Annotated in this window: 46 protein-coding genes, 1 tRNA gene and 2 pseudogenes (1 of these 49 only partly in view); 26 read left to right on the top strand and 23 right to left on the bottom strand. The window is 65.7% G+C overall.

Features of this window, described 5'->3' with window-relative positions:
* Nucleotides 1-55: 55 nt before the first annotated feature.
* Nucleotides 56-730: a DUF5995 family protein gene (locus tag A5686_RS01720; RefSeq protein WP_067930160.1), complete on the top strand. Its 675-nt coding sequence runs from the start codon at nt 56-58 to the stop codon at nt 728-730.
* A 129-nt stretch (nt 731-859) separates the two neighbouring features.
* On the opposite strand, the gene A5686_RS28165 is transcribed toward A5686_RS01720, so the two are convergent.
* The 7 genes from A5686_RS28165 to A5686_RS01690 form a co-directional block, all read right to left on the bottom strand.
* Nucleotides 860-988 (bottom strand): hypothetical protein, encoded by a 129-nt coding sequence (locus A5686_RS28165; protein WP_255404991.1) that lies wholly within the window; start codon nt 986-988, stop codon nt 860-862.
* A gap of 1,334 nt (nt 989-2,322) precedes the next feature.
* Nucleotides 2,323-2,395, bottom strand: a tRNA-Arg gene (locus A5686_RS01715).
* A 48-nt stretch (nt 2,396-2,443) separates the two neighbouring features.
* Nucleotides 2,444-3,268: an LLM class F420-dependent oxidoreductase gene (locus A5686_RS01710; protein ID WP_082947415.1), complete on the bottom strand. Its 825-nt coding sequence runs from the start codon at nt 3,266-3,268 to the stop codon at nt 2,444-2,446.
* A gap of 7 nt (nt 3,269-3,275) precedes the next feature.
* Entirely contained in the window at nt 3,276-4,352 is a 1,077-nt protein-coding gene (locus A5686_RS01705; protein ID WP_067930159.1) for a poly-gamma-glutamate hydrolase family protein, read from the bottom strand.
* Nucleotides 4,353-5,648 carry an Nramp family divalent metal transporter gene (locus A5686_RS01700; RefSeq protein ID WP_197520443.1) on the bottom strand — a complete coding sequence of 432 codons (1,296 nt, stop codon included), beginning with the start codon at nt 5,646-5,648 and terminating at the stop codon, nt 4,353-4,355.
* A 28-nt stretch (nt 5,649-5,676) separates the two neighbouring features.
* The gene (locus A5686_RS01695; RefSeq protein ID WP_067930158.1) at nt 5,677-6,753 is read right to left on the bottom strand and encodes a diacylglycerol kinase; all 1,077 of its coding nucleotides are present in this window, start codon (nt 6,751-6,753) and stop codon (nt 5,677-5,679) included.
* A gap of 24 nt (nt 6,754-6,777) precedes the next feature.
* On the bottom strand, nt 6,778-7,569 hold the full coding sequence (locus A5686_RS01690; RefSeq protein ID WP_067930156.1) for an SDR family oxidoreductase: 792 nt from the start codon (nt 7,567-7,569) through the stop codon (nt 6,778-6,780).
* A gap of 125 nt (nt 7,570-7,694) precedes the next feature.
* On the opposite strand from A5686_RS01690, the pseudogene A5686_RS27740 reads away from it, so the two are divergent.
* The 4 genes and pseudogenes from A5686_RS27740 to pstA all read left to right on the top strand — a co-directional run.
* A pseudogene (locus tag A5686_RS27740) lies at nt 7,695-7,838 on the top strand (phosphate ABC transporter substrate-binding protein PstS); the annotation flags it as partial.
* 243 nt (nt 7,839-8,081) lie between these two features.
* Nucleotides 8,082-9,197, top strand: a complete 1,116-nt coding sequence (gene pstS, locus A5686_RS01685) for a phosphate ABC transporter substrate-binding protein PstS (protein WP_067930154.1) — start codon at nt 8,082-8,084, stop codon at nt 9,195-9,197.
* A 30-nt stretch (nt 9,198-9,227) separates the two neighbouring features.
* Nucleotides 9,228-10,202, top strand: coding sequence for a phosphate ABC transporter permease subunit PstC (pstC, locus tag A5686_RS01680; protein WP_156749898.1), 975 nt, complete (start codon nt 9,228-9,230; stop codon nt 10,200-10,202).
* Nucleotides 10,203-10,328: 126 nt separating this feature from the next.
* On the top strand, nt 10,329-11,231 hold the full coding sequence (gene pstA / locus A5686_RS01675; protein WP_067930150.1) for a phosphate ABC transporter permease PstA: 903 nt from the start codon (nt 10,329-10,331) through the stop codon (nt 11,229-11,231).
* A 6-nt stretch (nt 11,232-11,237) separates the two neighbouring features.
* Here the strand turns inward: pstA and A5686_RS01670 are convergent, their stop codons facing one another.
* From A5686_RS01670 to A5686_RS01650, 5 genes are all read right to left on the bottom strand, one after another.
* Entirely contained in the window at nt 11,238-12,155 is a 918-nt protein-coding gene (locus A5686_RS01670) for a Ku protein (protein ID WP_067930148.1), read from the bottom strand.
* Between the two features lie 98 nt (nt 12,156-12,253).
* Nucleotides 12,254-13,162, bottom strand: coding sequence for a carbohydrate kinase (locus tag A5686_RS01665; RefSeq protein WP_067930147.1), 909 nt, complete (start codon nt 13,160-13,162; stop codon nt 12,254-12,256).
* On the bottom strand, nt 13,159-14,571 hold the full coding sequence (locus A5686_RS01660; RefSeq protein ID WP_067930145.1) for a mannitol dehydrogenase family protein: 1,413 nt from the start codon (nt 14,569-14,571) through the stop codon (nt 13,159-13,161). The genes A5686_RS01665 and A5686_RS01660 overlap by 4 nt, the downstream gene beginning before the upstream one ends.
* Before the next feature lie 34 nt (nt 14,572-14,605).
* Complete coding sequence (locus A5686_RS01655) at nt 14,606-15,460, bottom strand: HAD family phosphatase (protein ID WP_067930142.1); 855 nt, start codon at nt 15,458-15,460, stop codon at nt 14,606-14,608.
* The gene (locus tag A5686_RS01650) at nt 15,457-16,983 is read right to left on the bottom strand and encodes a mannitol dehydrogenase family protein (protein WP_067930140.1); all 1,527 of its coding nucleotides are present in this window, start codon (nt 16,981-16,983) and stop codon (nt 15,457-15,459) included. Before A5686_RS01650 ends, A5686_RS01655 begins: the two co-directional genes overlap by 4 nt.
* A 134-nt stretch (nt 16,984-17,117) precedes the next feature.
* Between A5686_RS01650 and A5686_RS01645 the strand changes: the two genes are divergently transcribed.
* Entirely contained in the window at nt 17,118-19,373 is a 2,256-nt protein-coding gene (locus A5686_RS01645; RefSeq protein WP_067930138.1) for an ATP-dependent DNA ligase, read from the top strand.
* A 21-nt stretch (nt 19,374-19,394) separates the two neighbouring features.
* Here A5686_RS01645 and A5686_RS01640 read toward each other — a convergent pair whose 3' ends face one another.
* A complete protein-coding gene (locus A5686_RS01640) occupies nt 19,395-22,187 on the bottom strand; it encodes an AAA family ATPase (protein WP_067930133.1) in 2,793 nt (930 codons plus the stop codon).
* Nucleotides 22,188-22,363: 176 nt separating this feature from the next.
* On the opposite strand from A5686_RS01640, the gene mdlC reads away from it, so the two are divergent.
* The 4 genes from mdlC (at nt 22,364) to A5686_RS01620 (ending at nt 28,557) form a co-directional block, all read left to right on the top strand.
* Complete coding sequence (gene mdlC / locus A5686_RS01635; protein ID WP_067930132.1) at nt 22,364-23,980, top strand: benzoylformate decarboxylase; 1,617 nt, start codon at nt 22,364-22,366, stop codon at nt 23,978-23,980.
* 3 nt (nt 23,981-23,983) lie between these two features.
* Nucleotides 23,984-24,391 carry a tautomerase family protein gene (locus A5686_RS01630; protein WP_067930130.1) on the top strand — a complete coding sequence of 136 codons (408 nt, stop codon included), beginning with the start codon at nt 23,984-23,986 and terminating at the stop codon, nt 24,389-24,391.
* Nucleotides 24,391-26,262 carry an FAD-linked oxidase C-terminal domain-containing protein gene (locus A5686_RS01625; RefSeq protein ID WP_067930128.1) on the top strand — a complete coding sequence of 624 codons (1,872 nt, stop codon included), beginning with the start codon at nt 24,391-24,393 and terminating at the stop codon, nt 26,260-26,262. The genes A5686_RS01630 and A5686_RS01625 overlap by 1 nt, the downstream gene beginning before the upstream one ends.
* 345 nt (nt 26,263-26,607) lie before the next feature.
* On the top strand, nt 26,608-28,557 hold the full coding sequence (locus tag A5686_RS01620) for a fumarylacetoacetate hydrolase family protein (protein ID WP_067930126.1): 1,950 nt from the start codon (nt 26,608-26,610) through the stop codon (nt 28,555-28,557).
* On the opposite strand, the gene A5686_RS01615 is transcribed toward A5686_RS01620, so the two are convergent.
* The gene (locus tag A5686_RS01615) at nt 28,505-28,921 is read right to left on the bottom strand and encodes a hypothetical protein (protein WP_067930119.1); all 417 of its coding nucleotides are present in this window, start codon (nt 28,919-28,921) and stop codon (nt 28,505-28,507) included. The two genes, A5686_RS01620 and A5686_RS01615, sit on opposite strands and share 53 nt — an antisense overlap.
* Nucleotides 28,922-28,997: 76 nt before the next feature.
* Here A5686_RS01615 and A5686_RS01610 point away from each other — a divergent pair, with 76 nt between their 5' ends.
* Nucleotides 28,998-29,804, top strand: coding sequence for an enoyl-CoA hydratase/isomerase family protein (locus A5686_RS01610; protein ID WP_067930118.1), 807 nt, complete (start codon nt 28,998-29,000; stop codon nt 29,802-29,804).
* A gap of 114 nt (nt 29,805-29,918) precedes the next feature.
* On the opposite strand, the gene A5686_RS01605 is transcribed toward A5686_RS01610, so the two are convergent.
* The 4 genes from A5686_RS01605 to A5686_RS01590 all read right to left on the bottom strand — a co-directional run bounded on the left by A5686_RS01605 (nt 29,919) and on the right by A5686_RS01590 (nt 34,144).
* Complete coding sequence (locus A5686_RS01605) at nt 29,919-30,785, bottom strand: LLM class flavin-dependent oxidoreductase (protein ID WP_067930117.1); 867 nt, start codon at nt 30,783-30,785, stop codon at nt 29,919-29,921.
* 115 nt (nt 30,786-30,900) lie between these two features.
* Nucleotides 30,901-31,647, bottom strand: a complete 747-nt coding sequence (locus A5686_RS01600) for an STAS domain-containing protein (protein WP_067930116.1) — start codon at nt 31,645-31,647, stop codon at nt 30,901-30,903.
* A gap of 365 nt (nt 31,648-32,012) precedes the next feature.
* A complete protein-coding gene (locus tag A5686_RS01595) occupies nt 32,013-33,002 on the bottom strand; it encodes a DUF4873 domain-containing protein (protein WP_231986251.1) in 990 nt (329 codons plus the stop codon).
* Between the two features lie 236 nt (nt 33,003-33,238).
* Nucleotides 33,239-34,144: a diiron oxygenase gene (locus A5686_RS01590; RefSeq protein WP_067930115.1), complete on the bottom strand. Its 906-nt coding sequence runs from the start codon at nt 34,142-34,144 to the stop codon at nt 33,239-33,241.
* A gap of 124 nt (nt 34,145-34,268) precedes the next feature.
* Between A5686_RS01590 and cobF the strand changes: the two genes are divergently transcribed.
* The 4 genes and pseudogenes from cobF to A5686_RS01575 all read left to right on the top strand — a co-directional run bounded on the left by cobF (nt 34,269) and on the right by A5686_RS01575 (nt 36,675).
* Complete coding sequence (cobF, locus tag A5686_RS01585) at nt 34,269-35,015, top strand: precorrin-6A synthase (deacetylating) (RefSeq protein WP_067930114.1); 747 nt, start codon at nt 34,269-34,271, stop codon at nt 35,013-35,015.
* A gap of 4 nt (nt 35,016-35,019) precedes the next feature.
* A pseudogene (locus tag A5686_RS27735) lies at nt 35,020-35,262 on the top strand (DNA-formamidopyrimidine glycosylase family protein); the annotation flags it as partial.
* A gap of 162 nt (nt 35,263-35,424) precedes the next feature.
* Nucleotides 35,425-35,883, top strand: coding sequence for a zinc finger domain-containing protein (locus tag A5686_RS27730; protein ID WP_231986250.1), 459 nt, complete (start codon nt 35,425-35,427; stop codon nt 35,881-35,883).
* A 42-nt stretch (nt 35,884-35,925) separates the two neighbouring features.
* Nucleotides 35,926-36,675, top strand: a complete 750-nt coding sequence (locus A5686_RS01575; RefSeq protein ID WP_067930110.1) for an SDR family oxidoreductase — start codon at nt 35,926-35,928, stop codon at nt 36,673-36,675.
* Nucleotides 36,676-36,678: 3 nt separating this feature from the next.
* Here the strand turns inward: A5686_RS01575 and pgi are convergent, their stop codons facing one another.
* Both pgi and A5686_RS01565 read right to left on the bottom strand, forming a co-directional pair.
* Entirely contained in the window at nt 36,679-38,343 is a 1,665-nt protein-coding gene (pgi, locus tag A5686_RS01570; protein WP_067930106.1) for a glucose-6-phosphate isomerase, read from the bottom strand.
* Nucleotides 38,344-38,421: 78 nt separating this feature from the next.
* A complete protein-coding gene (locus A5686_RS01565) occupies nt 38,422-38,742 on the bottom strand; it encodes a chorismate mutase (protein ID WP_067930104.1) in 321 nt (106 codons plus the stop codon).
* Nucleotides 38,743-39,116: 374 nt separating this feature from the next.
* Between A5686_RS01565 and pcrA the strand changes: the two genes are divergently transcribed.
* Nucleotides 39,117-41,474, top strand: coding sequence for a DNA helicase PcrA (gene pcrA, locus A5686_RS01560; RefSeq protein ID WP_067930102.1), 2,358 nt, complete (start codon nt 39,117-39,119; stop codon nt 41,472-41,474).
* An 86-nt stretch (nt 41,475-41,560) separates the two neighbouring features.
* Here the strand turns inward: pcrA and A5686_RS27495 are convergent, their stop codons facing one another.
* Together A5686_RS27495 and A5686_RS01550 are read right to left on the bottom strand one after the other, a co-directional pair.
* Nucleotides 41,561-42,151, bottom strand: coding sequence for a hypothetical protein (locus tag A5686_RS27495; RefSeq protein ID WP_067930101.1), 591 nt, complete (start codon nt 42,149-42,151; stop codon nt 41,561-41,563).
* A 1-nt stretch (nt 42,152) separates the two neighbouring features.
* Nucleotides 42,153-43,190, bottom strand: coding sequence for a M23 family metallopeptidase (locus A5686_RS01550; RefSeq protein ID WP_082947413.1), 1,038 nt, complete (start codon nt 43,188-43,190; stop codon nt 42,153-42,155).
* Between the two features lie 329 nt (nt 43,191-43,519).
* On the opposite strand from A5686_RS01550, the gene sucC reads away from it, so the two are divergent.
* The 3 genes from sucC to A5686_RS01535 all read left to right on the top strand — a co-directional run bounded on the left by sucC (nt 43,520) and on the right by A5686_RS01535 (nt 47,241).
* On the top strand, nt 43,520-44,683 hold the full coding sequence (gene sucC, locus A5686_RS01545) for an ADP-forming succinate--CoA ligase subunit beta (RefSeq protein WP_067930100.1): 1,164 nt from the start codon (nt 43,520-43,522) through the stop codon (nt 44,681-44,683).
* 12 nt (nt 44,684-44,695) lie between these two features.
* Nucleotides 44,696-45,598 (top strand): succinate--CoA ligase subunit alpha, encoded by a 903-nt coding sequence (sucD, locus tag A5686_RS01540; RefSeq protein WP_067930099.1) that lies wholly within the window; start codon nt 44,696-44,698, stop codon nt 45,596-45,598.
* 119 nt (nt 45,599-45,717) lie between these two features.
* Entirely contained in the window at nt 45,718-47,241 is a 1,524-nt protein-coding gene (locus A5686_RS01535) for an acetyl-CoA acetyltransferase (RefSeq protein ID WP_067930098.1), read from the top strand.
* A gap of 21 nt (nt 47,242-47,262) precedes the next feature.
* Here A5686_RS01535 and A5686_RS01530 read toward each other — a convergent pair whose 3' ends face one another.
* Nucleotides 47,263-48,111 (bottom strand): LLM class F420-dependent oxidoreductase, encoded by an 849-nt coding sequence (locus tag A5686_RS01530; protein ID WP_067930097.1) that lies wholly within the window; start codon nt 48,109-48,111, stop codon nt 47,263-47,265.
* 242 nt (nt 48,112-48,353) lie between these two features.
* Between A5686_RS01530 and A5686_RS01525 the strand changes: the two genes are divergently transcribed.
* The 7 genes from A5686_RS01525 to A5686_RS01495 all read left to right on the top strand — a co-directional run.
* A complete protein-coding gene (locus A5686_RS01525) occupies nt 48,354-49,262 on the top strand; it encodes a DUF5336 domain-containing protein (RefSeq protein WP_067930095.1) in 909 nt (302 codons plus the stop codon).
* A 46-nt stretch (nt 49,263-49,308) separates the two neighbouring features.
* The gene (locus A5686_RS01520; protein ID WP_082947412.1) at nt 49,309-50,769 is read left to right on the top strand and encodes a DUF6350 family protein; all 1,461 of its coding nucleotides are present in this window, start codon (nt 49,309-49,311) and stop codon (nt 50,767-50,769) included.
* Between the two features lie 220 nt (nt 50,770-50,989).
* The gene (gene purN / locus A5686_RS01515) at nt 50,990-51,637 is read left to right on the top strand and encodes a phosphoribosylglycinamide formyltransferase (RefSeq protein ID WP_067930093.1); all 648 of its coding nucleotides are present in this window, start codon (nt 50,990-50,992) and stop codon (nt 51,635-51,637) included.
* Nucleotides 51,634-53,217 (top strand): bifunctional phosphoribosylaminoimidazolecarboxamide formyltransferase/IMP cyclohydrolase, encoded by a 1,584-nt coding sequence (gene purH / locus A5686_RS01510; RefSeq protein ID WP_067930091.1) that lies wholly within the window; start codon nt 51,634-51,636, stop codon nt 53,215-53,217. The genes purN and purH overlap by 4 nt, the downstream gene beginning before the upstream one ends.
* 93 nt (nt 53,218-53,310) lie before the next feature.
* Complete coding sequence (locus A5686_RS01505) at nt 53,311-54,702, top strand: ATP-binding protein (RefSeq protein WP_156749896.1); 1,392 nt, start codon at nt 53,311-53,313, stop codon at nt 54,700-54,702.
* The gene (locus tag A5686_RS01500; protein WP_067930087.1) at nt 54,695-56,728 is read left to right on the top strand and encodes a VWA domain-containing protein; all 2,034 of its coding nucleotides are present in this window, start codon (nt 54,695-54,697) and stop codon (nt 56,726-56,728) included. The genes A5686_RS01505 and A5686_RS01500 overlap by 8 nt, the downstream gene beginning before the upstream one ends.
* Nucleotides 56,729-56,833: 105 nt before the next feature.
* Nucleotides 56,834-57,671: the 5' portion of an aldo/keto reductase gene (locus A5686_RS01495; protein ID WP_067930077.1), read on the top strand. The gene runs 11 nt beyond the window's last position; the window shows 838 of its 849 coding nt (coding positions 1-838); its start codon is at nt 56,834-56,836; its stop codon lies beyond the right edge, outside the window.

The raw sequence follows: 57,671 nt of genomic DNA, 5'->3' as shown, positions 1-57,671 counted from the left end.
TGTTAAGCGATACGATTTGCGCGCCGGGCCGGCATCTGTCTGCTGTGATGGACGGATGAGCCCAACCTCAGTTGCCGACGTGCTTACGCACATGCGCGCCATCGCCTCCGATGTGCCGGCGGGTGATGGCGCCGGCGTTTTCAACGGCGTCTATCTGCGCGTGACCGAGATGGTGCAGGACCGCTTGTCAACGGGCCACGTGTTTCACGACGACGCGTTTATCGCCGACCTCGATGTGCGATTCGCCGGCTACTGGTTCGACGCGTACGACGCCCCGACCGACAAGCCCAAGGCGTGGGAGCCGTTGTTCGCCGCGCGGGCCCACACGGGCATATTGCCAATCCAATTCGCACTCGCCGGCATGAACACGCACATCGAGAACGACCTGCCGCTCGCCGTGGTCGCGACCTGCGCTGCTCGAAAGTGCACGCCCGACAGCCGGGGTATCCACAACGATTACGAGAAGGTCAACGAACTGCTGGCCAGTGTCGAGGCCGAGATTCGGCGGTCATTCCTCACCGCGGTGGAGAAATCTATCGACGACCACCTCGAACCGGTCGCGCATCTGGTCACCTCGTGGGACATCGATAAGGCCCGCGACTTCGCATGGCTGACGGTGCAGACGCTGTGGGAGCTACGACGGGCCGGCCCGTTGTTCGATGCCTATGTCGCCACCCTGGCCCGCACGGTCGGGATGGGCTCCCGGCTGCTGCTGACGCCCCTCATCTGATCCCCAACGGCCAGTCCGAGCAATTCCCTCGGGTTGGCATTCCCTTTCTGTCGGAAGCGGCCGCGGGCCCCACCGCACCGCTGCCGCCCGCCACGACCCCGCCGCGGGCAGACCCACGAAGCCGAACTCTCACAGCGCCCTCTCGGTGCGCACCACGGCGCCGTTCTCGATTCGCTGGGGTAAGCCGCGAAGGACCACCGAGAAGGAATCGACGGTCGCCTTCGTCGGATGTTCCTTGGCCGTCCGGTGCTGTGGCACGTGGCGCGCGAATGTGCATCGCCGGTTTGGAACAGCGTTACTGTCCTCTTTGATTCGAAGAGCCAAACCGAACTGTTTTAAAGCGGCAGCCCAAGCGGCTTACGCCGATGTTCGATCACAGGACGCGAGCAGGGACGCTGACAGGAAGTTGAGTAGTGCACTACTCATGTGCTCGGCGTGATCTTGCGTAATCATTCTGACACCGTAATTAAACGGTAACGGTACCGAAAGCCAGAGCATCATGTGCACGTCGGATCGGGTTGCAGTGCCCTGTCAATCCGCGTGTGACGCCCCGGCAATCAGTGCGATCGAAAACGCCATGCGGCAACACGACTATTACTACAAGCTCTGCGTACGGAGGTAGAGCAGCCATGTCATCGCACGCATATAACCCGCGCAACTCTAGGGCGACACCCAAGGTAAAACTGTACGGCGGGATCGCCGCAGCGTTAATCACCGCTGGCACGCCGATAGGCGTCGCCTTGGTGAACCATATCGGCTCCGGTTCGCCACCGATCGGCTCCGTGTCTACGCCACCGACGGTGACTAACGGCGCCACGGCTTCTATGCCATCGACGTGGACGACCATCACACCGACCCCCGTGAGCCAGGGATCCGACCAGGGTCCGGTTGACAAGTATGCGATCAACGCCTCGGGTACTGAGGTCAAAGTATGGGGCCACGCCGATAAAGACGCCGACGGCATGATTGTCCTGATAGGCCCACAGTCTTCGGGTGGCTTCTGGCCCGCCTTCGCAAATGTCGTCAACCACCAATGGCAAGCTAATGTCAAGACCGATCCACAAATTTCGGAGGGCTACAGAGTGTGGGCCATCCCCCATATACCCGGCGGCAGTGCCCCAGGCCAGATTCCTGTGAAGTTCACCTTCCAGGCGACCGGACCGACATCGACAACGCCACCACCACCTCCGGGCCAGTTGATGGAATGCGCGGCACAACACGGCCCCGACTGCTTTAACGGCCCGGGTTGGGGACCGCCGTCGGTCTACCAACCGAATCGGTGATTACTTGATTGCTAATTGGTCGGACTGCAGAGTAGCTGTGCTGGGAAGACGGCCTCACTAGCGGCGGGCCCGCGAGTTCACCGATGATCTGTTGCTGCCACGAACGGAATGGCCGCTTTGACAGTAAGGCAGGTCGAGAGCGGGCTGTGCCGCTGCCATCAATAGACCTCGCGGATGCGATGCTGGATGTACGGCGCGACGGAGTGTCACCGATCAACCGAAACAACTGTCGACCATCAGCCGAAACACTGTCACGCATCACCCGACGACGAAATGTCACGCATCAGCCGAGGTCATACATACACGCTGTGCCCCCGGCAGGATTCGAACCTGCGACACCGGCTTTAGGAGAGCCGTGCTCTATCCCCTGAGCTACGAGGGCGGACGGGCCTGAGCTTACCGGCAGGCTGGCGGGTAACCCCCGCGGCGGTCAGCGCAGTTCGGCGATCACCTTGGCGAAGTTGTCGATGTTGTTGTCCTGCACGGTGAATGACGACACACCGTACTTTTCGCGGTACGCCGACAACGTGTCGGCTATCTCGCGGGGGGAGCCGCTGAGTACCGAGGGCTGAGACAGGATCTCCTCATCGGACAGGTTGGGTGAGTAAGCGCGCGTGAGCTTGAGGTCGGGCTCGGTCTCGCCGACGCGTGGCATCGCCGTGATCGCCAGGTTCAGCTCGAGTGAGTTGAACCGTTCTCCGGCCGCATTGCGGACGAACTCGACGCGTTCGGCGAACGGGTCCTCGACGTCGCGCACCTTGGAGCCGGTCAGCCCGATGATGTCGGCATTGCGGGCTGCGATGGTCAGCACACGGTCGCCATTCCCGGCGATGATGAGTGGCGTCGACGGGTGATGATCTTTCAGGTACTTCGTCATGTGCTCGAGATAGTCGACCCGTGCGCCGGCGCTGGGATACGGAATCTCCGCGGCTTCGAACTCTTCCCGCACGTACCCGGTGCCGAGCCCGATCTCCAGGCGGCCATTGCTGAGTAGATCCAGGGCTTGCATGTCCCGGCTGAGCAGGGCCGGCTTGTAGAACGCGGAATTGAGCACATACATGCTCAGCCGCAGCGTCGTGGTGACCATCGCGACCGCGGTCAGCGTCGGGAACGGTGCCGCGGCGCCCAAATGGTCGGGCACACAGAGAATGTCGAAGCCGGCGTCCTCGGCGCGCTTGGCCTTGTCGAGCAGCGCCTCGCGCGATTTGTAAAACCGCATGCTCATTCCGAAGCGAAAATCCTTGGCCACCAACAATCTCCGTTCAACGATTCGACATCGACCAACTACGTGCTGCTGCGGCCAACCCCTGGATCAGGGCGCCGGTGACGGACGACAAACCGTCATCACCCGGCAGCGGGCTGCGGGGGCTGATCCCCCGGACCCGCGCCGAAAGCTCCAGCTGGGTTCCGCCGTCCCGCACCCGGTTCACCGGGTTGCGCGGGTGCAGGCCCCGCAACTCCGGCGGGATGTCGTCGAGGTCGGTGATCACCTGATAGCCGGTCAGCTGGATATGCCGCGTCAGATGAGCTGCCAAAGCCCTGTTGCGGCCGCCCGCCAATAGCTGGGTACTGCGACCATCACGCCCATACCCATGCAGCGACACCGCCACGTCGACATGATCGAGGAACTCGGCGAGCCGCGCCGACTCGGCCGGGTCGAACAGGGCAGACGGCAGGTGGTGCGGGTAGCGATCCGGATGGCGCACCACATACACCGAGGCACCGGCGGCCTCTGCGGCGCGCTCGGCAATCACATCGGTCATCTCTTCCAGGCCCCCGCCGTGGATCGCGAAAAAGCCGAAACGCGAATGTATTTTGCTGATTTCGGTTACCCCGGGCTCGCTCAGCAATGCCGAAAGTGACTGTGGCCCAGGCCCGCATGCCGACGGCGATTTCGGGCTGGGCCATCCAGCGGGATCCCAGCGGCGTAAGAAGTCGACCCAGCGTTGCGGCAACCCGTGCTGGGTGGCGCCGTCGATGATCTTGGGCAGGTAGCCGGGCCGGGGCGGGCCGGGCGTCACCCGGTGGTCGATGTAGACCCAGGCCGACGCCGGTCCGTCGTCGGTGTGCACGGTCATCTCGTCGCGCCGGTAGCGGACCGGCACCCCCTCGGCGCTGTCCAATGTCGCCAAGTCACCATCGGAGATTTGCCAAACCACCCCGTACACCTGGTTACCGGCGAGCGGTTCGACGGTCGCTACGCCGCGCTGATTGATCAGCCAGTCGTGATCGGTCAGCACCGCCGGTCGCGGCTGCGCGGCATCGGGACAGCGTTGCGTCATCTGACGAACGCATAGGTTCGACCCGTATGCGAAGTAGAGGTGCCGGCGGGCCGGCATTCAGCCGGTCACCGTCAGCCAGACGAGCACCATGTTAAGCAGACTAATCAATACGCCGACGGCCCAGCCGAGAACCGTCGTGATGCGGTGATTGACGTCGCCGCCCATCAACTCGCGATCGCTGGTCAGCTTGATCAAAGGCAGTACCGCAAAAGGAATGCCGAACGACAACACCACCTGCGACAACACCAACGCGCGGGTCGGATCGAATCCCACCGCCAAAATCACCAGGGCGGGCACCAGCGTGATCAACCGGCGCACCACCATGGGAATCGAGCGGTGCAGCAATCCCTGCATGATCATGGCGCCGGCGTAGGCGCCCACCGACGACGACGCCAGGCCCGACGCGAGCAACCCGATCGCAAACAACACAGCGATGGTGGCGCCCAGTGTGTGGTGAATTGCGGAGTAGGCGCCCTCAATAGAGGCGCTCAGGTCGCGGTGTTGCAGGTTGACCGCGGCGATGACCAGCATCGCTGCGTTGACCGTGCCGGCCACCGTCATCGCCAGCACGACATCCCATCGGGTGATGCGCAGCAGCAGGCGCCGATGTGAACCTTCGGCGGGATGCCCGTGCCGGTCCAGCACCAGGCCCGAATGCATGTAGACCGCGTGCGGCATCACGGTCGCACCCAGGATGGCGGCCGCCAGCAGTACGCTTTCGGTGCCGCTGAACCGGGGCACCAGCCCGCCGAGCATCTCCTCCGGCGGGGCCGTCTTGACGAAGAAGCTCGCCGCGAACCCGATCGCGATGACGAGCAACAGGCCGGTGATGACCCGCTCGAAAATGATCTGTCCGCGCCGGTCCTGAATCCCCAGCAACAGCAAGGCCACCAGGCCGGTGATCAGCCCGCCGGCCAGCAGCGGCAAATCGAAGAGAATGTGCAGGGCGATGGCCCCACCGACGACTTCGGCCGCATCGGTTGCGATGGCCACGAGTTCGGCCTGAGCCCAGTACACCAACCGCGCCGGGCGGCCCATCCTCTTGCCGATCGTGCCGGGCAGGGAGCGCCCCGTGACCAGTCCCAGCTTCGCCGACAAGTACTGCACCAGCCCAGCCAGCACGTTGGCCGCCACGATGACCCACAGCAACAGGTAGCCGTACTGCGAACCGGCGCTGACGTTGGCGGCGACGTTTCCCGGGTCAACGTAGGCGATCGCGGCGACGAACGCGGGCCCGAGCAAATACCAGTTGCCCTTCAGGGAGCCCTGGGTGCGCTGCCCCAACCTGCCGACCTCAATTCCTGGCGCCGAATAATAAAGTGAGGTTAGCCGAATATCCTGCGCGACCGTCATCGGCTCCGGCGTTTCCCTCCTTCGATCCTCAGCGCGGCAGGTACAGCCCCTTCCCGGTGACCAACGGCAGGTCCAGGGTCGTCACGATCCCCGGCCGGGCGGCCACCACCGCGGGGATCGCGTTGACTACGCGCATCGCGGTGGCTACCAGGCCGGCGTGGTTGTGATCGCCGTTGCGGCTGCTCAAACAGATATCCATGGCGTATGACGGTTCGCCGGCGATCTCGATGCGGTAGGAGCCGCCCTCTTGGGCGGGCTGTGGCCACTCGGGGCACAGGTCCTCGCGCAGCCGGGTGACGTGTTCGAGGACGACGACGGGGTCGCCGTCGACCATGCCGAACACCTCGAAGCGCAGCGCCGCGGCGGTGCCCTTGGCGATGTGACCCGCGGCGATGTCGAAGTCCTCCGGGGCGGGTATGCGAACGTAGTCCTGGGTGACCTCGTCGAGCGAAATACCAAGCCCCGCAGCGATTTGGCGGATCACCGACCCCCACGCCAGGCTGAGAACGCCGGGCTGCAACAGCATGGGAATCTCGTCCAGCGGGTTGCCAAACCCCATGACATCGAACATGACCGTGGCGCTGTCATAGGTGGCGTAGTCGACGATCTCCATGCAGCGAATCTGCTGAATGCTTTGGCAGGTGCCTGCCAGCGCCAGCGGCAACAGATCGTTCGCGAACCCGGGATCGATACCGTTGACGTAGAGGCTCGACTTCCCTTCGCGCGCTGCATCTTCCAAAGGCTTGATGAGCTCCTCCGGGATGACCTGCCACGGATACTGCAAGAAGACCGGGCCGCTGCCGACGATATTGATTCCCGCCGCCAAGACGCGCTTGTAGTCCTCGAGCGCCTCGGGCAGCCGGTTGTCGGCCAGCGCGTTGTACACCGCACATTGCGGTCCGGTGGCGAGCACCGCATCCAGGTCCGTGCTGGCGAGCACGCCGGTCGACTCCCTCAGCCCCGCAAGCTCTGCCGCGTCCTTGCCGGCCTTGGCGTCTGAGGATACCCAGACGCCCTTCAGGTCGAACTCGGGATTGGTGATGAGCGCCCGCAGAGCGTGGATACCGACGTTGCCTGTGCCCAATTGAACGACGGGAATGGGCATGACTAGCTCCTTAGCGGTCGGGGGTCACAGGTCGGGGATGGGGATGTCGAGGTTGGGGAAGGTGAGGCCGCCGTCGACCTCGAGCGTCTTGCCGGTCAGGAAGCTGCCGGCGGGAGACGCCAAATAGACTGCGGCGGCCGCGATGTCGACGGGATCGCCGAGGCGGCGCATCGGTGTGGCCTTCTCCATTGGCGCACGCAGCTCGTCGTTGGAGGCAACCACGTCCAGGGCGGAGGTCAGGATCGAGCCCGGCGCGATCGCGTTGACGCGAACGCGCGGGCACAAGTCCAGGGCGGTCAGCCGGGTGTAGTGCGACAGCGCGGCCTTGGCGGTGCCGTACGCGGCAAAACCGCGCCCGGCCAGCCGGCCCATGGTCGAGGTGATGTTGATGATGCTGCCTCCGCCGGAGTGTTCCAGCATCAACGGCACCGCGGCCAGCGTCAGCGCGTGGGCCGTGGCGACATTGAATGTGAAGGCGTCTTTGAGATCCTTCGTAGAGGTGGTCAGCAGCGTGTTGGGCATGGTCCCGCCGACGTTGTTGACGACGATGTCTAGTTTCCCGAATTCCTCGAGGGCCTTGCCGGCCAGCTCCGCGGTGGACTCGGGATGCGCCAGGTCGGCCGCCACGACGTGGGCCCGCCTACCGACCGCGCGGACCTGCTCGGCGACGGCGTCTAGTTGGGACTGCGTGCGGGAGGCGATGAGAACATCCGCGCCCGCCTCGGCGAAAGCCAGTGCGATCGCCGCCCCGAGGCCGCGGCCTGCACCGGTGATGACGGCGACTTTGTCGTCGAGACGGAACCTGTCAAGGATCATTGGCAGCCTCTCTTCGTTTCGGTGTCAGCCGACACGGTAGCAAGCCGCGGCGGCTCGGATCGGGCATTTCTGGAACACGTTCTACTTTTGTCGCTGACGTCGTATGACAGCCGCCGCGCCGGCATGCCCAGGTCGGTGCGGCGGTAAAGGCGTTCCTGCAGAGCACGGTCGGCGCCGGGCAGAACGGCTTGGGGGCGGGCAACGGATACGTCCCGGTGCCTGCATCATTCAAGTCGCGCCAGGCGCAGTCCATCAACGCCGTGACGTGAGAACCAGTTCGCGGCGACATCGTCGCGAACTAATCCACGCAACTTTCTTTGCTGTCGCACGGCGCTAGAACACGGGCGGGTACTGCTCATGCCCACGTGGCCGCGCGGTGCCAATGCGTTCAGCGGTGATCGTTCACCAATTTGCTCGACGTTCATCTTGTTACTGTTAGCTTCGTGGCTGCGAAACGGGCTGGTCGGGCGCAGCGGCTACCGACAGGCAGATCCCTACCTTAAGGAAGCGAATTGAAACTGAACCGATTTGGCGCCGTGTTGAGCGTGCTGGGCGCCGGTGCGCTGGTGTTGTCGGCGTGCGGAAGCGATAACAACAACGGAAGTGGCGCGAGCGCAACGAGTGGCTCCTCGTCTGGCAACGTGAGCTGCGGTGGCAGCAAAGCGCTCAAAGCCAGCGGCTCGACGGCTCAGGCCAACGCGATGACCCGGTTTGTCAACGCGTTCGAACAGGCCTGTCCCGGCCAGACGCTGAACTACACCGCCAACGGGTCGGGCGCGGGAATCAGCGAATTCAACGGTAAACAAACAGATTTCGGTGGTTCGGATTCGCCGCTGGCGCCAAACGAATACGCCGCGGCACAGGAACGTTGCGGTTCACCGGCGTTGAATCTCCCGGTGGTTTTCGGCCCGATCGCCATCACCTACAACGTTGCGGGCCTCAATTCGCTGAGTCTGGATGGCGCCACGGCCGCCAAAATCTTCAACGGCGCGATCACGACGTGGAACGACCCCGCCATTCAGGCGCTCAACCCCGGTGTCACGCTGCCCGCCGAACCGATTCACGTCGTGTTCCGCAACGATGAATCCGGTACCACCGACAATTTCCAAAAGTATCTCGATGCCGCCTCCGACGGTGCGTGGGGCAAAGGCGCCGGCAAGACATTCAAGGGCGGTGTCGGCGAGGGAGCAAAGGGCAACGACGGCACCTCGGCGGCGATCAAGGCGACCGAGGGGTCGATCACCTACAACGAATGGTCGTTTGCCCAAGCGCAGAAATTGAACATGGCCAAGGTCGTCACCTCGGCCGGCCCGGTCCCGGTGGCGATCAGCGCCGACTCGGTGGGCAAGACGATTGCTGGCGCCAAGATCGCAGGCCAGGGCAACGACCTGGTGCTGGACACGCTTTCCTTCTACAAGCCGACCCAGGCCGGTTCCTACCCGATCGTGTTGGCCACCTACGAGATCGTCTGCTCGAAGTATCCCGACGCGCAGATCGGTACGGCGGTGAAGGCGTTCCTTCAGAGCACGGTCGGCGCCGGGCAAAACGGCCTTGCCGACAACGGCTACATCCCTATCCCTGACTCGTTCAAGGCGAGGTTGTCCGCTTCCATCAACGCCATCACATAACCTGAGGTGGTCGGGACAGGAGGATCAGCAATCAGCCCGTCGACCACGGAGAAGCCGGCTCTAACAGCGCTGAGTGAACACGTGGGGCGGCGGGCTGATCGGCTGTTCAAGTTGACGGCCGCCGCTGCCGGTTCGACGATTGTGGTCGCGATCCTGTTGATCGCGGTGTTCCTGTTGCTGCGTGCGGTCCCGTCGTTGCGCGTCAACCACGCGAACTTCTTCACCAGTTCGAAGTTCAGCACCAGCGACCCGAACAAGCTCGCATTCGGTATCCGCGACCTGCTCATGGTCACGGTGCTCAGCTCGCTCAGCGCGTTGGTGCTGGCCGTCCCTGTCGCGGTCGGTATCGCCGTGTTCCTCACCCAGTACGCCCCGAGGCGGCTGGCGCGGCCCTTCGGTGCGGTGGTGGACCTGCTGGCCGCGGTGCCATCGATCATCTTCGGACTGTGGGGGATTTTTGTGCTTGCACCCCAGATCGAGCCGGTGGCCGCGTTCCTCAACCGCCACCTGGGTTGGTTGTTCCTGTTCAAGCAGGGCAATGTCTCATTGGCCGGCGGCGGCACCATTTTCACCGCCGGCGTCGTGCTGTCGGTGATGATCCTGCCCATCATCACGTCGGTCTCGCGGGAGGTGTTTCGCCAGACCCCGCACATCCAGATGGAGGCGGCGCAGGCGCTTGGCGCCACCAAATGGGAGGTGGTGCGGATGACCGTGCTGCCGTTTGGCCGCAGCGGTGTGATCGCGGCCTCGATGCTGGGGTTGGGTCGCGCGCTCGGCGAAACCGTGGCGGTGCTGATCATCTTGCGTTCGGCCGCCCAGCCGGGTAACTGGTCGCTGTTCGACGGCGGCTACACGTTCGCCTCAAAGATCGCGTCGGCGGCCGCCGAGTTCAGCGCGCCGCTGCCCACCGGGGCATACATCTCGGCGGGATTCGCGCTGTTCGTTTTGACGTTCGTCGTCAACGCGTTCGCGCGCGCGATCGCAGGCAACAAGGTCAACGGATGAACCGCTACGAGGAGCGGCGCTCATGACCCGCGCGGCGACGATGCAGAGCGAAGCGATGAGGAGGAGCGGCGCTCATGACCCGCGCGGCGACGATGCAGAGCGAAGCGATGAGGAGGAGCGGCGCTCATGACAGTTGAAGCGCTGGACCGGCCGGTGAAGGCCGACGTGTTCAGGCCGCTGAGCTTCCGGCGCCGGATCACCAACAACGCCGCGACGATCTGCTTCCTCGCTTCGTTCTGCATTGCGCTGGTGCCGCTGATCTGGGTGTTGTGGATCGTGGTCGAACGAGGCTGGTACGCAGTCACACGGTCGGAGTGGTGGACCCACTCGCTGCACGGCATCCTGCCGGAGCAGTTCGCCGGCGGCATCTACCACGCGCTCTACGGCACGCTGGTACAAGCCGGGGTAGCCGCGGCCCTGGCCGTACCGCTGGGCTTGATGACGGCCGTCTTCCTCGTGGAATACGGATCCGGGCGCTTGGTACGGCTGACGACGTTCATGGTCGACGTGCTCGCCGGAGTGCCCTCGATCGTGGCGGCGCTGTTCATCTTCAGCCTCTGGATCGCCACCCTGGGCTTCCAGCAGAGCGCGTTCGCGGTGTCGCTGGCCCTGGTTTTGCTGATGTTGCCCGTGGTGGTGCGGTCCGCCGAGGAGATGCTCAGGCTGGTGCCCGATGAACTGCGTGAGGCCAGCTACGCGCTTGGTGTGTCGAAATGGAAGACCATCGTGCGGATCGTCTTCCCGATCGCGATGCCCGGCATCGTGTCCGGAATCCTGTTGTCCATCGCGCGGGTGATCGGTGAAACCGCGCCGGTGCTGGTGCTGGTCGGCTACAGCCGGTCGATCAACCTCGACATCTTCCACGGCAACATGGCGTCATTGCCGCTGCTGATCTACACCGAGCTCACCAATCCCGAACACGCCGGTTTCCTGCGGATTTGGGGTGCCGCGCTGACCCTGATCATCATGGTCGCCGTGATCAATGTCGTTGCGGCGCTGACCCGCTTCTTGGCAACCCGCAAACGCTGAGCCGGCTCAGGACTTCGACGCCGCCTTTTTGGCCGCCTTTTTGGCCGCCTTCTTGGCCGGCGCCTTTTTGGCGGCCGTTTTCTTCGCCGGGGCCTTCTTCGCCGCGGCCTTCTTCGCGGGTGCCTTGCCGTTACCGGAACGCGCCTTCACGCTGGCCTCCAGCTTGGCGAGCAGATCCGAAACGTCCTCGGTCTCGTCCAGTTCCTTCGGCTGCTCCTCGGTGGTAAATGCTTCTCCGCCTTCGAGTTTGGCGTCGACCAGTTCTTGTAGCTGCTCCTGGTAGGTATCGTGGTAGCGGTCGGGGTTGAAGTCCTCGGCCATCGACTCCACGACCTGACCGGCCATCTTGAGTTCGGCCGGCTTGATCTCGACCTTCTTATCCAGGATGGGGAAGTCCGGATCGCGGATCTCGTCGGGCCACAACAAGGTATGCACCACCATCACGTCGCGCTTGCCGAAGTCCTTGACGCGCAACGCCGCCAGCCGGGTTTTATTGCGCAGCGTGAAGTGAACGATCGCCATCCGATCGGTCTCGGCGAGCGTTTTGGCCAGCAGCACATAGGATTTCGATGACTTAGAGTCCGGCTCCAAGAAGTAGCTGCGGTCGAACAGCATCGGGTCCACCTCGGTGGCCGGCACAAACTCCAGCACTTCGATCTCGCGACTGCGTTCCTCGGGTAACGTGGCGAGGTCGTCGTCGGTGATGATGACCATCTGACCGTCGTCGGATTCATAGGCCCGCGCGATGTCGCGGTATTCAACGACTTCGCCGTCCACCTCGCACACGCGTTGGTAGCGAATGCGGCCGTTGTCCTTGGCGTGCACCTGGTGGAACTTGATGTCGTGGTCCTGGGTGGCGCTGTACACCTTGACCGGCACATTGACCAGCCCGAACGCGATGGAACCCTTCCAGATGGAGCGCATGCAAGTCAGTATGCCCGTAGGGCCGGTGGCAAAACAGCACGACAGGGCTACGACGCGGGATCGACCGGCCAGACTTCGAACTACGGGGGGGTGCGCGGCTAACGACGCGAAGCCGCGTCCAGCGCAGCCCGATCCGGCAGGTCGGCTCCCGCGCGAGCGACGGTGAGCGCCGCACACAGGCTCGCCACCTCCAACGCCGCAGTCAGCTCGTCGATGCCGATTCCGTGCAACTCGGCGCGCCGGTCGCCGCCCAACAACCCCGACTGCCACAGCGCGTCGAGCAGACCGGCCATGAACGAGTCACCGGCGCCGACGGTGTCAACGACGTGCACCGCCCGCGTCGGCACCCGGGCGACGCCGGCCGCGCAGAGCGCCATCGCGCCGCGGCCGGCCAAAGTCACCGCCACGATTGCCGGACCCAGCCGCAACCAGGTTTGTGCGATCTGCTCGGGGGAACGTGCGGGGTCGATCCAGCGCAGGTCTTCCTCACTGACTTTCACGATGTCGCTGCGCTCGACGAGGTGCTCGATGCGCTCCACCGCCAGTTCCCGGTCCGCGATCAGCGAGGGCCGGACGTTGGGGTCGAAGGTGACCGTGGCCGAAACACGATAGGTGTCGATCAGCGCGGCGACCGCCAGGCAGCCCGGATCCTGCACCGCCGCAATCGATCCGGTATGAACGAACAGCGGCGGCGCGACCGGCGGCGTTCCAGAGAGCCGCCAGTCCAGGTCGAACACGTAGTCGGCCGCCCCGTCTTCGGCGATGGTAGACCGTGCGGTCGCCGTGCGTTGTGCGGTCCGGCTTTCCGAAACCAGCTGCACCCCTGCGGCTTCGACGTAGTCGACGATGCGGCGTCCATGCGAGTCGTCGGCGATCGAGGTCAGGAAGTCGACCTCGCGGCCCAGCCGGCCGAGTCCGACGGCGACGTTGAGCGGACTACCGCCGACATGCTCGTCGGTCCCGACGACATCGATCAGCGACTCGCCGATCACCAGCCCGCGGGTCATCGCACCAAGGCATCGAGCGTCGCCCGAGCCCCCTTGCTGTGCAACGAATCCAGCGCCCAGCGGTACGCCTCGACGAAGCGGGGTTGGTGGGCCAGATCGCAGAACACCGCGGTGATCTCGATGAACGCGGTGGGATTCTCGCGCTGCGACCGGGCGATCGGAATGAGCGAGTCCGCCAGCTGGTCCAGTACCTCGTATGGCTTGCCCCACTCGTCGACGCCCTCGGCGTATCGTGCCCAGCTCGCCACCACGGCTGCCGCCAGCCGAACCGGCCCGCCGTTGGCCAGGTTGTCGCAGATGACCGGATACAGCCATTTCGGAATGCGATCCGACGAGTAGGCGCACAGCCGCGCGACCGTGTCGCGCACGGCCGGGTTGGCGAACCGCTCGACCAGCGTGCGGCCGTACGCTTGCAGGTCGATTCCCGGCACCTGCGGCAGCGTGGGAATGGCCTCCGATTCGAAGTAGGCAAGCAGGAATTCGGCGAACAACGGATCGCTTGCGGCCTCGTGGACGAACTTGAACCCGCAGAGATGGGCAAAGTACGCCAGGCACTGATGCCCCGCGTTGAGCAGTCGCAGCTTCATCAGCTCGTACGGACGCACATCGTCGACCAGCAGCACGCCCGCTTGTTGGAGCGGTGGCCGGCCATCGGCGAAGTCGTCTTCGATCACCCAGGCGGTGAACGGCTCGGCCACCACCGGCCACCGGTCGTTGACGCCGAAGTCGCGCCGCACCTCCGCGGCCATCTCCAAAGTCGTTGCCGGAGTGATGCGGTCGACCATCGAACTCGGAAACCGCGCGTGCTCCGCCACCCACTCGGCCAACTCGGGATCTATGCGGTCGGCGCTTGCGAGCACGGTACGCCTGGCGACCTCACCGTTGTTCTCGATATTGTCGCAGGAGACGATTGTCGGCGCGGTTATGCCGCGCCGGCGTCGGCGGTCCAGCGCCTCGACGATCAACGCGAACGCGGGGCCGTCCGGGTCGCGATAACCTCCCTCGGTGATGGTCAGCGAGATGATCCGGGTGGACGGGGCGGCCAGCACCTCCAAAGCTGAATCCGGATCGTCCGGGGCGTAGCGATAGTCGATGATCGAGCCGATCACCTGAGCATCCCGGGTGCCGTTGGGGTTCTCCAGGATCAGCGTGTAGAGGCCGTCCTGACCCTCGAGTACGTCGCGCATGGTCCAGTCCGCCGGCATGACCCCCACACCGCAGATGCCCCACTCGTGCGCCAGGCCTTGCTGCAGCAGCAGGTTGATGTACGCGGCCTGATGCGCGCGGTGGAAATGACCGGCGCCGATATGCGCGATCCCGACGGTCACCGTGCTGCGGTCGTAGCTGGGCGCGTCGATCGGCACCGTCGCGAGTGCCGCATTGTTCAAATTGATTCCGCTGGGCTCCATTGGCCAACTCCTCCCCGGGTCAGCGCCCGGGTCGTCACCGGGCCGCTGAACCTCCGGCCGGCATTGCCGATAGCAGCAACACATCCGCGAGCGCGCGCCATGAATCGGTGATAGCGACTGCGCCGGCATCGATCAATTCCACACGGCGGCAATCCCGTTCGTCGGGTAGCACGAACATCAGGTTGCCGATGGTGGCATAGCCGGCCGCGATTGCGGATGTCACGCCTGCCACGGAGTCCTCGATGGCCAGCCCCTGTTCGGCTGCGACGCCCAGCACCTGGCCGCAGTGCAGGTACACCGCCGGGTCGGGCTTGCTCGTCGGCACCGGAAGAGAATCCTCCGCGCTGAACGTCGCCGCCTCCGGTATGAGCGAGTCGAGGCCGGTGGCGGTGAAGCAGGCACGCAGACGCTGGGTGGCGCTGGAACTCACGGCGGCGAGCGCATAGCGGCCGGCGAGGCTTCGCAACGGCTCCAGCACCTCCGGATCCGGGGTCAATGTGACGGCCAGATGAGCCGTGACCCGCTCGCGCTCCTCGCGCACCCACTGCTCGAGCTCGTCGGCGGACAGCGCGTTGCCGCTCGCGAGGTCACTGGCCGAGGCGACCACCGCCGCGGGACGGCCCTGGACCAACGTTTCCTCAAGCGGCACTTCGCACTGCACCGCCAGATCGAGAGCGGTGTTACGGAAGTTCTTCCCGACGGCCCGCTTGCGCAGCTCCTCGCAACTAAGCGGCGAGGTCACGCCGAACCTGGCCAGGAAACGGTTGGTCACTTCGGTCGAGGCGTCGAACGCCGGCCTCTCCGAGCCGAACAGGTTGTCATCGGCGTCGCAGAGCAAGGTCGTGATCGGCGCCGCGTCGAAGGTGCGCACAAAGCTCAGGCCGTTCATCGCGACACCAACTCTCGCTCGTGGTCGCGCATCGCGTCACGCAGGGTGGGCACGACACCACGCTCGTCGATATCGGCGATCATGGCGCCGAGGCGCTCGGCAAAACCGGGAACCGCGCGTACCTCGGCGAACATCTCATGGCTAAGTAGCGGATCGGGGTTCGTGCTCGCCATGTTGGCCAACCTAGTCACCGGAATCGCCTGGGAGTCTTCGAGGCGGAGCTTTCGCCCCTTGAGGTCGTGGCCGCGCATGTAGCGCGCCCATCCCGCAACCGCCAACATCAGCAGCGTGTGCGGCCTGCCCCGCGCGATCGCCTCCTGCAGGGAGGGCAGCACAAACGAGGCGATCTTGCTCGTTCCCCGCCGCGCCAGCCGCGACAATTGGTCACTCATGCGGGGATTGCCGAGCCGGTCGAGCAGGATGCCGCGATATCCGGGTGTGTTCATCCCGGGGACGGCGGGTAGCAGCGGCTGAATCTCGTCGCGCAGGAGGTTTTCGACGTAGTCGAAGATGACGCGGTCCCGCATCGCCTCGTCGGTGGACTGGTAACCGGCCAGCGTGGCCAGGCATGCAAGTGCGATATGGGTTCCATTGAGAAGTCGGGTCTTGATCAGCTTGTGGTCGCTGACATCGGCAACGAATTCGGCGCCGACCTCGTCGAGCGGCGGCCGCCCGTTGCTGAAGGAGTCCTCGATCACCCATTGGCGATGAGGCTCGGTCACCACCGGCCATTTGTCGGCGACCCCGAAGGTCCGCTCAACGAAATCGCGCTCCGATGTCGAGGTTTGCGGGGTGATGCGATCGACCATGGTGGACGGGAACGCGACATGCGTGTGGATCCAGCGGGCGAGCTTCGGGTTCTTCAGGGCGGCGAACGACACCAGTGCGGCTTTCGCCGGCCGGCTGTCACCGGGAATGTTGTCGCAGCAGAGCACGGTGAACGGCGTGACGCCCGCGCGCCGCCGCCGGTCGAGAGCCTCGGCCAGATATCCCCACGCGGTGGCATAGCCACCGGACGCGACGACGTCAGCGCGCACGTCGGGGTGGTCGGCGTCGAACTCGTCGGTGGCCGGATTCAGGAAATATCCGTTGCCGGTGATGGTCAGGCTGACGATCCGGGTTTGGGGATCTGCCAAGGCGGCGCGGACCGCTGCGTCATCATCGGGTGCGTAGTGAACGGCGCCGATCGAGCCGACCACGCGGGCAGTCTGGCGGTCGTGGCCACGCTGCACGACGGTGTACAGGCCATCTTGCGCTGACAGCAGGTCTTTGACGTCAGGGGAGTGCAGGCTGACGCCGGTGACGCCCCAGCGATCCGAAATACCCGAGCAGGCAAGGTCATCGAAGTACACGGCCTGATGCGCGCGGTGAAAGTTCCCCGCACCGATGTGAACGACACCACGCTGAAGGCTCGATCTGTCATACGCGGGCACGTCCACCCGCTGGGAATGCAGCCGCAATGTCGCGTCGCTCAAGGGGACGGCGCCGTCCCGACGCCAAGGGGGTGGGATGACATCAAACATTGCACTCCACCTGTACCCGTGCCCTGGGGGTCGGTCAACGCGTCCGTGGGTGATGTCACAAAACAGATCGACTGGGATATCGATAGTCGGTGGTCAGGCCTGTTCGACACTAGTCGAACGCGTAGGTTGACAACATGGCACCGCGGGTGAAACTGACCAACGCCGGCAAGGTGCTGTATCCCGCCACCGGAACCACGAAAAGCGACATCTTCGACTACTACACGCGCATCGCCGAGGTGATGATCCCGCACATCGCCGGGCGGCCGGCCACGCGCAAGCGCTGGCCCAACGGCGTCGATGAAGAACCATTCTTCGAAAAGCAATTGGCCTCGTCGGCGCCGGCCTGGCTGCCGCGCGCCAGCGTGACCCATCGATCCGGGACGACCACGTATCCGATCATCGACAGCGTCGACGGGCTGGCCTGGATCGCCCAGCAGGCCGCGCTGGAGGTCCACGTACCGCAGTGGCGCTTCGTCGCCGAGTGGACCCGCAGCCGGGCCGAAGAACTGAAACCCGGCCCGGCGACTCGCCTGGTGTTCGACCTTGACCCGGGCGAAGGCGTCACGATGGCCCAGCTGGCCGAGGTGGCGCGCGCCGTCCGCGAACTGATCACCGGAATCGGACTGACGACGTATCCGCTGACCAGCGGCAGCAAGGGCCTGCACCTCTACACGCCGCTGCAGGAGCCGGTGAGTAGCAAGGGCGCCACCGTATTAGCCAAACGTGTTGCGCAACAACTGGAAAAGGCGATGCCCACACTAGTGACGTCGACCATGACCAAGAGCCTGCGGGCCGGAAAGATCTTTCTCGACTGGAGCCAGAACAACGGCTCCAAGACGACCATCGCGCCATACTCGCTGCGAGGACGTGAACAACCCACCGTCGCCGCTCCGCGCACCTGGGAGGAGCTCGACGACCCGTCGCTGCGCCAGCTGCGTTACGACGAAGTTCTGGACCGGGTCGCCCGTGACGGCGACCTGCTGGCACCGCTGGACGAGGATGCACCGATGCCGGATCGCCTGAGCAAATACCGCAGCATGCGCGACGCCTCGAAGACGCCCGAACCGGTGCCGGCAACGAAACCCGTTATAGGGCAAGGAAATAGCTTCGTCATCCAAGAACACCACGCCCGTCGGCTGCATTACGACTTCCGGCTGGAACGAGACGGCGTGCTGGTGTCGTGGGCGGTACCGAAGAACCTGCCCGAAACCACCTCGGTGAACCACCTGGCGGTCCACACCGAGGACCACCCGCTGGAGTACGGCGGATTCGAGGGCATCATCCCCAAAGGGGAGTACGGCGCGGGGAAGGTGATTATCTGGGACTCCGGCACCTACGAGGCCGAGAAGTTTCGTGACGACGAAGTCATCGTTAATCTGCACGGCAGCAAGATCTCCGGACGCTACGCACTGATTCAGACCAACGGGGACCAGTGGCTGGCTCACCGGATGAAGGACCAAAAGCTTTTCGAGTTCGACACCATCGTCCCCATGCTGGCCACCCACGGCTCGGTCACGGCGCTGAAGGCAAGCCAATGGGCGTTCGAAGGCAAATGGGATGGCTATCGGCTCTTGATCGAGGTCGACCACGGCGCCATCCGGGTACGTTCTCGGCGCGGCCGCGAAGTCACCAGCGAATATCCCGAACTTCGTTCGCTGGCAGACGCTCTCGCGGAGCACCACGTGGTCCTCGACGGCGAGGCCGTCGTCCTGGATTCTTCGGGTGTGCCCAACTTCCACGAGATGCAGAACCGTGGCCGCGGCTCACGCGTCGAATTCTGGGCGTTCGACGTGCTGTACCTCGACGGCCGCTCGCTGCTGCGGGCCAGTTATCGGGACCGGCGAAAGGTGCTGGAAATGCTGGGCGCCGGCAGCGATCTCATCGTTCCCGAGCTACTGCCCGGAGACGGCGCACAAGCGCTGGAATACTCCGGCAAGCGCGGCTGGGAGGGGGTGATCGCCAAGCGGCGTGACTCCACCTACCAGCCCGGGCGGCGCTCGTCGTCATGGATCAAGGACAAGCACTGGAACACCCAGGAAGTCGTGATCGGCGGGTGGAAGGCGGGGCAAGGTGGACGCACCAGCGGCATCGGCTCACTGCTGATGGGCATCCCCAGCGCCGACGGCCTGCATTTCGCGGGGCGCGTCGGCACCGGGTTCACCGAGCGCGACCTGGCCAACTTGAAGAAGACGCTGGCGCCGCTGCACACCGACGAATCCCCGTTCCACCCCCCGCTGCCCAGGAGCGAAGCCCGGGGCGTGACCTACGTCAAACCCGTTCTGGTCGGGGAGGTGCGCTACAGCGAGTGGACCCCGGACAACCGGCTACGCCAATCGAGTTGGCGGGGGCTGCGACCGGACAAGGAAGCGAGTGAGGTGGTACGCGAGTGAATGATGTTCAAAAGCACTGTGTCACTTGCGCTGGACGAGGTCGAACACGGACGTACTGGCGTCTGACTTCAAGCCGTCACTCGAGCGGGCCCGCAAGTCGCGGCGGGACGATACTCCGAGCTTGGCGAAGATCCGACTGAGGTGCCATTCCACTGTGCGCGGGCTGATGAATAGATGACTGGCGATCTCGGAGTTGCTGTAACCGTCGCTTGCAAGTCGGGCGATGTAGCTTTCTTGTGTCGTCAAAGTCGTCGCCGTTCTGTCGCCCCGCTCTTTTTGTAGCGGCTCGCCCGCGGCCTGGAGTTCGCGGCGCGTCCGCTCGGCGAAGCCGTCGGATCCCATTTGTCGGAACATTTCATGAGCGATGCGCAATTCGGCGCGTGCTTCCGCTCGGCGGTTCTCGCGGCGCAGCCACTCACCGAAAATGAGGTGGGTGCGCGCGGTCATGACCTTCAGTGGTGAGCGCTCCAGTCCTTCTATTGCGTTGCGATACTCGTTTTCGGTTGCGGGTCCCGTGGTAGTCAGCGCTTTGGCGCGCGCTGCGTATCCGAATGCTGTTGGAGTTCCGGTTGCTTCGGCCCTCTCGATCACCTGTTCTGCTGTTGATTCAGCGATGCTGGTGTTGCCGGAACGTGCCGCAGCTTCCACCGTCTCGTTGAGTAGGTGGCCGTACATTCCTACGTCGTCGTATTCCAGCGCGGCCGTGCACGCCGTGAGCGCTTCGTCGTACTGGCCGAGTCCGTTGTGCAGGATGGCCAGCGAGAAGAGCACGACGGTGATTTCGCTGCCTTCGCCACGCGCGGTGGCGTCCCGGATGGTGGTTTGCGCGAGTTCTCTGCCGAGTTCCTCTTGCCCGCGACAGGCGGCGAGGTATGTCTGGATGGAGCGGTGCGGCGGCGCGCCGGTCGCGGTGCAGATCGCTTCCGACTGCGCGAGCAGATTCGCGGCCTGCGCGAAGTCGCCGGCGGTGACACATCCCCCTGCGTAGGTGGTCAAAGCGGCGGGGAGAACCGCCAATTCGCCCGCGGCACGGAGGAGTTCGACTTGGCGGCGGTTGAGCGAGTTGTAGGTATCCTGATCGAACAGATCGAGGAGGACCCGCAGTGTGATGTCATGTGACCGTGGATCCGCGATACCCGCTTCGTCTTCCTTCAGGTACTGGTTGATGGCCCGCCGCAGCAGTGGTGCCGCGACGGCGTGTCCCTCGGTGAGCCGGACGACGATTCCTTCGAGGAAAAGGTCGGCGGCCGTGGGACGGCCGGACGGGGGTAGGGCGTGTCGCGCGGCAGTCGCTATTGCTGCCGCGGATGTCTGTTCCTCCGCGAGGCGGCCGACGATCATCGCCGCCACGAGTGCGTCGAGATAGGTCTCGCGCGCGAGTCCGGCATCCAGTGGCTGCAGCCGTTGGGCGGCCGCCAGCAGCAGTGGAGGTGCGTCTCGGCCTCGTTGGGCGGCGAAGGCGATCTTGGCTCGCAGCAAATCCAGACGCGCACTGAGCATTTCGTTTTCGGTCCCCGCGACTGCCGCTAGCAACCGCGTTGCGGCCTCTGGGTCACCTGCGTCCAGCTTGGACAGGGCCGCGTCGAGTGCGCGCTCGGCCCGTCGCTCGGGGTCGGGCGTCAGTTCGACGGCATACGCCAGGAATGCCGCGGCGGCGGCGGTGCCACCGCGTCGGCGGACGCGCTCGGCGGACTGTATGAGCTCGACAGCGACAGTCTCATCGGGTGCGCTCGTGGAGTGGGCGCGATGCCAGGCACGGTGCTCGTTTGCGGCCGGGCCAATTATGACGTCGGCCAACGCGGCATGCGCCTGTCGCCGTTCAGACGGGGACGCGTTGCGGTAGACAGCCGAACGAACCAGTGGGTGGCGAAAGCGCAGACGGGATTCGACGGTGATCAGGCCGCAGCGCTCCGCCGGAACGACGGCATCGGCGTCGATGTGGAGTTGGGCGGCCGCGGCCCACAGCCATGTTGGGTCGCCGGTCGGTTCCGCAGCCGCAATAAGCAGAAGAGTCCGTGTCGCCGGCGGCATTTCGCGTAGGCGCTGGTCGTATTCTCGCTCGATCCGCTTCGCGACCGACGTCGCGGCCGTGAGCCCGTATCCGCCTGCTAACACCGCTGGTGCCATGGCGTGGCGTAGCTCGAGTAGCGCCAGCGGGTTTCCGTCCGCTTCGGCCAGGATGTTCTCTCTGACGGTGTGGTCCAACTGACCCGGCATGACTTCGGACAGCAGTGTGCTGGCATGGGTGTGTGCGAGCCTGCTCAGATTCAGCTCGGGTAGGCCGTCCAACTCGTGATGGGCGCCGGGTGAGCGGTTGGCGAAGATCATCACCACCGGGTCTGCGAGAAGCCGGCGTGCGGCGAACGCCAGCGCTTGCAGTGACGCGCGGTCGATCCATTGAGCGTCGTCGATAAGGCAGACGGTCGGGCGCTCCGCGCCGGCATCTCCGAGAAGCGTCAGCACGGCCAAATTCACCAGGAGGCGATCCGGTGCCGTACCTTCGCGCAGGCCTAGCGCCACCCGCAGCGCGTTCTTCTGTGGGTCAGGTAATCGGTCGATGTGAGCGAGAATCGGGCCACACAGCTGCTGCACGCCGGCGTAGGCGAGTTCCATCTCCGATTCCGCACCGCTGATGCGGATGATGCGAAGCCCGTCTTCAGCCGTCGCAAGTACCTCAGTGAGCAACGCCGTCTTCCCGATGCCGGCCTCGCCGTGAACGACGAGGACGCCGCTCTGGCCGGCTCGGGCGCGGTCACACAGCTCGACGAGCCGCTGCTGCTCGTCCTCTCGGCCGATGAGCGCACGGCTACCCATGCCGGTGATCTTGACATGTCAGCGAGCTGGCAGCGACCGGAGCCGCAGACGGATGTCAACCCACGGGGCTTCCCTGGTTTCGTCCAACCCGTCGTTTCCACGGGGTCCACGAAACCTCCCAGAGTGTGTGATCTCTGCATGCTTTGCCCACACGTGATCGACGAGGGATTAAAACGATGACCAGTGCCAAAACCGTCCACGAGGTCACCTACGACCTCCTGCGAACATTGGGATTGACCACGATATTCGGCAACCCCGGCTCCACCGAACAAACCTTCTTGCAGCACTTCCCAGACGACTTCACCTACGTGCTGGGCCTGCAGGAGGCCTCCGTGCTCGCGATGGCTGACGGCTTCGCGCAATCGACCGGCAAGCCCGCGCTGGTCAATCTACATACCGCGGCGGGCACCGGCAACGCGATGGGCAGCCTCGTCGCTGCCTACCGAGCCAATACGCCACTGATCGTCACCGCCGGTCAGCAGACCCGCGAAATGTCGCTGTGCGACCCGTATCTGAACAATCCCGACGCGACCCTGATGCCGCAGCCGTGGGTCAAGTGGGCCTACGAGCCCGCCCGCGCCGAGGATGTGCCCGCGGCATTTATGCGCGCCTACGCGGTGGCGACCCAGCCGTCGGCCGGTCCGGTGTTCCTGTCCATCCCGCTCGACGACTGGAATAAGCCGGCACTGGGCCCGGCCGTGGTCCGGACGGTCAGCCAACGCGTGCAGCCCGACGTCGAGCGGTTGCGTGAGTTCGCCACGCGGATCAGTCATGCGGAGCGTCCACTGTTGGTGCTCGGCCCTGAGGTGGACCGTGCCGGTGCCTGGGACGCCGGTATCGCGTTCGCGGAGAAGCTGCGCGCGCCGGTCCGCGGCAGTGGGCTCTCGGACAGGTGCTCGTTCCCCGAGGACCACTCCTTGTACGGTGGTCCGCTGCCGTTGACGATCGCCGGTGTCAGCGAGGCACTGGCTGGTTACGACCTGGTTATCGTGATCGGCGCGCAGGTGTTCCGGTACTACCCCTTCGTCGCCGGTGATTATCTGCCCGAGGGCACCGAGCTACTGCAGATCACCGCCGATCCCCATCTCGCCGCGACCGCGCCGGTGGGTGACAGCCTGCTCGGCGACATGGGCACCGTGCTCGCACAGCTCCTGAACCTCGTTGAGGTGCCGCGCGACCGGAAGCCCCCGCCGGGATTGAGCAAGGACTTGAGCGTCGAACTGCCGGTGGCCTCGGCGCCACTGGCGCCCAACGACGTCTACGCGGTACTCAGTTCGGTCAAGCCCGACGACGCTGCGGTCGTGATGGAGTCGACCTCGACGCTGGCGGACCTCATCAAGTGGTGGCCGACCCGACGGCCGGGGAGCTTCTTCGCCACGGGTAGCGGAGGCATCGGCTGGGGAGTGCCGGCAGCTGTGGGCATCGCGCTTGGAGACCAGGCCCGCGGGGTGAAGCGGACCATCGTCGCCTCGATCGGCGACGGTTCGTTCCAATATTCGATACAGGCCATCTGGACGGCTGCGCAACACAAGCTTCCCATCGTGTTCGTGGTGCAGCGCAATGGCGAGTACGCAGTACTCAAGTCGTTTGCGCTGCTCGAGAAAACTCGCAATGTGCCCGGAATGGACTTGCCTGGACTTGATATCGCCTCGCTGGCAACAGGTTTCGGATGCCGCGCGGCCACTGCGGACGGTACCGAGAGCCTGGTGCGCGAATTCAAGGCGGCCCTGGACGCCGACGGGCCCACCGTCCTGGTGGTGCCCACCAAGCCGCAACTGCCGTTCCTGGGCTGAGAGATGCCGGTCTACACGTGCACGGCAGTGCAATCGACGCTGAGCTCCGACACCAAGGCCAACCTGGCGGCCGAAGTCACCCGCATTCACTCGATGATCAACCACGTTCCAGGCACGTACGTCAACGTCGTCTTCCATGAACTGGCCCCCGACGACGTATACACCGATGGGAAACCGGCACAACCGCTTCTGATCAACGGCTGGGTTCGTACCGGACACCCCGAAGCGCAAAGTAGCCAACTGGTGGCTGAGATCGCTGCAGCGGCATCTCGAGTCACCGGCATCCCCGCCAAGCGGGTGCTGGTCGTCATCCAAAACAGTCCAGCGCATTTCGCGATCGAAGGTGGGCGGGTGCTACCCGCCCCGGGGGAAGAAGAGTCGTGGTTGCGACAGCAGAAGGAAGCAGATTGATGTCCACTCACGCTTCGCAAAACCCTACGGCTGCAGACGGTGTTGCCATTGAGCGGTTCGCCGCGGCGGCCGCTGCCCATGGCGACGTGACCACCGATTTGGGCCAGCTCGCCGAACGCGGCCGTGACTACTGGGGCGTCGGGGGGGTGGCAGGCCTACTGCTACGCCCCCGCGGCCGCGACGACATCGCACCGATCATGCGGCTGGCATCCCGGCACAACGTGGCGATCGTGCCGCGCGGCGGAGCCTCGAACTGCTCGGGCGGGATGATGCCCACCGCGGGCCGCGTCCTGCTCGACTTGTCCGGCCTCAACCAGATCCTTCACATCGATGCCGAGAATCGCCGCGCCCGCGTCGAACCCGGCGTCATCAACTCCGACCTGCAAGCCGCGCTGGCACCGCACGGATTGTGCTTCTCACCCGATCCCGTCTCAGCACACCTGGCCACCGTGGCGGGCAACATCATCGAGAACGCTGGCGGCCCACACGCGTTGAAGTACGGCGTCACCTTCAACCACATCCTGAGCGTCAACGTCGTCCTGCCCGACGGGTCGTCTGTCACCTTCAGCGCCGACGACGAGGGACCTGACCTCCTCGGTGTCCTCATCGGATCGGAGGGAACTCTCGGCATCGTCACCGAAGCCACCGTCGCACTGCGGCCGCTCGCCGAGGTCACCCACAGTCTGATGGGCGCGTTCGCCACCGCCAGAGAAGCCGCCGATACCATCGCCGCGGTCATCGCCACCGGCGTGGTGCCCGCCGCCGTGGAGTGGCTCGACCGAGCGGGCATCGCCGGACTGCAGCAGTTCTACGACACCGGCTATCCGCTTGATGCCGATTCCATCGTGCTGATCGACGTCGACGGCACCCCTGCCGAGGTGGCCCACGACCAGGCGATCGTGGAAAGGGTACTGCGTGAGCGGGCAACCGAAGTGCGGATAGCAAAGGACGAGAAGGACCGCGACGCCCTGTGGTACGGCCGCCTCAACGCCCCCAACTCGGTGGTGCAAAGCGGCAAGGGCTTCTTCATCGGTGACGTCACCGTGCCCCGTGACCGTATCCCCGAGATGCAGGAAGCCATTCAGGCCACCGCAGCACGCCATTCCGACGGCCTGCTGTTCATCGCGGTGTGCGGTCACGCCGGCGATGGCGACCTGCACCCCACGACGTTCTACGACAAGGACAACCCGCTGGCGACGTCCGCCCTGGAGGCCGCCAACAATGAGATCATCGAAGCCGCATTGGAATTGGGCGGCACCATCACCGGCGAGCACGGTGTCGGCACCGAGAAGATCCAATTCATGACCAAGCGCTTCACCCCGGTGGAGATCGCCGCACAACGCTCGATCAAGAAGGCATTCGATCCCGCCGGACTGCTCAACCCCGGGGTCATGTTGCCCGAACATAGTCCCGAGGAGCCCGACACCAGCGCGTTCGGCGCCGCGGTGCGTGCCGCCCTCACAGGCAGCCTGACGCCGGCGTCGGACCTCCCGCTCACCGTGGGTGACAACACCGACATGACAGTCAACCTCGGCAACCTCAGCCTGGTTGTCGGCGCCGATGCCACCGTCGAGTCAGTCAACCGCTACCTCGACGAGCACGGAGTCGCGTGCGCTGCGGTCCCCACTGCGGGCGGAAGGCGCACCATCGGACAACTCATGGCCACCGCGACTGGGGTCGAACGGGACCACATCAGGCACGCCCTGCTCGGTGCCGACGTCACCGTGACGGACGGACATACCCCCGCCCGATTCGGCGCTGAGACCATGAAGGATGTCGCCGGATATGACACCAAACGGCTGTATATCAGCGCACACGGCGCGTTCGGCGCCCTGACCGCCCTGATCTTCAAGATATCCGTCAAGGCGTGACCGGCCCGCTACGGCTACCGGTGGAGCGATTACCCGGCAGTGTCGATGGCTCGAGCGAACACGCCTGCCGCTTCCGACGATGGCCCGCAGCTTGGCGCTGATCTCACATGCAGTCATGACCGGATGGTCAATGCACGCCACCGGTGGCTGACTGCGATCAGAGTCCAGTCACAAGCTGCACATGCCGATCTCGTCGGTCGCTCGCCCCGGGTTTCCCCGTGGGGCAGACGGCCCGAAGGCGTCGATCGATCGCCTGCCTACACTCGAAAGGATGCTTATACGTCGCAATGTTGGCCTACGAATACCGCGCCCATTGAATACTGCGCCTTCGTCGGGTGTGCGCGAATGAAATGGGTGACCTACCTTGACGCCGATGGTGAACGCACCGGGTTGCTCTCCGACGACACCATCTACGCGATGCGTGTGGGTGTGACGCTGCTTGACCTGATCGGCCGCGGTGCCGACGGGTTACGCGCGGCCGGCGAGGATACGTTGCAAGCCCCGGCGGCGACAGTGCCCCTGGGTACGGTGCGGCTCTTGGCGCCCATCCCGCGCCCGCCGTCCATCCGGGATTCCCTGTGCTTCCTCGACCACATGCGTAACTGCCAAGCCGCGATGGGCGCCGGGCGGCTGCTCGCCGACAGCTGGTACCGCATCCCCGCGTTCTACTTCGCCTGTGCGGCAACCGTTTTAGGGCCCTACGACGACGCGTCGACGGCGCCCGGAAGTGCTTGGCAAGACTTCGAATTGGAGATCGCCGCGGTGATCGGCACCGGCGGAAAGGATCTCACCGTCGAACAGGCCGAGCGGGCGATCATCGGCTACACCATCTTCAACGACTGGTCCGCGCGCGACCTGCAGCAGATGGAAGGCCAATTGGGTATCGGACAGGGCAAGGGCAAGGACAGCGGCGTCACGCTGGGTCCTTACCTGGTGACCCCCGACGAACTCGAGCCGTACCGCCATCCCTCCCATCCGGGCAAGCTGGACCTGCGGGTCACCGCCCTGGTCAACGACGCCGTCATCGGTACGGGGTCGACGGCCCAGATGGACTGGACCTTCGGCGAAGTCATCTCCTACGCCTCGCGCGGCGTGACCCTCAACCCCGGCGATGTCATCGGCTCCGGGACGGTGCCCACCTGCACACTGGTCGAGCACCTCAATCCCCGTGCGCTGGAATCGTTTCCCGGTTGGCTACACGACGGCGACGTCGTCACGCTGCAAGTCCAGGGTTTAGGGGAGACCCGGCAGACCGTCCGCGCGAGCAGCGCGCCACACGCGTTGACCGCTCGGCCCAACCCCGACGTCGCGCCCGCAGCGCCGCGGGTCAATCGGGCACCGACCCGGGTGCCCTACACCCGCGGGCTGCATCAGGTGGCCGACCGGGTGTGGGCATGGACGCTGCCGGACGGGGGCTACGGGTGGAGCAACGCCGGGCTGATCGCCGGCGAGGGCGCGTCGGTGTTGGTGGACACCCTGTTCGACCTGGCGCTGACCCGCGAGATGCTCACCGCCATGCGGCCCATCACCGGGTCCGCACCCATCACCGACGCGTTGATCACCCACTCCAACGGCGACCACACCCACGGCAACCAACTGCTCGACAAGTCGGTCCGCATCATCGCCGCGCACGGCACCGCCGAGGAGATCGAGCACGGGATGGCGCCGGAGATGCTGGCCATGGCGCAAACCGCCAACCTCGGGCCGGTGGCGACCCCGTACACGCGAGAACGCTTCGGGCACTTCGACTTCAGCAACATCACGCTGCGCAACGCCGACCAGACCTTCGAGCGCAACCTGTCCATCGAGGTCGGCGGCCGGCGGATCGACATGCTGAATCTGGGTCCCGCGCACACGGCGGCCGACTCGGTGGTGCACGTGCCCGACGCGGGGGTGCTGTTCGGCGGCGACCTGCTGTTCATCGGCTGCACGCCCATCGTGTGGGCCGGCCCGATCGCCAACTGGGTCGCGGCGTGCGACACGATGATCGCGCTGGACGCGCCGACGGTGGTGCCCGGCCACGGCCCCATCACCGATCCGGACGGAATCCGCGCGGTGCGTGGCTATCTCGTGCACGTCGCCGAACAGGCCGAGGCCGCCTACCGCCGGGGCTTGTCGTGGGCCGAGGCCGCCGACATCATCGACCTCGGCGAGTACGCCACCTGGCTGGACGCGGAGCGGGTCGTGGTCAACGTGTATCAGCGATACCGTGAATTGGATCCGCAGACAACGCAATTGGAGGTCATGGCCCTGCTGGTGATGCAGGCCGAATGGCTGGCCAAACGGTCAGGCTGAACCGCGAAAGTGCAACTGCCAACGCGTTTCCCGAGAAGGGGCGTCGGCAGTTGCACGTTCGCGGGTAGGGTTGGACGGCCCGCACGAAAGTGATCCTCGCGGCCGCGCCCTGCCGCGCGCGCTCGTCCAGTGGCGGCAGGCCAGCCGCGGCGAACAGGTCGGTGAGCGAAAACGTGGTCGTCTCCCACCCGTCGGCGCGCAGGTGCGCGGCCACGTGGGTGTGCTCGCCCGGGTAGGCCAGCGCGGCGATATTCATGTCGGGCCCGTGTCGTCGCCGGCCCTCGGCCGTGCGCCGCGCCACCGTGGTGGCGGTGGCCCCCACGCTGTTGGTCAGGTCCCAGGTATCACCTTCGCTTCGTGCCATGTCTGCTCCGTCGACGCGGTCGCAAAACCACGGTATGCCTACTCGGTAAATGGCGATGTCGCCTACGGTTCCCCCTATGCCTGCAGTGACACTGGAACCTCTCGAAGACAACATCGCCTGCATCACCCTGAACCGGCCAGAGCGCCTCAACGCCATCGACGGGTCGTTGATCGACGGCGTCCACGAGGCTCTCGACGTGCTGGACAAAGGTGAGTATCGGGTGGCGGTCCTGACCGGTGCCGGACGCGGATTCTGCGCCGGCGCGGATTTGAGCGGCACCGGGCGGCCATGGACGCAGAACAAGCCGACCACGCCGCCGTTCAAGGCCAACTACGACGCCCAGGTTCGGTTGGCCAACCTGTACACGCGGATCTATGAGATGGACATCCCGGTCATCGGTGCGGTCAACGGTGTCGCCGTCGGGGGTGGTTTGGCGTTCGCGTTGGTCTGCGATATCCGCGTCGCCTCCGAGCAAGCCCGGTTCGGTTCGGTGTTCATCAAGGCGGGCTTCTCGTCGATGGACATGGGCACCAGCTACCTGCTGCCCAAGATCGTCGGCGCCGGGGTGGCGCGCGAACTCATGCTCACCGGACGCATCATCGACGCGGCCGAGGCCTATCGCATCAAGCTGGTGCACGAAGTCGTCGCATCCGATGAGCTGATGCCCGCCGCACTCAAGCTGGCCCGCTCGATCGCCGAGAACAACGCATACGGCGTGTGGCAGACCAAGATTGGCCTCAATGCCGCGCTGGACGCGCCAAGCCTGCGCCACGCCATCGAGATCGAGAACCGCACTCAGATCCTCAGCGGCTTCACGAACAACCCGGTCGAGGCCGCCATGGCGCACCGGGAGAAGCGCGCTCCGAAATGGGATGTGCTGTAACGCTTCACGTCATGGCGGCGGCCCACTGCGCCCGGCTGCGCCGCGCTTGTGACCACCGCGGTGCCCGATGGCGGCGGGCCACTGCGCCCGGCTGCGCCGTGCTTGTGACCACCGCTAGAGTTTCGCGATCACGTTCTCGGCAAACATCTCCAGGTTGCGGATCTTGCTGTCCAGGGGCTCGGTGTCCTTGCCCTTGATGTAGGGGATGCGGAAGCCGACGATGACGTCTGTGACGCCCTTGTCCTCGAGCCGCTTGATGCCGTCCGCGGTATAGGCGTCGGCCGAGATGACGTGGATCTCGAACGGCCCGGTCTTGCCGGCTTCTGCGCGAAACTTGTTGAGCTTGGCCAGGAGGTGGTCGAGTTCCTCGGGGTCGCCGCCGCCGTGCATCCAGCCGTCCAGGCGTGCCGCACGCCGCAGGGCGGCGTCAGCGTGCCCGCCGATCAGGATTGGGACGGGCTTGGTGGGCGCCGGCGTCATTTTGGTCTTGGGGATGTCGTAGAACTCGCCGTGGAATTCGAAGTAGTCACCGGTGGTGAGGCCCTGGATGATCTCGATGCATTCGTCCATCCGCTTGCCGCGCCGGGCGAACGGGACTCCCAGCAGCTCGTAGTCCTCAGGCCATGGGCTGGTGCCGACGCCGAAACCCACCCGATTGTCGGTCATCGCGGCTAGCGACCCAATTTGCTTGGCCACCAACGCCGGTGGCCGGATGGGCAGCTTGAGCACGAAGAAGTTGAAGCGCAGTCTCGTGGTCACCGCGCCCAATGCCGAAGTCAGCACGAAAGTCTCGATGAACTCCTTGCCGTCGAGGAAATCCCGGTTGCCGTCCGGGGTGTAGGGGTACTTCGAGTCCGATTCGAAGGGGTAGGCGATGCTGTCGGCGATCGTCATGGCGTGGTAGCCGGCCGCCTCGGCCGCTTTGGCCAGCGGGACGTAATACCGAAAGTCAGTCATCGCCTCTGCGTAGGTAAACCGCACGTCATCTGCCTTCCTGAAGGAGTCGTCCTTCGAGACTAGAACGTGTTCTAGTTTCAGCACAACCGGGCCGAGGGGCGCCACTGCCACCCGGTGGTCGGCGGAGGCAGGTATACGACTAAAGCTGGTTCTCGGGACCGATGATCGCCCACACCGTCTTGCCGGACGAGGTTGGCGTGCTGCCCCACGCGCGGGACAACGCGTCGACGATCGCCAGCCCCGACACGTCGATGCCTTTCTTCGGCGACGGCAATCGCAGCGCGGGTGTATTGCTCGCATCCGACACCGCAATGGTCGCGGTGGCGCCTTGCGCTTCGACTCGCACCGCCGGAACGCTCGCGGTGTGTTCCAGCACGTTTTCGACGAACACGTTGACCACCACCAACGCCACCGGAATGAGCTTGGACTGCGACCACGTGGTGAGCCATTCGCGGACCAGGCGCCGTGACTCGCGCAGGCTGGTCAGATCGGCGGGCAGCTGAACCTCGGCGCGCCGCACCGGGCGGCGGCTGTTCTGTCCGAGTGCCTTTAATGCGGCCTTCTCGCTCGAATAGACCGGGATGAAGTGGGTGACACCGCTACTAGTAATCGCTTCGCGGGCGGCCCGGTCGGTGCAGACCAACGCGATCGGAATGTGGGGGACGCTGCCGACCTGCCAGTACGCGCCCATGAAGGCCGACCATGCGGACTCCGTGTGCACCTTGAGCCCCGATACGTCGACGATCACGGCGGCGGTGGCATCGTCCAGCGTGGCCTTGAGGATGCGTTCGCGAAGTGGCGTCTCGTGGGCGGCATCAAGCTCACCGTCGACGGTCAGAACGGCAACCGAGCCATCCGTCCGCATTGCAACGGCCACCGGGCTCATTCCAGCTCGGTCCTGACGTCCGGTTCCATTTCCCGCTCCTCGCAATCCGCCGGGCCGATTGCTTGAGTATCCGCTCTCGGCGGCAAAAGTCTAATTCGCGGGGCGGCGGTCTCGATACCGGAGGAAACCGCAGGCCGCGTCTGGGATCGGACAAATACCGCAACACTCGTCTGCGATGAAAGCACCATGCGCCCCCCTCCGTCGGGAAGCCGACCACACCGCCCAACGCGCCACGAAGACGATCGCCCAGTACGCACTTTCTACGGGATTACCACATGGTGAGAGCCGCCAAACTTTTCGGTATGTCCGCGATCAGGGCGCTCACCGGGGCAAAGGCCCCGACGCACCGCCGCGTCTCGGCCTTCTCAGTGGTTGCTCAGCGCGTAGGGGGGAGCGCCCACTCCGGCGACCGAGTGCGTCCCCCACGGTGTTTGTTCGACGATGCGTGCGGGCGTGCTGCACTCACCGATGGTCAGCGTGCCGATCCTCGCTTGCTTGAGGATGTCGCCGCACAACGGTTCCGACGAGGAACCAAATACCGTTCCCTGCCAGTGGTAGTGGCCGTCGATCGGGTCCAGGTGGCCGGTGAGCCGGACGCGCACCGAGTGGCGGGTGCCTGCGATTTCCAGCGTGGCAGCGCCGTCGTAGGTGTCTTCGTCGGCGGGCGCGCTGGCCGAGAGATCGAAGGCGGATGCCACCGGGGGCGGCTCGGCGGCTCGCAACTGAGCCCGCTCGTTGAACACCTGCTGGCTGCTGGCCCGCACTTCGATGCGGCGACTGGCGGTACCCCGCATGATGTCCAGGCACTTGACGACGTAGCGCAACTGCGCGTCCGGATCGGGTCCGGTGAGGAAGAAGTAGTTGGGAAAGCCGCGAACGGCCACCCCGTAGAACGGCTCCATGCCCTCGTACCACGCCTGCCGAATGGTCAGGCCGGTAGCGCCGACCAAGGTCTGGTCGGCGAAGTCCTCGGGCACGGAGAACCCGGTGCCGTAGATGATGGCGTCGACGGCGTGGTCGACGCCATCGATGGTCCGCACGCCCGAGGCGGTCACCGCCTCAATGGCCGAAGCGGCGATCGCCACGCGGGCCCGGGCGGCCCGCAGGGTGCGGCGGCGCAGCCAATGTGCGGCGCGGGTGGACCACAGCGGGATTTCGGTCACGACGCGCCGCGGTGCGTATGCGAACACGGTGACCGATGCGGCCGCCGGCGCCAGGCGCCCGAGGTGGTGTCCGGCCGCGGTGTCGGTGCCGACCACCGCGATGTGTTTGCCGGACGGATCGAATCCGGAATCCCAGGCCGCGGCGTGGAACGACACTCCGCGAAACTCGTCACGCCCGGGTATGCGGGGCAGCCATGGTCGCTGCACCGGGCGGTCGGTGGCAACGACGACATCGGCCCGGAGGTGTTCGCCGTCCGCCGCGGTCAACAGCCAGGAGTCGGAGTCGTCGTCAAAGCGCGCGTGCCGACCCCGCCCGTCCAGCGTCACCAGGTCGGTGAAATCGGCTGCCAGCAAGGCGGTTTGGGCGCTTCGGCGAAATGCGCCTGCACCGACGACGGCGATATGGCAGCGGCGCTCGGGCGACCGCGTCACAGAAACCTGCTGCGCTTCCAGCCGCGGCGTGCGATCGGGCCCATCAGGCCGATCTCGGTCAGAAACGCCGCCAGCGGAGCGAAGCCGGCAACCTGCATGTCGCGCCGATGCGGACTGGTGCGCGCGACCTTGCGGGCCCGCTTAGGGTCGAGGCCGGTTCGGGCGTAAGGCACCGGATTGCTGAACAGGTAATTGAAGAAATAGCCGCCCAGGCCGTTGATGTTGGCCATGAACCAGCGGTTGAACCGGGGCATCTCGACGACGCGCTTGCGCGCGCCGTCGCGCGCGAACTGGATGTGGCGCGCCTCTTCCGTGACGTGAATACGCATGAGCCGCTGAATGATCGGCTGGAGCTCCGGATCGTCCATCATCTGCCGCTGCAGCGAGTCGAAGATCTCCTCACCGATCAGGGCTGCCACCCAGAGCATGGACCCGCGCTGAAACGCCAGCGGCAGCGCGTTGATGATCCATCGGTGAAACAGTCTGGGGCGCACCGGCTTGGCGCCGATGCGTTCGATGGCCTTGCCGAACATCACCATGTGCCGCGTCTCGTCGCCCAGTTCGGTCAACTTGTAATGCGTCGACCTGCTGGTCGGGTCCTCGTGCAGGATGGTGCGCAGCAGCGACTGGTTGAGCATGTTCTCGAACCAGATCCCGGCCGACAGTGTGTTGACCAGTTCCTGCTTGGACAGCTCGATTTGTTCCTCGCGAGTCATCTCGTCCCATATCGGCGTGCCGTACAGCGACACCAGCCGGGGCGGCAGGTAGAACTTGTCCGGATCCAACGGGGCATCCCAATCGATGTCGACGACGGGCTCATAAGACTTTTTGACCGAGCCCTTCAGCAGGCGGTCGGAGAATTCTTCACGACTCGGCCCTGCGGGCTTTACCGCTGAGGTCATCGCTGGCGTCCCTCCATTGGGTGCTTCGACGGTACCCAGGGTACTGGGTACTTGTGGTCCCGGCTAGATGCTGGAGGTTGCGATTCGGCAATCTGACGGGCAACGAAGATCAGGAGGCGAGGTAGTGGGCCGGCACATCCACGTCATCGGCATCGGTGCCGGCGATCCCGCCTACGTGACCGTGCAGGCCATCGATGCGCTCAACGACGTCCAGGTGTTCTTCGCGATGGACAAGGGCGAGCAGAAGAGCGACCTGGTGGCGCTGCGACGCGAGATCTGCGGCCGCTTCATCCGCGAGCCGGGCTACCGCTTCGTGGAGCTACCCGACCCGAAGCGGACAGGTGATGCCGACTACCGGGACGCGGTTGCGGACTGGCATGCCGCCCGCGCGGCTATTTGGGCCGACGCCATCTCTGCCGAGCTGGGTCCGCATGGCGTCGGTGGTTTTTTGGCATGGGGCGATCCGTCGCTCTACGACAGCACGCTGCGCATCCTGGGTGCGGTGGCCACGCGGGTCGACTTCACCTTCGACGTCGTCCCGGGCATCACCGCGGTACAGGCGCTGACCGCGCGGCACCGCATACCGCTAAACGAGGTCGGCGAACCCGTTCTGATCACCACGGGAAGGCAACTGCGCAACCGCGGGCCGGCCCTCGAAGCCGCCGTCGTGATGCTCGACGCCGACTGCTCGTTCCAGATTTGTCCGCCCGACACGCAGATCTGGTGGGGCGCCTACCTCGGCACCGAGAACGAACTGCTCATCGCGGGCACCGTCGGCGAGGTGGGGGCCCGCATCGTTTCGCTGCGAGCCGAAGCCCGCGCCCGGCACGGCTGGATCATGGACACCTATTTGCTGCGACCGGCACACTGAAACGGTGCCCGAACTACCCGAGATCGAAGCGCTGGTCGACCACCTGCGACGCCATGCCGTCGGCCTGACGATCGGCCGGGTCGACATCGGCGCCCTGTCCGTGTTGAAGACCTTCGACCCGCCGATCAGCGCGTTGCACGGCCAGAACGTGGCGGGCGCCGAGCGGTGGGGCAAGTACCTCGGGTTGCGGACGGACACCCTCTTCCTGATCGCGCATCTGTCGCGGGCGGGCTGGCTGCGGTGGTCGGACAAGCTGGCCGCGGCGCCGCTGCGGCCCGGCAAGGGCCCGATCGCGCTGCGGGTGCACCTGGGCACGCCCGGCGAGGCGCCGGGCTTCGACCTCACCGAGGCCGGCACCCAGAAGCGGCTGGCGGTGTGGCTGGTCGATGATCCGGCGCAGGTCCCCGGTATCGCCGCGCTCGGCCCGGACGCGCTCGACCTGGACGTGGACGCGCTGGGCAACCTGTTGGCGGGCAACACCGGCCGGATCAAGACGGTCATCACCGACCAGAAGATGATCGCCGGGATCGGCAACGCCTACAGCGACGAGATCCTGCACGTCGCCCGCATTTCGCCGTTCGCCACCGCCGGCAAGCTGTCCGAAGCGCAGCTCGCGACGCTGCACGACGCGATGGTCTCGGTGCTCACCGACGCGGTACGCCGGTCCGTCGGGCAGGGGGCGGCCACGCTCAAGGGCGAGAAGCGCTCCGGATTGCGGGTGCACGCCCGCACCGGGTTGCCCTGCCCGGTATGCGGGGACACCGTGCGCGAAGTGTCGTTCGCGGACAAGTCTTTTCAATACTGTCCAACGTGTCAGACCGGTGGGAAGATCCTGGCCGACCGGCGCATGTCGCGGTTGCTCAAGTAGTCACCCGACCGCGGACTTGACGCCTGTCGATATGCTGCCCCGATGACTCGCCAGAAGATCCTCATCACCGGCGCCAGCTCCGGGCTGGGCGCCGGAATGGCGCGCGCCTTCGCCGCCAAGGGCCGCGACCTCGCGCTGTGCGCGCGGCGCACCGACCGGCTCGATGAGCTGAAAGCCGAGCTCTCGCAGAAATATCCGGGCATCAAGATCGCGGTCGCCGCGCTGGACGTCAACGACCACGAGGCGGTCCCCAAGATATTCGCCGAACTCAGCGACGAACTGGGCGGCATCGACCGCATCGTCGTCAACGCCGGCATCGGCAAGGGTGCGAAACTGGGGTCCGGCAAGTTGTGGGCCAACAAGGCCACCCTCGAGACCAACCTGGTGTCAGCTCTGGTGCAGATCGAGACCGCCCTGGAGATGTTCAACAAGACCGGTTCGGGCCACCTGGTGCTGATCTCCTCGGTGCTCGGCAACAAGGGCGTGCCGGGAGTCAAGGCGGCCTATGCGGCGAGCAAGGCCGGGGTGAGCTCACTGGGCGAATCGCTGCGCGCCGAATACGCCAAAGGGCCCGTCAAGGTTTCGGTGCTGGAGCCCGGCTACATCGAGTCGGAGATGACGGCGAAGTCAAACAGCACAATGTTGATGGTGGACAACGAAACCGGCGTCAACGCCCTCGTCGCCGCCATGGAACGGGAGCCCGGCCGGGCGGCGGTGCCGTGGTGGCCGTGGGCGCCGCTGGTGCAGTTGATGCGGGTGCTGCCGCCTCGGCTGACCAAGATGTTCGCCTGAGATTCAGCTGGTTCGCCCACGTTCGCTGCGATACCGACGCACCAGCGCGTCGGTGGAGCTGTCCGACTGCGGCGCCGGCGAGCCGTCCGCGGTGATCACCGGAAGCAGGGCCTTGGCCTGGGTCTTGCCCAGCTCCACGCCCCATTGGTCGAACGAGTCGATCCCCCAGATCACGCCCTCGGTGAAGACCTGATGTTCGTACAGCGCGATCAGCTGGCCCAACGCCGACGGGGTGAGCCGGTTGGCCAGAATCGATGTCGACGGCCGGTTACCGGGCATCACCTTGTGCGGCACGACGTCCGCGGGGGTGCCCTCGGCCGCAATCTCTTCGGCCGTCTTGCCGAAGGCCAGGACCTGGGTCTGGGCGAAGAAGTTGCTCATCAACAGGTCGTGCATGCTGCCGCTGCCTTCGGCGGTGGGCAGATCGTCGAGGGGCTGGCTGAATCCAATGAAGTCCGCGGGCACCAAGCGGGTGCCCTGATGCAGCAACTGGTAGAACGCGTGCTGCCCGTTGGTTCCCGGTTCGCCCCAGAAGATTTCACCGGTGTCCGTGGTGACCGGGCTGCCGTCGGCGCGGGTCGACTTGCCGTTGGATTCCATGGTCAGCTGTTGCAGATATGCGGCGAAACGCGCCAGGTCATTGGAATACGGGAGCACGGCGCGCGATTGCGCCCCCATGAAGTTGGAATACCACAGGCCGATAAGGCCAAGCAGCACAGGTGCGTTGGACTCCAACGGCGTGGTTTTGAAGTGCCGGTCGACGATGTGGAATCCGGATAGGAAGTCCGCGAAAGCTTGTCGGCCGATGACCGCCATCACCGACAGGCCGATCGCCGAGTCAACCGAGTAGCGGCCTCCTACCCAATCCCAGAACCCGAACATGTTTTCGGTGTTGATGCCGAAGTCGTCGACGAGGCGTTTGTTGGTGGACACGGCGACGAAGTGCTGGGACACCGCGGCGTCGCCGAGGGCATCGGTGATCCAGCGGCGCGCGGCCGTGGCATTGGTCAGGGTTTCCAGCGTCGAGAATGTCTTCGACGCAACGATGAATAGCGTTGTGGCGGGGTCTAAATCGGCCAGCGTGGCAATCAGGTCGGCCGGGTCCACGTTGGAGACGAACCGCGCCGAGATCCCCCCATCCGCATAGTGGCGCAGCGCCTGGTCGACCATTACCGGGCCGAGGTCCGATCCACCGATGCCGATGTTGACGACCGTGCTGATGCGTTTCCCGCTGGCTCCCGTCCATTCACCGCTGCGCAACCGGTCGGTGAAGTCGCCCATGGCGTCGAGCACCGAGTGCACGGCCTGGACGACGTTTTCGCCGTCGACGACCAACTCAGCGTCCCGGGGCAGTCGCAGCGCGGTGTGCAGGACCGCGCGATCCTCCGAGGTGTTGATATGCACCCCCGCGAACATCTGGTCGCGCCGCTCTTCGAGGTTGGCCGTGCGCGCGAGATCGACCAAGAGCCGCAGCGTTTCTCGTGTGATGCGGTGCTTGCTGTAATCGATGTATAGGTCGCCGACCGAGACGGTCAGCTCCCGGCCGCGATCGGGATCGTCGTCGAAGAACTGGCGCAGATGAGTGTCGCCGATTTGGTCATGATGCCTACGCAGGGCGTCCCACGCCGGGGTGGCGGTGATGTCGGGGAGGATGTGCACGGAGGTCATGCCTCGACCCTATGGGCTGCGACGTGCCGGAGCCAGGTGTCGCAGCCAGCTCTGCGCCCGACCGATAAATCGTCGAGGTCAGTGACCGAGCCGTCCCCTGCCCAGACGCAGCAGCAGCATCGCCAGGTCCTTGCCTTCGGGGCCGAGGGCGCTGTAGCGCTCGATCACCTTCATTTCGCGGCTATGCACAAGCCGCGTGCCGCCGGATGCCATTCGGGCCTTGCCGATCGCCTGTGACACCTCGGTGCGCCGCTGCACGGCGGCCAGGATCGCAGCGTCGAGCCGGTCGATCTCGCGGCGCAACTCGTCGATGTCGGTGACCTCGTCGGTCTCTACCACCTCGATGTTCATTTCTGCTGACTCCGCGTCTTCGTCGTGATGTGGGGGTTCTGGTCTCATGCAGTATCGGGCCTCACAAAAGAAGAGCCCCGAATGCCGAAAGCGGACCACGGGGCTCTGCGGAAGCAGTTGACCCACGGGCGTCGCCAACCGGTACCCGTAGGGGAGTTACCGGCGCCACTCCATGAGTCGAGGAGTGTCGCCGGCACTGCGCGTTGAGCACCAATCGAGTTTGCCATTAAAAACCGTAGCCATACAAAGAAACGGATTTATGCACCGGGGTGCGAGTGCGCTGCGGGACGGGTCGAGACATCTCGTGTCGACACGCCGAATTGACGGAAGTCTGGGTGATGCCGCGGCCGCGGCTGCGGCCACTAGCCTGGTCTGATGCCAGGGCGCCGTGCGTCAGTGGGCGGCGGTAAGTTTGGACTGACATGAGTGTGCACGCAACAGATGCCAAGCCGGCCTCCGAAGCAGACCAATTGCTCGAGGGCCTCAATCCGCAACAGCGCCAAGCGGTGGTGCATGAAGGTTCCCCGCTGCTGATCGTCGCGGGCGCGGGTTCGGGAAAGACCGCGGTGTTGACCCGCCGGATCGCCTATCTGATCGCAGAACGCGGGGTCGGGGTCGGGCAGGTGCTGGCCATCACCTTCACCAACAAGGCAGCCGCCGAGATGCGCGAACGGGTGGTGCGGCTGGTGGGCAACCGGGCGCGGGCCATGTGGGTGTCCACCTTCCACTCGACCTGCGTACGGATCCTGCGCAACCAGGCGTCCGTCATCGAGGGCCTCAATTCCAACTTCTCCATCTATGACGCCGACGACTCACGGCGTCTGCTGCAGATGATCGGGCGCGACATGGGGCTCGACATCAAGCGGTACTCGCCCCGGCTGCTGGCCAACGCCATCTCCAACCTGAAGAACGAACTCATCGACCCGGCCGAGGCGGTGGGCAACCTGACCGACGATTCCGACGAGTTGTCCCGCACGGTGGCCAGCGTCTACGGCGAATACCAGCGGCGGCTGCGGGCGGCCAACGCCCTGGACTTCGACGACCTGATCGGGGAAACCGTGGCAGTGCTGCGGGCCTTCCCGCAGATCGCCCAGCACTACCGGCGGCGGTTCCGGCATGTCCTCGTCGACGAGTACCAGGACACCAATCACGCGCAGTACGTGCTGGTACGCGAACTGGTCGGCCGCGGCGGTCCTGCGAAGCTGGGACCGGCGAATGAGCCCGGCTCCGATGAGGTGCCGCCGGCGGAGCTGTGCGTGGTCGGCGATGCCGACCAGTCGATCTATGCGTTCCGCGGTGCCACCATCCGCAACATCGAGGACTTCGAGCGCGATTACCCGGACGCCACAACCATTCTGCTGGAACAGAATTACCGCTCGACGCAGAACATTCTGTCCGCGGCCAACTCTGTGATCGCCCGCAACTCCGGACGCCGCGACAAGCGGCTGTGGACCGCCGAAGGCGCCGGTGAGCTGATCGTCGGCTACGTCGCCGACAACGAGCACGACGAGGCCCGGTTCGTCGCCGAGGAGATCGACGCGCTCGCCGAGAAAGGCGCGATAACCTACAACGACGTCGCCGTCTTCTACCGCACCAACAACTCGTCTCGGTCGTTCGAAGAGGTGTTCATCCGCGCCGGAATCCCCTACAAAGTCGTTGGGGGAGTGCGCTTCTACGAGCGCAAGGAGATTCGCGACATCGTCGCCTACCTGCGGGTGCTGGACAACCCCGGGGACACGGTTAGCATCCGGCGCATCCTCAACACACCGCGCCGGGGCATCGGTGATCGTGCCGAGGCCTGCGTGGCGGTGTATGCCGAGAACACCGGCGCCAGTTTCGCCGATGCACTCGTGGCCGCGGCCGAGGGCAAAGTGCCGATGCTGAATTCGCGAGCGGAGAAGGCGATCGCCGGTTTCGTCGAGCTGCTGGACGATCTGCGCGGACGCCTGGACGACGATCTCGGAGATCTGGTCGAGTCGGTGCTCGAACGCACCGGATACCGCCGAGAACTCGAATCCTCGACCGATCCCCAGGAACTTGCGCGCTTGGACAACCTCAACGAACTCGTCAGCGTGGCACACGAATTCAGCACCGATCGGGCCAACGCCGCGGCACTGGGCGAGTCCTTGCACACCCCCGAGGACGAAGACGTTCCGGATACCGGTGTGCTGGCGGAGTTTTTGGAGCGGGTTTCGCTGGTCTCCGACAGCGACGAGATCCCCGAGGACGGCGCGGGCATGGTCACCCTGATGACGCTGCACACCGCCAAGGGCCTGGAGTTCCCGGTGGTCTTCGTGACCGGCTGGGAGGACGGGATGTTCCCCCACATGCGGTCGTTGGACGATCCGGTCGAACTGTCCGAAGAGCGGCGGCTGGCCTACGTCGGGATCACCCGGGCGCGGCAACGGCTCTACCTGAGCAGAGCCATCGTCCGGTCCTCCTGGGGACAGCCCATGCTCAACCCGGAGTCGCGCTTTCTGCAAGAGATTCCGCAGGAACTCATCGAATGGCGACGCACGGCGCCCGCCCCGTCGTTCAGCGCGCCGGTGAGCGGTGCCGGCCGGTTCGGCACGCCGCGGGCGGCGCCGACCCGCTCGGGAATGAGCAAGCGCCCGCTACTGGTGCTCGCACCGGGCGACCGGGTGACGCACGACAAATACGGGCTGGGCCGGGTCGAGGAAGTGTCAGGCGTCGGCGAATCCGCGATGTCGCTGATCGACTTCGGCAGCTCGGGCCGGGTGAAGCTCATGCACAACCACGCCCCGATCAGCAAGCTCTAGCCCGACGACCACGACGCGTGCGTCGAACGTGCACTCAGTGCGAAAAATCGACGAAATCCTCGCCGTGCGTGCACGTTCGGCGAAACTCAGGCGTCGAGCCAGCGTTTAGTTTGCGGCAGCAGCACCAGCACCACCGTGGCGATCGGCAGTATCGGCAGCAGGTGCACCACCCAGGCGACTCGGGCCCCGGCGATGAACACCCCGATGTAGGTGAGAAAGGCGACCAGCGCACCGGCCATCAGGAGGTAGCGGCTGATCGAGCGGCGTTGCAGCAGCATGATCACGCCGGACACCGTCGTCGCCGCGAACACGAGGGCCAGGAACGCCACCGCGATGCAGAACAACCGGTCGGTTCGCCACCAACCGGCGATCAGATCCGTGGCCACCACCGACGTGGCCCAGCCGCTGATGATGCTCACCGCGCACGCGGCCACGGCGGTGCGATCGGTGGGTTCGAGGGGCGGCACTCCGGCGTAGCCCGTGCGACCTGCGCGAGAACCGGCCGGGTAGGGGGGCGATTGCGGGGCGAAGTGGGTGGTCGGAGTGTCCGGCGTGGTGGGGATGGGCCCGGTCGGCGCGCGCCGGATGATCCGCGTCCGTGAGTCGGAGGGCGGATCGTGCTCGGGCCTGGGCTCGGACGGATGCGGACCGGAAGGTTCTTCGTTCGGCGCGGTCACCTCAACCAGCGTAGTTGCCGACTGTAAGACCGCGCTTAGCGAGCCACGGCACGGGGTCGATCCGCTCGCTGCCGCCCTGCAGCACCTCGAAATGCAGGTGTGGACCGGTCGAATTGCCCCGGTTACCCATCGTGGCGATCTGATCGCCGGCCATCACGCGCTCACCGACGCTGACGAGCGCGGTATTGATGTGGCCGTAGAGCGTGACCGTGCCGTCGGCGTGACGGAGTTTGACCAGCATTCCGTAGCCGCTGGCCGGGCCGGCGTCGATGACCACGCCGTCGGACACCGCATAGATCGGTGTCCCGATCGAGTTGGCTAGGTCGATACCGGCGTGCAGCACGCCCCAGCGGTAGCCGAAGTTAGAGGTGAAGATGCCTTTGGTCGGCATCACATAAAGCGGCTGCGACAACCGCGCCTCGCGCTGAGCGCGGTCGTTGGCGAAGGCGACTCCCTTGGCGAGCTCCTGATTGTGCAGCGCGGCGGTGGCCGCCGGCGCCGCCGCGACCACCTGCGGCCCGCGGACGGTGTTGGTGCCCGCCCCGCCGGTGAGCGCCGACGCGTTGGCGGCCAGCACGGCGTCGGTCTTGGGGGTCTCGGCGTGGCTGGTGGCCGTGTGGGCGGCCGCGGCGGCCGCACCCGCGGCCATCGCCGAGATCAGCAGCCGCCCCCGGGCCGCGCTGGTCGGTTCCTTGCGATGCTGTCCGCCGCGGCGGGTGACGCCTACGACGTCGGTGGCGTGCGAGCGATCCCGACGCCGCTCGGAGCGCGGTTCGACGCTCACCCGCGGAAGTACCTCGGTCACGGGTGCGGCCAGCCAGACCGGACGCACGTCGTCGGCATCGTTCAGGTCGTCGAGCTCGGGCGCCAGCAGCACCTGTGCTTCATTGTCGAACGGTGAGTCGCTGCTGAAGTCGAGGTCGCCGACATCGTCGCTGAGGTCGAAGTCGCCGAAATCAAAACCATCGAGCGGAAGGATTTCAGTGACTTCGGTGCGATGCGGTGCGTCGGCCCATCGGGCACCCGCCGCGCGACCCACCCTCACGACGCCTTCAGTTACGGCAGAAGACCGGGCAAAACGGTGCTGGGACAACCTGAAATGTCCTCGTATCGTGACCATAACGTTATCTGGACCCTAGGAAGGTATCCGCTAACGCGCGGGGCTGGCAACCTCGTTGCAAAATCCGGGCGGAATTGTGACTTGGATCACGCGGACGGTCAAACCATGGCTCGTGAGCTGTGCCACAAGGGCGGACGCGGCGGTAGGAGCCGTTTGAGGGGTGGATACAGTTCGTCCGTGCGAGTTGTCGAGTGCGGCAGCGCCCACCAAGAGGCCTAGTAGTTGAGTCGAGCGAAGACAGAGAGTCCATGGACCTTTTCGAGTATCAAGCAAAAGAGTTGTTCGCCAAGCACAACGTACCGACTACGCCGGGACGCGTGACGGACACCGCCGAGGGCGCTCGCGAGATCGCGACCGAAATCGGCCGTCCGGTGATGGTCAAAGCGCAGGTGAAGGTCGGCGGCCGTGGCAAGGCGGGCGGTGTCAAATACGCAGCGACACCCGAAGACGCCTACGAGCACGCCAAGAACATCCTCGGTCTGGACATCAAGGGACACGTCGTAAAGAAGCTGCTGGTCGCCGAGGCCAGCGACATCGCCGAGGAGTACTACATCTCCTTCCTGCTCGACCGCGCCAACCGCACCTACCTGGCCATGTGCTCGGTGGAGGGCGGCATGGAGATCGAGGAGGTCGCCGCGACCAAGCCGGAGCGGCTGGCCAAGGTTCCGGTGAACGCCGTCAAGGGTGTCGACCTGGCTACCGCGCGTTCCATCGCCGAGCAGGGCCACCTGCCCGCCGAGGTGCTCGACGCCGCGGCGGTCACCATCAACAAGCTGTGGGAGCTCTTTGTCGCCGAGGACGCCACCCTGGTTGAGGTCAACCCGTTGGTGCGCGACCCGCAAGACCGGATTCTGGCGTTGGACGGCAAGGTCACCTTGGACGCCAACGCGGACTTCCGTCAGCCCGGTCACGCCGAGTTCGAGGACCGCGACGCCACCGACCCGCTCGAGCTCAAGGCCAAGGAGCACGACCTCAACTACGTCAAGCTGGACGGCTCGGTCGGCATCATCGGTAACGGTGCGGGCCTGGTGATGTCGACGCTCGATGTCGTCGCCTACGCGGGCGAGAAGCACGACGGGGTCAAGCCGGCCAACTTCCTCGACATCGGCGGTGGCGCGTCGGCCGAGGTGATGGCCGCGGGCCTAGACGTCATCTTGAACGACAAGCAGGTCAAGAGCGTGTTCGTGAACGTGTTCGGGGGTATCACCTCGTGCGACGCGGTCGCGAACGGGATCGTGACCGCGCTGCACATGCTCGGCGACGAGGCCAACAAGCCGCTCGTGGTCCGGCTCGACGGCAACAATGTCGACGAAGGTCGCCGCATCCTGGCCCAAGCCAACCACCCGCTGGTTATCCAGGCCGAGACCATGGACGCCGGTGCTGACAAAGCCGCCGAGCTGGCGAACAAGTAAGGGAGTCAAGCCATGTCGATCTTTTTGAACAAGGACTCCAAGGTCATCGTCCAGGGCATCACCGGCGGTGAGGGCACCAAGCACACCGCGCTCATGTTGAAGGCCGGCACCCAGGTGGTCGGCGGCGTGAACGCGCGCAAGGCCGGCACCACGGTGTCGCACGTGGACCCTGTCGGCAAGGACGTCGAGCTTCCGGTGTTCGGCACCGTCGCCGAAGCGATGAAGGAGACCGGCGCGAACGCGTCGGTCGTCTTTGTACCGCCGAGGTTCGCCAAGGACGCGATCATCGAGGCCATCGACGCCGAGATCCCGCTGCTGGTGGTGATCACCGAGGGAATTCCGGTGCAGGACAGCGCCTTTGCGTGGGCATACAACGTGGACAAGGGCCAGAAGACCCGCATCATCGGGCCGAATTGTCCCGGAATCATCACCCCCGGTGAGGCCCTGGCCGGCATCACCCCGGCGAACATCAGCGGTCCCGGCCCGGTCGGCCTGGTGTCCAAGTCCGGCACGCTGACCTACCAGATGATGTACGAGCTGCGCGATTTCGGGTTCTCCACCTCGATCGGCATCGGAGGTGACCCGGTGATCGGCACCACCCACATCGACGCCATCGAAGCCTTCGAGAAGGATCCCGACACCAAGGTCATCGTGATGATCGGTGAGATCGGCGGCGACGCCGAGGAGCGCGCGGCGGACTACATCAAGGCCAACGTATCCAAGCCTGTCGTCGGCTACGTCGCGGGATTCACTGCGCCCGAGGGCAAGACGATGGGCCACGCGGGTGCCATCGTGTCCGGCTCGTCGGGCACCGCGGCCGCCAAGAAGGAGGCCCTCGAGGCGGCCGGCGTCAAGGTCGGCAAGACGCCGTCGGAGACCGCCGCGCTGGCCCGGGAGATTTTGCAGAGCCTGTAGTTCTTCACCGGACTGCGGTCAGGTCGCGTTTTCGCCCGACTCCGCGATCTGGCCGCGGTTTCGTTTTGGCTCCAGCCATCGGTTAGCCTGTCGAACTAACAGCTGCCAGGAGGTTTGTCATGCGGGTCGATCCGCGTACTCCGGTGCTCGTCGGTGTCGGCCAGTTCACCGAACGGATCGACGACCCCGAGTATCGCGGTATGTCGGCGGTCGACCTCGCGACGGCCGCCACGCGGGCAGCTCTGGCCGACACCGGTGCCAAGGCCGTTGTGAAGGCGGTCGACACGGTCTTCGGTCTACGGCAGTTCGAGATCTCTGGACCGATGCCGGCCAGGCTCGGCAAGTCGAACAACTACCCGCGTTCGGTGATGAACCGTCTCGGCGGCGATCCCGCCCGCGTGGTACTCGAACCGGTCGGTGGGCAGGGGCCGCAGAAGCTAGTGACCGAGGCGGGCACCTCAATCGTGTCGGGCGCCGCCGACGTCGTACTGATCATGGGCTCGGAGCCGGGGTCGACGGCTCGCTACTTCGCCGATCGGGTCGACAAGCCCGATTTCACTGAACACGTCGAGGGACAGCTGGAGGATCGCGGCCACCAGATTTCAAGCTACATCGACGATTACACGATCCAGCACGGCTTGACCAGTGCGCCCGTGCAGTACGGGCTCCTGGAGAACGCCCGCCGCGCCCGCCTTGGGTACAGCGTGGCCGATTACCGGTGCCAGATGGCAGAGCTGTTCGCCCCGATGTCCAAAGTGGCTGCCAAGAATCCGCTTTCATCATCACCGGTCGAGCGGTCGGTCGATGAGATCATCACGATCACCGACGACAATCGGATGATCTGTGACCCCTATCCACGTCTGCTCGTCGCCCGCGATCAGGTCAACCAGGGCGCGGCGGCGGTGCTGACCTCAGTGGAGGCGGCGATCCGCCTTGGCGTGCCGGAGGACAAGTGGGTCTATGTGCATGGCCACTCGGACATGATCGAGCAGGCGATGCTGGATCGCGTCGATCTCGGTGCCAGCCCGGCGGCGGTCCATGCGGCTCGAGAAGCGTTGCGCGTAGCTGGAATCGGCGTCGACGACATCGATACGTTTGATCTGTACAGTTGCTTCCCGTTCCCCGTGTTCGTCGCCTGCGAAGCCCTGGGGATCGACGGTGACGACCCGCGTGGCCTGACCCTGACCGGCGGATTGCCGTACTTCGGCGGTCCCGGGAACAGCTACTCGCTGCACGGTATCGCCGAAACCGTCGCGCAAATGCGGGACAGGCCAGGGCGATTCGGCCTCGTCGGCGCCAACGGCGGGATCATGAGCAAGTACTCGGTCGGTATCTACTCGACCACACCGGTGAATTGGCGCGCCGACGACTGTGCGGCGCTGAAGGCGGAGATCGACTCGCTGCCGAAGGTCGACGTCACGAAAGCACCCGACGGCGCGGCAACCATCGAGACGTACTCCGTGCGTTACGACTGGCCGGTCCGCACCGGCATCATCGTCGGCCGGCTCGCCGCGGACAACACGCGATTCATGGCCACGACCGATGATGACGATCTCGTCGCATTGATGTGCGACGGCGATCCGCTCGGCGCCCAGATCTGGGTGTGGTCGACCGACAACGGCAACCGGGCGTCGCTGGCCTAGTCCCCTCGCGCCGGCGTGGGCCTAAACCGTCGCCGAGAGCTTGCCGGCGAGCCGCTCGATGTAGGCGGCGACGTCGTTTTCGGACTTGTCCGGCAGACCGAACAGCACCTCGGTCACCCCCAGCTCGGCCCACTTGGCCAGCTTCTCGGGAACCGGCTTGAAGTCGAGTGCCACGATTTGAGGGGCGCCGTCGCGCCCCCCTGCCGCCCAGGTGTCCTGTAGCAGCTTCACCGGCTCGTCGATGTCGAAATCGCGCGGTGTGGTGATCCAGCCGTCGGCGCTGCGGGCGATCCACTTGAAGTTCTTCTCCGTGCCCGCGGCGCCCACCAGCACCGGGATGTGCGATTGCACCGGCTTGGGCCAGGCCCAGCTTGGGCCGAACTTCACGAATTCACCGTCATACTCGGCTTCTTCTTCAGTCCACAGCGCCCGCATCGCTTCGAGGTATTCACGCAGCATGGTGCGCCGCCGGCCCGCTGGCACGTTGTGGTCGGCGAGTTCGTCGGTGTTCCAGCCGAACCCGACGCCCAGGCTGACCCGTCCGCCGGACAGGTGGTCAAGGGTGGCAATACTTTTCGCCAAGGTGATCGGGTCATGCTCGACGGGGAGGGCCACCGCCGTGGACAGCCGCACCCGTGAGGTGACCGCGCACGCCGCGCCCAAGCTCACCCATGGGTCTAGTGTCCGCATGTAGCGATCGTCGGGCAGCGATTCGTCCCCTGTGGTGGGGTGAGCTGCCTCGCGCTTCACCGGAATGTGAGTGTGTTCTGGCACGTAAAAGGTCTGAAAGCCGTAATCGTCGGCGAGCTTCGCGGCCTTCGCCGGAGAGATACCGCGATCACTGGTGAAAAGCACAAGCCCGTAATCCATGCAAAGAATTAGAACGTGTTCTACCTCTATGGAGCAAGCCGTCCGTCCTGCGAGGCGGGCGCGGCACCGCCGTTATGGGTCCCGCCGTCCAAGCCAGTGGCAGCGGCACGGGTTGTCGCACGTGCGCTAGCGTGGGTGATCGACCGCGTCGCTAAGGCAGCGAGGCGCCTGTAGGCACAGCGTTGCACCGCACCGTGACGACCGCTAGGCAGTTCAAGGCACTGGAAGCAACAGGAGGAGCTATGACCTACTCTCCCGGAAGCCCGGGCTATCCACCGGCGCAAACCGGCGGCACCTATGCGGGCGGCACACCGTCCTTCGCCAAAGACGACGACGGAACGAGCAAACTGCCGTTTTACCTGAACATCGCGGTGGTGGTCCTCGGTCTTGCGGCTTACCTGCTGAACTTCGGTCCCACCTTCACCATCGGCGCCGACCTCGGCCCGGGCATCGGCGGGCGCGCCGGTGACGCGGGCACCGCCGTCGTGGTTGCCGTGCTGGCCGCCCTGCTCGCCGGGCTCGGATTGCTGCCGAAGACCAAGAACTACCCGGGGATCGTTGCGGTGATCGCGGTTCTGGCTGCGTTGCTGGCCATCACCGAGACGATCAACCTGCCCTCCGGTTTCGCGATCGGCTGGGCGATGTGGCCGCTGGTGGCGGCCGTCGTGCTCGAGGCGATCGCCGCGGTCGTGGTGGTCCTGCTGGATTCCGGCGTGATCACCGCACCGGCCCCACGCCCCAAGTACGACCCCTATGCGCAGTACGGCCAGTACGGGCAATACGGCCAGTACGGTCAGCAGCCTTATTACGGTCAGCAGCCGGGTGCCCAGCAGCACGGGGGCCAGCAGCAATCGCCGCAGGGATACGGGTCGCAGTACGGTGGCTATTCGCCGAGCGCGGCGCCCACCCAGAGCGGCGTTCCGACCGGCGGTTTCGGTGCTCAGCCCGCCGCGCAGTCCGGTCCCCAGCCGTCTTCACAGCAGCATGGCTCGTCGACACCGCCCACCGGCTTCCCCAGCTTCAGCCCGCCGCCGAGCGGCGGGGGGTCCGACACCGGTTCGGAGACGACGAACTTCTCCGAGCAGGGTGGGGGGCAGCAGTTCGGCCAGCAACAGTCGCCGTCGTCACCGTCTGGGCCAGCGCCCTCCTAACCTGCGCTCTCGCGCCTAGTCGCGGACGTGCCCCAGAGTGACACGAGTGGAGGACAACCGGGCAGCAGGCGCTCGCCAGGCGCGTGACCTCGCCAGGGTCGCGTTCGCCCCTGCGGTGGTTGCGCTGGTCATCATCGCCGCGGTCACGCTGGTCCAGCTGTTGATCGCCAACAGCGACATGACCGGTGCGCTGGGCGCGATCGCCAGCATGTGGCTGGGGGTGCACCAGGTACCTGTGTCGATCGGTGGCCGCGAACTCGGTGTGATGCCGTTGCTGCCGGTCCTCTTGATGATCTGGGCGACCGCGCGCAATACGGCACGAGCCACCACGCCCTATTCGTCATGGCTGGTCGTGCGCTGGGTCATCGCCTCGGCGCTGGGCGGCCCGCTGTTCATGACGGCGATCGCGCTGGCGGTCATCCACGACGCGTCGTCGGTGATCACCGAGCTGCAAACACCCAGCGCGCTGCGCGCGTTCCTCAGCGTGCTCGTGGTTCATGCCGTCGGCGCCGGGATCGGTGTGTGGTCCCGGGTGGGGCCGCGGACGTTGGCGGCGTCGTCGCTGCCGTTTTGGCTAAGCGATTCCCTGCGCGCCGCCTCCGCCGGCCTGCTCGCCTTGCTGGGGCTGTCCGGACTGGTGACGGCGGGGTCATTGGTCGTGCACTGGTCGACCATGCAGGAGCTCTACGGCATCACCGATTCGATCTTCGGGGAATTCAGCCTGACCCTGCTGTCAATCCTCTACGCGCCCAACGTGATTGTGGGCACCGCGGCGATGGCCGTCGGCTCTAGCGCGCACATTGGGTTTGCGACATTCAGTTCGTTCACCGTGTTCGGTGGCGATATCCCGGCCCTGCCGGTGCTGGCCGCCGTCCCGAGGCCTCCGCTGGGCCCGGTCTGGGTGGCGCTGCTGATCATCGGCGCGTCGTCCGGCGTGGCGGTCGGCCAGCAATGCGCCCGACGCGCGCTACCGCCGCTGACGGCCGCGGCCAAGCTGCTGGTCGCCGCGGTCACCGGGGCACTGGTGCTGTCCTTGCTCGCGTACGCCGGCAGCGGCCAGCTGGGCAACTTCGGCCACGTCGGCGTGGACCAGGGCGCGTTACTCATCGGTGTCTTCTTCTGGTTTGCGGTCGTCGGCGGGGTCACCGTGGTGACGAGCGGTGGGGTCAGGCGTCGGCCCCGACGGCTCAAGGCCGCGACCGCCGCGGTGGAGGAGCCCGCGGACTTCACGGGAGTTTTCGATGACCGGCCGCCCGCGGACGTGGCGGGGGAGGGCGCGATCCCGGTCGACGCGGCCGGCGAGGCGCCGGCCGATTCGAGCGATCTTTCGGCCGACTCCGCCGAACGCGACGCGCGGTTGGACTCCGCTGAACCCGACGCGCCGCAACACTCCGCCGAGCCCGATACGCGGGACGACTCCGCCGAACCCGACGGGCCTGTCGAAGGCGACGAGCGGCCGCCCGCCGAACCGGAGCCGGACCAGACCGAGCGAGATTCCGAGGACTAAGCGTTCTGCCCGCCTCGCAGCGACGACCGCGGCGAGCGCGGGAGGGGCACCGGGCGATTGTCGCTCGAAGGTGGCAATTCCCATGCGGCCAGCTTGATCGTCGGGGCGACCACGCCGAAAGTAGCGATGCCCGACTCTCCCCTTGGCGGCTGCGCAATGGGGGTTCCCCCACCTCCCGTCGCTGCGCGACGCGCGTCGTCGCCGGGCTAGGCTCGCCGATGTGGTCGAACCGCTCCATGTGCTCACTAACGCACCGGCACGGGTGGTGGTACTGGCGTCGGGAACCGGGTCGCTGCTGAATTCACTGTTGACATCTGCCGTCGCGGACTACCCGGCCCGGGTGGTCGCCGTCGGTGCCGACCGCGACTGCCTGGCGACTGAGATCGCCGCGGCCGCGGCCGTGCCCACGTTCACTGTCCGGCTCGGTGACCACCCGGACCGCCACGCCTGGGACGCGGCCATCACCGAGGCCACCGCCGCGCACTCACCCGACCTGGTGGTCTCGGCCGGCTTCATGAAAATACTTGGGCCGCAATTTCTTTCGCAATTCCACGGCCGCGTCATCAACACCCATCCGACCCTGCTGCCGGCGTTCGCGGGTGCGCACGGCGTGGCCGACGCGCTGGCCTACGGTGTGAAGCTCACAGGCTGTACGGTGCACCTGGTGGACGCGGGGACGGACACCGGGCCGATTCTGGCGCAGGAATCCGTTCCGGTACTCGAGGGCGACACCGAAGAGACCTTGCACGAACGCATCAAAGTCACCGAACGCAAGCTACTGGTAGACGTGGTGGCCGCGATCGCGACAGGCGGCCTGACCCTGGTCGGGAGAAAAGCGACGATCGGACGAAAGGCGATGAACCGATGAGCACCCACGACTGGCGCGAAGCCGCCAAACGGCCGATCCGGCGCGCCTTGATCAGCGTCTACGACAAGACCGGTTTGGTCGACCTCGCGCGGGGTTTGGCGGATGCGCGCGTCGAGATCGTCTCGACCGGATCGACGGCGAAGACCATTGCCGACAAGGGCATTTCGGTGACCCGGGTCGAGGACCTGACCGGTTTTCCCGAGGTGCTCGACGGCCGGGTCAAGACACTGCACCCGCGCGTGCACGCGGGCCTGCTGGCCGACCTTCGCAAACCCGAGCACGCCGCCGCGCTCGAGGAACTCGGCATTGCGGCGTTCGAACTCGTCATCGTCAACCTGTACCCCTTCACCGAGACCGTCGACTCCGGGGCAAGCATCGACGAATGCGTCGAACAGATCGACATCGGCGGCCCGTCCATGGTGCGGGCCGCGGCGAAAAACCATCCCAGCGTGGCGGTGATCACCGACCCCCTGGGCTACGACGGCGTGCTCGCCGCGGTACGCGCAGGCGGCTTTACCCTCGCCGAGCGTAAAAAGCTGGCCTCGCTGGCATTTCAGCACACGGCCGAGTACGACATCGCGGTTGCGAGCTGGATGGAGTCGACGTTGGCCCCCGAGCACCCGCCGGCGACCTTCCCGAAGTGGCTGGGCCGCAGCTGGCGCCGCTCGGTGATGCTGCGCTACGGCGAGAACCCGCACCAGCAGGCGGCGCTCTACAGCGACCCGGGCGCGTGGCCGGGACTGGCGCAGGCCGAGCAGCTGCACGGAAAAGAGATGTCCTACAACAACTTCACCGATGCTGACGCGGCCTGGCGGGCAGCCTTCGATCACGAGCAGACCTGCGTGGCAATCATCAAGCACGCCAACCCGTGTGGAATCGCCATCTCGTCGACATCGGTCGCCGACGCACACCGCAAGGCGCATGAATGCGATCCGCTGAGTGCGTTCGGCGGGGTCATCGCGGCCAACACCGAGGTCAGCCTGGAAATGGCCGAATTCGTCAGCACCATCTTCACCGAGGTCATCGTGGCCCCCGCCTACCAGCCGGCCGCTCTGGAAGTGCTGACCCGCAAGAAGAACATCCGGGTGCTGGTGGGGTCGGAGCCACTGAGCGGTGGTACCGAGCTGCGGCCGATCACCGGCGGCCTGCTGGTGCAGCAGCGTGACGAGCTGGACGCGCACGGCGACAACCCGTTGAATTGGACGCTGGCCACCGGCTCCCCGGCCGATCCGGCGACGCTGGCCGACCTGGTGTTCGCCTGGCGGGTGTGTCGCGCCGTGAAATCGAACGCGATCGTGATCGCCGGCAGCGGTGCCACCATCGGCGTCGGGATGGGCCAGGTGAACCGGGTCGACGCCGCGCGGCTGGCCGTCGAACGCGGCGGTGATCGCGTTCGCGGCGCGGTCGCGGCCTCCGATGCGTTCTTCCCGTTCCCCGACGGACTCGAGACGTTGACCGGCGCCGGAGTGCGAGCGATCGTGCATCCCGGCGGATCGGTGCGCGACGACGAGGTGACCGCGGCGGCCGCCGACGCCGGCATCACGCTGTATCTCACCGGAGCGCGTCACTTCGCGCATTAGTCGCGGTGCGCGCCGCGACGCGGGTGTCAATAAGCGTGGAGTGAACGCCCTTGGCATGACTGGTCTGAGCGCGCGTCGTAGCGTGGAGTGGTGATGTCACCGAGCAACCTGCCCCGTACCGTCGGCGAACTGCGTGCCGCCGGACATCGTGAACGGGGAGTCAAGCAGGAGATCCGCGAAAATCTGCTTGCACGCCTAGCCGAAGGCGGAGATGGCGAAGCTATCTGGCCTGGCATTTTGGGATTCGACGACACGGTCTTGCCCCAACTCGAGCGCGCGCTGATCGCGGGCCACGACTTCGTTCTGCTCGGTGAACGCGGCCAGGGCAAAACCCGGTTGCTGCGTGCTTTGACCGGACTGCTCGATGAGTGGACGCCGGTGATCGCCGGTGCCGAACTGGGTGAGCATCCCTTCTCGCCGATCACGCCGGAGTCGATCCGCAAGGCCGCCACCCTGGGTGACGACCTGCCGGTCGAATGGAAGCACCGCAGCGAGCGCTACACCGAAAAGCTCGCCACCCCGGACACGAGCGTCGCCGACCTGGTCGGCGACATCGACCCGATCAAGGTCGCCGAGGGCCGCAGCCTGGGGGACCCGGAGACCATCGCTTACGGGCTGATTCCCCGCGCCCACCGCGGCATCGTCGCCGTCAACGAGCTGCCCGACCTCGCCGAGCGCATCCAGGTGTCGATGCTCAACGTCATGGAGGAACGCGACATCCAGGTCCGCGGTTACACGCTGCGCCTACCGTTGGACGTCCTGGTGGTCGCCAGCGCCAACCCAGAGGACTACACCAACCGCGGACGCATCATCACCCCGCTCAAAGACCGTTTCGGCGCGGAGATCCGAACTCACTACCCGCTTGAGCTCGAAGCGGAAGTCGGTGTCATCGCGCAGGAAGCGCACCTGTTGGCCCAGGTTCCCGACTACCTCATGCAGATAATCGCCCGGTTCGCCCGCTACTTGCGGGAGTCCAACTCCGTCGATCAACGGTCCGGGGTGTCGGCGCGGTTCGCGATCGCCGCCGCCGAGACCGTCGCCGCCGCCGCGCGGCACCGCGGCGCGGTGCTGGGGGAGACCGACCCGGTGGCGCGGGTCGTCGATTTGGGCACGGTGATCGACGTCCTGCGCGGCAAGCTGGAGTTCGAATCCGGCGAGGAAGGCCGCGAACAGGCCGTGCTCGAACACCTGCTGCGCCGGGCCACCGCCGACACCGCTTCGCGGGCCCTGGGCGGCATCGACGTCGGATCGCTGGTGGCCGCGGTCGAGGGGGGTTCGGCGGTGACGACGGGCGAGCGGATCTCGGCCAAAGATGTGCTGGCCGCCATCCCCCCGAACCTGCCGGTGGTGGACAAGATTGCGGCCAAGCTCGGTGCGCAGTCGGAAGGCGAACGCGCCGCGGCGCTGGAGCTGGCGCTGGAGGCCCTGTATCTGGCCAAGCGCATCGACAAGGTATCCGGGGAGGGTCAAACCGTCTATGGCTGAGTCTGATGGTGACGACCCGCTGCGCCCGGCTTCGCCGCGGCTGCGATCGTCACGAGGGCACTCCTCGCGCTATTCGGCGTACACCGGCGGCCCCGACCCGCTGGCCCCGCCGGTGGATCTGCGCGAGGCGCTCGAACAGATCGGCCAGGACGTCATGGCCGGCACGTCGCCGCGCCGTGCGCTGTCGGAGCTGCTGCGCCGCGGCACCAAGAATATGCCCGGTGCGGATCGGCTGGCCGCCGAGGCCAACCGGCGACGACGGGAATTGTTGCGGCGCAATAATTTAGATGGCACCCTGCAGGAAATCAAGAAACTTTTGGACGAGGCCGTGCTGGCCGAACGCAAGGAATTAGCCCGCGCGCTCGACGATGACGCGCGCTTCGGTGAACTGCAGCTGGACGCGCTGCCGTCGTCGCCGGCCAAGGCGGTACAGGAGCTCTCCGACTACAACTGGCGCAGCGGCGAGGCCCGCCAAAAGTACGACCAGATCAAGGATCTGCTCGGCCGCGAGATGCTGGACCAACGCTTCGCGGGCATGAAGCAGGCACTGGAAGGTGCCACCGACGAGGATCGCCAGCGGGTCAACGACATGCTCAACGACCTCAACGACCTGTTGGACAAGCACGCCCGGGGCGAGGACACTCAGCAAGACTTCGAAGACTTCATGGACAACCACGGCGAGTTCTTTCCAGAGAATCCGCGCAACGTCGAAGAGCTGCTGGACTCATTGGCCAAGCGCGCCGCCGCCGCCCAGCGTTTCCGCAACAGCCTGAGCGCCGAGCAGCGCGACGAACTGGATGCCTTGGCGCAGCAGGCCTTTGGCTCCCCATCGCTGATGCAGGCGCTGAACCGGCTTGATGCGCACCTGCAGGCGGCGCGCCCAGGGGAGGACTGGAGCGGTTCCGAGCAGTTCTCCGGTGACAATCCGTTCGGTATGGGCGAGGGCACCCAGGCGCTGGCCGACATCGGCGAGCTGGAGCAACTGGCCGAGCAGCTGTCGCAGAGCTATCCGGGCGCCACCATGGACGACGTCGACCTGGATGCGCTGGCACGACAGCTCGGGGACGAGGCGGCCGTCGATGCCCGCACCCTTGCCGAAATGGAACGCGCGCTGATGAATCAGGGTTTCTTGGACCGTGGCTCGGACGGCCAGTGGCGGCTGTCGCCGAAGGCCATGCGCCGACTCGGTGAGACGGCGTTACGCGATGTGGCACAACAACTTTCCGGACGGCGTGGCGAGCGCGATCACCGGCGTGCGGGCGCTGCCGGCGAGCTCACCGGCGCTACCCGACCATGGCAGTTCGGTGACACCGAACCGTGGAACATCTCCCGCACGTTGACCAACGCCGTTCTGCGGCAATCGGGAACCGCCACCGTGGATGGCCCGGACCGGCGGTTGAAGATCTCCGTCGACGACGTCGAGGTCTCCGAGACGGAGACACGTACGCAGGCCGCGGTCGCGCTGCTGGTCGATACCTCGTTTTCCATGGTGATGGAAAATCGCTGGCTGCCCATGAAGCAGACTGCGCTGGCGCTCAACCATCTGGTCTGCACGCGTTTTCGCTCGGATGCCTTGCAGATCATCGCCTTTGGCCGATACGCGCGAACGGTGACCGCCGCGGAGCTCACCGGACTCGAGGGCGTCTACGAGCAGGGCACCAACCTGCATCACGCGCTGGCGCTGGCCGGTCGGCATCTGCGCCGTCATCCCAATGCGCAGCCTGTGGTGCTGGTGGTGACCGACGGTGAGCCCACCGCGCACCTGGAGGATTTCGACGGCGACGGCACGACCGTGTTCTTCGATTACCCACCGCATCCGCGAACCATCGCGCACACGGTGCGCGGCTTCGACGAGATGGCGCGGCTGGGCGCCCAGATCACCATCTTCCGGCTGGGCAGCGACCCGGGTCTTGCCCGCTTCATCGACCAGGTCGCCCGACGTGTCGAGGGGCGGGTCGTGGTGCCCGATCTCGACGGATTGGGCGCGGCCGTCGTCGGCGACTACCTGCGGTCTCGCCGCCGTTAACGGCCGCCGAACTTAAAGACTCCGGGCCTGGTGAGTGGATGCGGTTCCGCATCCGGGTAGGTGTGCTCTGGGCTGGGTACAGGGCCTCGAAGAAGGAGGAGACGCATGAGCCAGGTGCCAACGATCGAACTCAATGACGGTGTCAGCATTCCGCAGCTGGGTTTCGGTGTGTTCCAGATCAAGCCCGACGAGACCGTCGCCGCGGTGCGGACGGCGCTCGAGATCGGCTATCGACACATCGATACGGCCGAGATGTACGGCAACGAAAGGGAAGTCGGACAAGGCATCCGCGACGCGGGTCTGGACCGCGGTGAGGTCTTCGTCACCAGCAAGCTCAACAACGGGTTCCACAAACCCGACGATGCGCGTCGCGCCTTCGACGACACGCTGAAGAAGCTGTCTTCCGACTACGTCGATCTGTTCCTCATCCACTGGCCGCTGCCCACGCTCTACGACGGCGACTTCGTCTCGACGTGGAAAGTCCTGGAAGAGTTCGCGCGCGACGGACGCGCTCGCAGCATCGGTGTCTCGAATTTCCAAGTCGCACACCTGGATCGGCTCGCCGACGAGACCGACACCGTCCCGTCGGTCAATCAGATCGAGCTGCACCCCTACTTCGCCAACGAGGAAGTCCGTGCGTATGGACGCGAGCACGGCATCGCCACCGAGGCGTGGTCGCCCATCGCCCAGGGCCGGGTGCTCGACGACCCGGTGATCAACCGCATCGCCGACGCCCGCGGCAAATCAGCGGCACAGGTGGTGTTGCGCTGGCACATCCAGCGGGGCGACATCGTCTTCCCGAAATCGGTGACGCCGCAGCGGGTCAAGGCCAATTTCGAGCTGTTCGACTTCGAGCTGGACGGCTCGGATATGGACGCGATCTCAGGTCTGGACAAGGGGGAGTCGGGACGCACCGGCCCAAACCCCGACACGTTCGATTACG

It is taken from the genome of Mycobacterium sp. E2479, assembly GCF_001667925.1.
In the GTDB taxonomy this organism is placed as follows: domain Bacteria; phylum Actinomycetota; class Actinomycetes; order Mycobacteriales; family Mycobacteriaceae; genus Mycobacterium.
The sequence above is the reverse complement of the archived record's forward strand: the minus strand, read 5'-3'. Positions and strand labels throughout refer to the sequence as shown.

Excerpts from the sequence above, each read along its gene's own strand:
- A5686_RS01645 (WP_067930138.1), top strand. The coding sequence starts at position 17,118 with ATGGCACCGCGGGTGAAACTGACCAACGCCGGCAAGGTGCTGTATCCC.
- A5686_RS01600 (WP_067930116.1), bottom strand. The coding sequence starts at position 31,647 with ATGAGCCCGGTGGCCGTTGCAATGCGGACGGATGGCTCGGTTGCCGTT.
- A5686_RS01695 (WP_067930158.1), bottom strand. The coding sequence starts at position 6,753 with ATGCCCATTCCCGTCGTTCAATTGGGCACAGGCAACGTCGGTATCCAC.
- A5686_RS01565 (WP_067930104.1), bottom strand. The coding sequence starts at position 38,742 with ATGAGACCAGAACCCCCACATCACGACGAAGACGCGGAGTCAGCAGAA.
- A5686_RS01620 (WP_067930126.1), top strand. The coding sequence starts at position 26,608 with ATGAAATGGGTGACCTACCTTGACGCCGATGGTGAACGCACCGGGTTG.
- A5686_RS01625 (WP_067930128.1), top strand. The coding sequence starts at position 24,391 with ATGTCCACTCACGCTTCGCAAAACCCTACGGCTGCAGACGGTGTTGCC.
- sucD (WP_067930099.1), top strand. The coding sequence starts at position 44,696 with ATGTCGATCTTTTTGAACAAGGACTCCAAGGTCATCGTCCAGGGCATC.
- A5686_RS01530 (WP_067930097.1), bottom strand. The coding sequence starts at position 48,111 with ATGGATTACGGGCTTGTGCTTTTCACCAGTGATCGCGGTATCTCTCCG.
- A5686_RS01670 (WP_067930148.1), bottom strand. The coding sequence starts at position 12,155 with ATGCGCTCCATCTGGAAGGGTTCCATCGCGTTCGGGCTGGTCAATGTG.
- A5686_RS01630 (WP_067930130.1), top strand. The coding sequence starts at position 23,984 with ATGCCGGTCTACACGTGCACGGCAGTGCAATCGACGCTGAGCTCCGAC.
- A5686_RS01500 (WP_067930087.1), top strand. The coding sequence starts at position 54,695 with ATGGCTGAGTCTGATGGTGACGACCCGCTGCGCCCGGCTTCGCCGCGG.
- A5686_RS01575 (WP_067930110.1), top strand. The coding sequence starts at position 35,926 with ATGACTCGCCAGAAGATCCTCATCACCGGCGCCAGCTCCGGGCTGGGC.
- A5686_RS01505 (WP_156749896.1), top strand. The coding sequence starts at position 53,311 with ATGTCACCGAGCAACCTGCCCCGTACCGTCGGCGAACTGCGTGCCGCC.
- sucC (WP_067930100.1), top strand. The coding sequence starts at position 43,520 with ATGGACCTTTTCGAGTATCAAGCAAAAGAGTTGTTCGCCAAGCACAAC.
- A5686_RS01705 (WP_067930159.1), bottom strand. The coding sequence starts at position 4,352 with ATGCCGGCCCGCCGGCACCTCTACTTCGCATACGGGTCGAACCTATGC.
- A5686_RS01615 (WP_067930119.1), bottom strand. The coding sequence starts at position 28,921 with ATGGCACGAAGCGAAGGTGATACCTGGGACCTGACCAACAGCGTGGGG.
- pcrA (WP_067930102.1), top strand. The coding sequence starts at position 39,117 with ATGAGTGTGCACGCAACAGATGCCAAGCCGGCCTCCGAAGCAGACCAA.
- A5686_RS01665 (WP_067930147.1), bottom strand. The coding sequence starts at position 13,162 with ATGACCCGCGGGCTGGTGATCGGCGAGTCGCTGATCGATGTCGTCGGG.
- A5686_RS01700 (WP_197520443.1), bottom strand. The coding sequence starts at position 5,648 with ATGACGGTCGCGCAGGATATTCGGCTAACCTCACTTTATTATTCGGCG.
- A5686_RS01590 (WP_067930115.1), bottom strand. The coding sequence starts at position 34,144 with ATGACCTCAGCGGTAAAGCCCGCAGGGCCGAGTCGTGAAGAATTCTCC.
- purH (WP_067930091.1), top strand. The coding sequence starts at position 51,634 with ATGAGCACCCACGACTGGCGCGAAGCCGCCAAACGGCCGATCCGGCGC.
- A5686_RS01660 (WP_067930145.1), bottom strand. The coding sequence starts at position 14,571 with ATGGAGCCCAGCGGAATCAATTTGAACAATGCGGCACTCGCGACGGTG.
- A5686_RS01610 (WP_067930118.1), top strand. The coding sequence starts at position 28,998 with ATGCCTGCAGTGACACTGGAACCTCTCGAAGACAACATCGCCTGCATC.
- mdlC (WP_067930132.1), top strand. The coding sequence starts at position 22,364 with ATGACCAGTGCCAAAACCGTCCACGAGGTCACCTACGACCTCCTGCGA.
- A5686_RS01720 (WP_067930160.1), top strand. The coding sequence starts at position 56 with ATGAGCCCAACCTCAGTTGCCGACGTGCTTACGCACATGCGCGCCATC.
- pstA (WP_067930150.1), top strand. The coding sequence starts at position 10,329 with ATGACAGTTGAAGCGCTGGACCGGCCGGTGAAGGCCGACGTGTTCAGG.
- A5686_RS01525 (WP_067930095.1), top strand. The coding sequence starts at position 48,354 with ATGACCTACTCTCCCGGAAGCCCGGGCTATCCACCGGCGCAAACCGGC.
- pgi (WP_067930106.1), bottom strand. The coding sequence starts at position 38,343 with ATGACCTCCGTGCACATCCTCCCCGACATCACCGCCACCCCGGCGTGG.
- A5686_RS01655 (WP_067930142.1), bottom strand. The coding sequence starts at position 15,460 with ATGAACGGCCTGAGCTTTGTGCGCACCTTCGACGCGGCGCCGATCACG.
- A5686_RS01650 (WP_067930140.1), bottom strand. The coding sequence starts at position 16,983 with ATGTTTGATGTCATCCCACCCCCTTGGCGTCGGGACGGCGCCGTCCCC.
- A5686_RS01535 (WP_067930098.1), top strand. The coding sequence starts at position 45,718 with ATGCGGGTCGATCCGCGTACTCCGGTGCTCGTCGGTGTCGGCCAGTTC.
- A5686_RS01640 (WP_067930133.1), bottom strand. The coding sequence starts at position 22,187 with ATGGGTAGCCGTGCGCTCATCGGCCGAGAGGACGAGCAGCAGCGGCTC.
- A5686_RS01690 (WP_067930156.1), bottom strand. The coding sequence starts at position 7,569 with ATGATCCTTGACAGGTTCCGTCTCGACGACAAAGTCGCCGTCATCACC.